General features: G+C 62.5%; 40 protein-coding genes and 1 tRNA gene (2 of these 41 cut by a window edge). 28 read left to right on the top strand and 13 right to left on the bottom strand.

Annotated features, from left to right (window positions below):
- Both LMG28727_RS15455 and LMG28727_RS15450 read left to right on the top strand, forming a co-directional pair.
- Positions 1-1,292: the 3' portion of an aminotransferase-like domain-containing protein gene (locus LMG28727_RS15455; protein ID WP_201643200.1), read on the top strand. 145 nt of this gene lie to the left of the window's left edge; the window shows 1,292 of its 1,437 coding nt (coding positions 146-1,437); its start codon lies beyond the left edge, outside the window; the stop codon is at positions 1,290-1,292.
- Between the two features lie 22 nt (positions 1,293-1,314).
- Positions 1,315-1,623: a helix-turn-helix domain-containing protein gene (locus LMG28727_RS15450; RefSeq protein ID WP_201643199.1), complete on the top strand. Its 309-nt coding sequence runs from the start codon at positions 1,315-1,317 to the stop codon at positions 1,621-1,623.
- Positions 1,624-1,714: 91 nt separating this feature from the next.
- Here LMG28727_RS15450 and LMG28727_RS15445 read toward each other — a convergent pair whose 3' ends face one another.
- Positions 1,715-2,464, bottom strand: a complete 750-nt coding sequence (locus LMG28727_RS15445) for an SDR family oxidoreductase (RefSeq protein WP_201643198.1) — start codon at positions 2,462-2,464, stop codon at positions 1,715-1,717.
- 289 nt (positions 2,465-2,753) lie between these two features.
- Between LMG28727_RS15445 and LMG28727_RS15440 the strand changes: the two genes are divergently transcribed.
- Positions 2,754-3,896, top strand: a complete 1,143-nt coding sequence (locus tag LMG28727_RS15440) for a BMP family ABC transporter substrate-binding protein (RefSeq protein WP_201643197.1) — start codon at positions 2,754-2,756, stop codon at positions 3,894-3,896.
- 32 nt (positions 3,897-3,928) lie between these two features.
- Positions 3,929-4,477: a nucleoside deaminase gene (locus tag LMG28727_RS15435; RefSeq protein WP_201643196.1), complete on the top strand. Its 549-nt coding sequence runs from the start codon at positions 3,929-3,931 to the stop codon at positions 4,475-4,477.
- Positions 4,478-4,726: 249 nt separating this feature from the next.
- Here the strand turns inward: LMG28727_RS15435 and LMG28727_RS15430 are convergent, their stop codons facing one another.
- Positions 4,727-5,323, bottom strand: coding sequence for a lysozyme inhibitor LprI family protein (locus LMG28727_RS15430; RefSeq protein ID WP_201643195.1), 597 nt, complete (start codon positions 5,321-5,323; stop codon positions 4,727-4,729).
- Positions 5,324-5,659: 336 nt separating this feature from the next.
- Between LMG28727_RS15430 and LMG28727_RS15425 the strand changes: the two genes are divergently transcribed.
- The 7 genes from LMG28727_RS15425 to LMG28727_RS15395 all read left to right on the top strand — a co-directional run bounded on the left by LMG28727_RS15425 (position 5,660) and on the right by LMG28727_RS15395 (position 12,897).
- On the top strand, positions 5,660-6,634 hold the full coding sequence (locus LMG28727_RS15425; protein ID WP_201643194.1) for an SH3 domain-containing protein: 975 nt from the start codon (positions 5,660-5,662) through the stop codon (positions 6,632-6,634).
- Between the two features lie 200 nt (positions 6,635-6,834).
- Positions 6,835-9,156: a putative bifunctional diguanylate cyclase/phosphodiesterase gene (locus LMG28727_RS15420; RefSeq protein ID WP_201643193.1), complete on the top strand. Its 2,322-nt coding sequence runs from the start codon at positions 6,835-6,837 to the stop codon at positions 9,154-9,156.
- Positions 9,157-9,348: 192 nt separating this feature from the next.
- The gene (locus LMG28727_RS15415) at positions 9,349-9,537 is read left to right on the top strand and encodes a hypothetical protein (protein ID WP_201643192.1); all 189 of its coding nucleotides are present in this window, start codon (positions 9,349-9,351) and stop codon (positions 9,535-9,537) included.
- Between the two features lie 135 nt (positions 9,538-9,672).
- Positions 9,673-11,073, top strand: coding sequence for an FAD-containing oxidoreductase (locus LMG28727_RS15410; protein WP_201643191.1), 1,401 nt, complete (start codon positions 9,673-9,675; stop codon positions 11,071-11,073).
- Positions 11,074-11,092: 19 nt separating this feature from the next.
- Positions 11,093-11,443, top strand: coding sequence for a cupin domain-containing protein (locus LMG28727_RS15405; protein ID WP_201643190.1), 351 nt, complete (start codon positions 11,093-11,095; stop codon positions 11,441-11,443).
- Between the two features lie 256 nt (positions 11,444-11,699).
- On the top strand, positions 11,700-12,275 hold the full coding sequence (locus LMG28727_RS15400; protein ID WP_201643189.1) for a TMEM175 family protein: 576 nt from the start codon (positions 11,700-11,702) through the stop codon (positions 12,273-12,275).
- A 133-nt stretch (positions 12,276-12,408) separates the two neighbouring features.
- Positions 12,409-12,897 (top strand): metallophosphoesterase family protein, encoded by a 489-nt coding sequence (locus LMG28727_RS15395; protein ID WP_201643188.1) that lies wholly within the window; start codon positions 12,409-12,411, stop codon positions 12,895-12,897.
- Between the two features lie 139 nt (positions 12,898-13,036).
- On the opposite strand, the gene proP is transcribed toward LMG28727_RS15395, so the two are convergent.
- Positions 13,037-14,539 (bottom strand): glycine betaine/L-proline transporter ProP, encoded by a 1,503-nt coding sequence (proP, locus tag LMG28727_RS15390; protein WP_236591950.1) that lies wholly within the window; start codon positions 14,537-14,539, stop codon positions 13,037-13,039.
- On the opposite strand from proP, the gene LMG28727_RS15385 reads away from it, so the two are divergent.
- Entirely contained in the window at positions 14,520-14,987 is a 468-nt protein-coding gene (locus LMG28727_RS15385) for a hypothetical protein (protein WP_201643186.1), read from the top strand. The two genes, proP and LMG28727_RS15385, sit on opposite strands and share 20 nt — an antisense overlap.
- Positions 14,988-15,422: 435 nt before the next feature.
- Here the strand turns inward: LMG28727_RS15385 and LMG28727_RS15380 are convergent, their stop codons facing one another.
- Both LMG28727_RS15380 and argA read right to left on the bottom strand, forming a co-directional pair.
- Positions 15,423-15,695, bottom strand: coding sequence for an oxidative damage protection protein (locus tag LMG28727_RS15380; protein ID WP_007181244.1), 273 nt, complete (start codon positions 15,693-15,695; stop codon positions 15,423-15,425).
- A 56-nt stretch (positions 15,696-15,751) separates the two neighbouring features.
- A complete protein-coding gene (gene argA / locus LMG28727_RS15375) occupies positions 15,752-17,140 on the bottom strand; it encodes an amino-acid N-acetyltransferase (protein WP_201643185.1) in 1,389 nt (462 codons plus the stop codon).
- A gap of 23 nt (positions 17,141-17,163) precedes the next feature.
- Here argA and hrpA point away from each other — a divergent pair, with 23 nt between their 5' ends.
- Positions 17,164-22,254, top strand: coding sequence for an ATP-dependent RNA helicase HrpA (hrpA, locus tag LMG28727_RS15370; protein WP_236591916.1), 5,091 nt, complete (start codon positions 17,164-17,166; stop codon positions 22,252-22,254).
- A gap of 322 nt (positions 22,255-22,576) precedes the next feature.
- Here the strand turns inward: hrpA and LMG28727_RS15365 are convergent, their stop codons facing one another.
- Positions 22,577-25,390, bottom strand: coding sequence for a YadA-like family protein (locus tag LMG28727_RS15365; RefSeq protein WP_201643184.1), 2,814 nt, complete (start codon positions 25,388-25,390; stop codon positions 22,577-22,579).
- Between the two features lie 656 nt (positions 25,391-26,046).
- Between LMG28727_RS15365 and LMG28727_RS15360 the strand changes: the two genes are divergently transcribed.
- The 5 genes from LMG28727_RS15360 to LMG28727_RS15340 all read left to right on the top strand — a co-directional run bounded on the left by LMG28727_RS15360 (position 26,047) and on the right by LMG28727_RS15340 (position 33,514).
- Entirely contained in the window at positions 26,047-27,063 is a 1,017-nt protein-coding gene (locus tag LMG28727_RS15360) for a YVTN family beta-propeller repeat protein (RefSeq protein ID WP_201643183.1), read from the top strand.
- A gap of 63 nt (positions 27,064-27,126) precedes the next feature.
- A complete protein-coding gene (locus LMG28727_RS15355; protein ID WP_201643182.1) occupies positions 27,127-28,137 on the top strand; it encodes a sterol desaturase family protein in 1,011 nt (336 codons plus the stop codon).
- 200 nt (positions 28,138-28,337) lie between these two features.
- Positions 28,338-29,171 carry an EI24 domain-containing protein gene (locus tag LMG28727_RS15350; protein ID WP_201643181.1) on the top strand — a complete coding sequence of 278 codons (834 nt, stop codon included), beginning with the start codon at positions 28,338-28,340 and terminating at the stop codon, positions 29,169-29,171.
- Between the two features lie 25 nt (positions 29,172-29,196).
- Complete coding sequence (locus tag LMG28727_RS15345; protein ID WP_201643180.1) at positions 29,197-30,048, top strand: competence/damage-inducible protein A; 852 nt, start codon at positions 29,197-29,199, stop codon at positions 30,046-30,048.
- 523 nt (positions 30,049-30,571) lie between these two features.
- Positions 30,572-33,514: a GH92 family glycosyl hydrolase gene (locus LMG28727_RS15340; RefSeq protein ID WP_201643179.1), complete on the top strand. Its 2,943-nt coding sequence runs from the start codon at positions 30,572-30,574 to the stop codon at positions 33,512-33,514.
- Between the two features lie 253 nt (positions 33,515-33,767).
- Here the strand turns inward: LMG28727_RS15340 and LMG28727_RS15335 are convergent, their stop codons facing one another.
- On the bottom strand, positions 33,768-34,232 hold the full coding sequence (locus LMG28727_RS15335) for a rhodanese-like domain-containing protein (RefSeq protein ID WP_201643178.1): 465 nt from the start codon (positions 34,230-34,232) through the stop codon (positions 33,768-33,770).
- A gap of 439 nt (positions 34,233-34,671) precedes the next feature.
- Between LMG28727_RS15335 and glnA the strand changes: the two genes are divergently transcribed.
- The 4 genes from glnA to LMG28727_RS15315 all read left to right on the top strand — a co-directional run bounded on the left by glnA (position 34,672) and on the right by LMG28727_RS15315 (position 41,338).
- On the top strand, positions 34,672-36,087 hold the full coding sequence (gene glnA / locus LMG28727_RS15330; protein WP_201643177.1) for a type I glutamate--ammonia ligase: 1,416 nt from the start codon (positions 34,672-34,674) through the stop codon (positions 36,085-36,087).
- A 192-nt stretch (positions 36,088-36,279) separates the two neighbouring features.
- Positions 36,280-37,422, top strand: a complete 1,143-nt coding sequence (glnL, locus tag LMG28727_RS15325) for a nitrogen regulation protein NR(II) (RefSeq protein ID WP_201643176.1) — start codon at positions 36,280-36,282, stop codon at positions 37,420-37,422.
- A gap of 127 nt (positions 37,423-37,549) precedes the next feature.
- Positions 37,550-39,067, top strand: coding sequence for a nitrogen regulation protein NR(I) (gene ntrC / locus LMG28727_RS15320; RefSeq protein WP_201643175.1), 1,518 nt, complete (start codon positions 37,550-37,552; stop codon positions 39,065-39,067).
- Between the two features lie 150 nt (positions 39,068-39,217).
- Positions 39,218-41,338: a prolyl oligopeptidase family serine peptidase gene (locus LMG28727_RS15315; protein ID WP_201643174.1), complete on the top strand. Its 2,121-nt coding sequence runs from the start codon at positions 39,218-39,220 to the stop codon at positions 41,336-41,338.
- Positions 41,339-41,393: 55 nt separating this feature from the next.
- Here the strand turns inward: LMG28727_RS15315 and xth are convergent, their stop codons facing one another.
- The gene (gene xth / locus LMG28727_RS15310) at positions 41,394-42,170 is read right to left on the bottom strand and encodes an exodeoxyribonuclease III (RefSeq protein ID WP_201643173.1); all 777 of its coding nucleotides are present in this window, start codon (positions 42,168-42,170) and stop codon (positions 41,394-41,396) included.
- Between the two features lie 400 nt (positions 42,171-42,570).
- Here xth and LMG28727_RS15305 point away from each other — a divergent pair, with 400 nt between their 5' ends.
- Together LMG28727_RS15305 and LMG28727_RS15300 are read left to right on the top strand one after the other, a co-directional pair.
- Entirely contained in the window at positions 42,571-42,858 is a 288-nt protein-coding gene (locus LMG28727_RS15305) for a hypothetical protein (protein ID WP_201643172.1), read from the top strand.
- Positions 42,859-42,951: 93 nt separating this feature from the next.
- A tRNA-Met gene (locus LMG28727_RS15300) sits at positions 42,952-43,028 on the top strand.
- Positions 43,029-43,237: 209 nt separating this feature from the next.
- On the opposite strand, the gene LMG28727_RS15295 is transcribed toward LMG28727_RS15300, so the two are convergent.
- On the bottom strand, positions 43,238-43,936 hold the full coding sequence (locus tag LMG28727_RS15295; RefSeq protein ID WP_201643171.1) for an aspartate/glutamate racemase family protein: 699 nt from the start codon (positions 43,934-43,936) through the stop codon (positions 43,238-43,240).
- Between the two features lie 241 nt (positions 43,937-44,177).
- On the opposite strand from LMG28727_RS15295, the gene LMG28727_RS15290 reads away from it, so the two are divergent.
- Positions 44,178-45,488 (top strand): amidohydrolase family protein, encoded by a 1,311-nt coding sequence (locus tag LMG28727_RS15290; protein ID WP_201643170.1) that lies wholly within the window; start codon positions 44,178-44,180, stop codon positions 45,486-45,488.
- A gap of 162 nt (positions 45,489-45,650) precedes the next feature.
- On the opposite strand, the gene LMG28727_RS15285 is transcribed toward LMG28727_RS15290, so the two are convergent.
- Complete coding sequence (locus LMG28727_RS15285; protein ID WP_201643169.1) at positions 45,651-47,759, bottom strand: M3 family metallopeptidase; 2,109 nt, start codon at positions 47,757-47,759, stop codon at positions 45,651-45,653.
- A gap of 305 nt (positions 47,760-48,064) precedes the next feature.
- Between LMG28727_RS15285 and LMG28727_RS15280 the strand changes: the two genes are divergently transcribed.
- Entirely contained in the window at positions 48,065-49,195 is a 1,131-nt protein-coding gene (locus tag LMG28727_RS15280) for an acyltransferase family protein (protein ID WP_201643168.1), read from the top strand.
- 246 nt (positions 49,196-49,441) lie between these two features.
- Here LMG28727_RS15280 and folD read toward each other — a convergent pair whose 3' ends face one another.
- The 3 genes from folD to fixL form a co-directional block, all read right to left on the bottom strand.
- Positions 49,442-50,302, bottom strand: a complete 861-nt coding sequence (folD, locus tag LMG28727_RS15275) for a bifunctional methylenetetrahydrofolate dehydrogenase/methenyltetrahydrofolate cyclohydrolase FolD (protein ID WP_201643167.1) — start codon at positions 50,300-50,302, stop codon at positions 49,442-49,444.
- Between the two features lie 357 nt (positions 50,303-50,659).
- On the bottom strand, positions 50,660-51,304 hold the full coding sequence (fixJ, locus tag LMG28727_RS15270) for an oxygen response regulator transcription factor FixJ (RefSeq protein WP_074764450.1): 645 nt from the start codon (positions 51,302-51,304) through the stop codon (positions 50,660-50,662).
- Positions 51,301-53,817 carry an oxygen sensor histidine kinase FixL gene (gene fixL, locus LMG28727_RS15265; protein ID WP_201643166.1) on the bottom strand — a complete coding sequence of 839 codons (2,517 nt, stop codon included), beginning with the start codon at positions 53,815-53,817 and terminating at the stop codon, positions 51,301-51,303. The genes fixJ and fixL overlap by 4 nt, the downstream gene beginning before the upstream one ends.
- Before the next feature lie 275 nt (positions 53,818-54,092).
- Here fixL and aceE point away from each other — a divergent pair, with 275 nt between their 5' ends.
- Entirely contained in the window at positions 54,093-56,789 is a 2,697-nt protein-coding gene (aceE, locus tag LMG28727_RS15260) for a pyruvate dehydrogenase (acetyl-transferring), homodimeric type (protein WP_201643165.1), read from the top strand.
- 84 nt (positions 56,790-56,873) lie between these two features.
- Positions 56,874-57,671, top strand: the start of a protein-coding gene (aceF, locus tag LMG28727_RS15255) for a dihydrolipoyllysine-residue acetyltransferase (RefSeq protein WP_201643164.1). The gene runs 855 nt beyond the window's last position; the window shows 798 of its 1,653 coding nt (coding positions 1-798); its start codon is at positions 56,874-56,876; the stop codon falls past the right edge of the window.

Here is a 57,671-nt window from a genome sequence, read left to right as displayed (position 1 = left end):
TGCTGGAAAGCCGGGGGATTGTCGAAAGCCGTCCGCAATCCGGCTATTTCGTGCGCGACGCGGCGGCGAAGGCGCTCGCGCCCGATGCCTCGCCGGCCGCTGGCGGTAAGCGGGCGCGCGAGGCGCCGCCAGTGGCGGCTACCGTGGACGTGAGCCGGCTGGTGCTGTCCACGCTGCGCAGCATTCGCGCGCACGACGCCGTGCCGTTCGGCTCGCCGTATCCCGATCCGTCGCTGTTCCCGTGGCGGCGCATCAACCAGTACGCGAATGCGATTGCGCGACGCCACGCAAGCTGGAACCTGATCGACGATTTGCCGCCGGGCAACCCGGAGTTGATCCGGCAGATTGCACGGCGCTATGCCGAGAACGGCGTGCCGGTCGATCCCGATGAAATCATCATCACGCTCGGCGCCACGGAGGCGATCAACCTCAGCCTGCAGGCGGTCGCCAAGCCTGGCGATACGGTGGCGGTCGAGTCGCCGACCTATTACGCGATGCTGCACGCGATCGAGCGCCTCGGCATGCGCGCGATCGAAGTGACGACGCATCCGGTCCACGGTATCGATATCGACGCGCTCGCCCAGGTAATCGCGAAGCAGAAGATCGCCGCCTGCATGGTGATGCCGAACTTCCAGAATCCGCTCGGTTTCCAGATGCCCGACGAGCGCAAGCGTCAACTGGTCGAACTGCTCGCGGCCCATGAGATTCCGGCGATTGAGAACGATGTGTATCAGGAGTTGTATTACGGCGAGACCCGGCCGTCGACGCTGAAGAACTTCGACACTCAGGGTCTGGTGCTGCACTGTGCGTCGTTTTCGAAAAGCCTGACCGCGTCGTACCGGATCGGCTGGGCGATGCCGGGACGCTACCGCGCGCAGGTCGAGAAGCTGAAGTTCCTGAATACGCTGACTACGCCTTCGGTGCCGCAGGTCGCGGTCGCTGATTATTTGCGGCAGGATGGTTACGATCGTCACTTGCGGCATGTGCGCAAGGTGTATCGGCAGCAGGCCAACATCATGATGGCGCTGGTGCAGCGGTTCTTTCCGGTCGGCACGCGGATGTCGGCCCCGCAGGGTGGTTATGTTTTATGGGTGGAGTTGCCGCGGCGCATCGATTCGATGCAGCTTTATCAGGCGGCGCTCGCGCGCAGCATCACGGTTGGGCCGGGGATGATGTTTTCGGCGCGAAACGATTACCGTCATTTTATTCGGCTTAACTACAGCTACCCGTGGACGGCGCAAAGCGAGGCGGCGCTGAAGACCCTGGGCGAGCTGGTCACGCAGATGGCGTGACGCAACACGAGGAGACGCACCTATGGAAGACGATGACATCGACCCGGTTCTGGTTGCCATCCTGGCGCAGCTCTGGCGTGCGCATCAGCAGACGCCGGGCGGCACGTGGTCGCTCGCGAAGCTGTCGAAGCAGGCAGGCGTGCCGATGAGCGGCCTGCGGCGGCAGTTGACGGCGCTGGTCGACAATGGCTTCGTGGAAACCTCGTTCAACGAGGAAGGCACCGGGTCCGCGCGCTTGAGCGAGATTGGCGAGGAACTGTGCGCGGAACTGTTCGGCAGCGATGAGGCCGAGGGCGGCGGCGAGACCCAGCCGCCGCCGAGTCTTCACTGACCCGCGGCGGCACGGCAAGGCCCCGTCGCCGTGCCGCATCCGCGGACTGCCAGGCGTTGCCGGCCTCAGGCTGGCGTCGCCCAAACCGGCGTCAAAGCTGGCTCATGCCGCCGTCCGCGATGATCTCCGTGCCGACGATAAACGCCGATTCCGGCGCCGACAGATGCAGCACGGTCGACGCAATTTCGTCCGGCGTGCCGAAGCGGCCGACCGGCACTTGCTGAAGAATCTGCGCAGCGGTGGCTTCGAGTTGCGCAGCGTCGAGCCCGAGCTTGCCATACAACGGCGTCTGAACCGGACCTGGGCTAACCACGTTGACCCGCACGCCTCGCGGCAGCAATTCCGCCGACAGCGTCTTCGCCAGCGAAATCACCGCGGCCTTGCTCGCCGCATACACCGACGACGACGGCATGCCGATATGCGCGTTGATCGAGCCATTGATCACGATCGACGCGCCCTTGTTCAGCAGCGGCAGCAGCGCCTGAATCTGGAAGTACGCGCCCTTGACGTTGGTGTTGAAGGTCGCGTCCCAGAAGGCTTCATCCACATCGGCGAACGCCGCGAATTTTGCGGTGCCTGCATTGACGAACACCGCGTCGAGGCGGATGCCGGCCGCGCCGATCGCCGCTGCCAGTTCGCGGGCCGCCGCGACCGAACCGGCGTCGTTGCGCACGGCGATCGCATCAGCGCCGAGTGCGGCCCGTGCGGTGTCGAGCGCATCCGCATCGCGTCCGGTGATGACGACGCGTGCACCTTCGCTGGCGAACGCTTTGGCTGCTGCAAAGCCGATACCGCTGCTGCCGCCGGTGACGAGAACCGATTTCCCTTGGAAGCGAGTCATTTTGTTTCTCCGAAAGAGTGTTGCGGGTTGGTGATTGCGATAGTGCGCTTCGCCGGCACGCTTGCCGTACCACTTTTCCGATGTACATGTTCGAAGTTATCGAACATGTTTGCTGGCCCTCCCGTAAGCCGTCTGCGACATACCAAAATACGCGATTCGTTATGGGTGGGATAACGAATAACATTTTTTCCGCTGAAATTGGTCTTCGAATATGGCCCCCATGCTGGAGGCTTGCTCCGGGTGTTCCGCGAACCCCGTGCAGGCTTCTTCAACCCACTTCGGAGAGTCCATGAAAACAAAGCTGGCGCGTGCATTGAATCGTTCATTGCGCATCAAAACCGTCCGTACCGTGCTCGCCGCTGCGCTTGGCGCAAGCGTTGGCGCGTCTCTCGCGTTCAGCGCCACGGCGGCAGCGGCGGCGACCACGCAGCCGGTCGGCATCGCCTTCGTGTACCTCGGCAATCCGGGCGACGCCGGTTGGACCTATGCGCACGAGCAGGGCGTCAAGGAAGTCGAGGCGAAGTTCGGCGACAGGATCAAGGTCACACGCGTCGAGAACGTGCCGGAATCGGCAGATTCGGAGCGCGTGTTCCGCGATCTGGCCGCCAAAGGCAACAAGATCGTGGTGGGATCGAGTTTCGGCTTCCAGGACTTCGAACTGAAGGTCGCGAAGGATTTCCCGGACACCGTGTTCGAACACGCCACCGGCTACAAGAAAGCGCCGAACTTCGCCACTTATGATGTGCGCACCTATCAAAGCGCCTATCTCGCCGGCCTGGTTGCCGGCTATACGACCAAATCGAACACGCTGGGCTTTGTCGGCTCCGTGCCGGTGCCGGAAGTGGTGCGCAACATCAACGCATTCACGATGGGCGCGCGCTCGGTCAATCCGAACGTGCACGTGAAGGTGGTGTGGATCAACAGCTGGTTCGATCCGGGCCGTGAAAAGCAGGCCGCTGAAACGCTGATTGGCCAGGGCGCGGACGTGCTGATCCAGAACACCGATTCGACCGCGACGATGCAGACCGCCGAGCAGAAGAAGGTGCACGCATTCGGCTGGGATTCCGACATGAAGAAGTTCGGCCCGAATGCGCAACTGGGTGCGTGCGTGAGTAACTGGGGGGTGTATTACACGCATCTGGTGCAGCAGGTTATGGCGAATTCGTGGAACAACACGCCGGTGTGGTGGGGGCTGAAGGAGAATGCAATCGATCTCGCCGACATCAACACGCAGGCGGTTTCGCCTGCGGCGCAGAAGGCGCTGAGCCAGAAGCGCGATGACATCATCGCCGGCAAGTTCGATCCGTTTGCCGGTCCGATCTCCGATCAGTCGGGCGCGGTGAAGGTTGCGGCCGGCAAGTCGTTGAGCGATGCTGACCTGTCGCGCCTGAACTGGTTTGTGCAAGGCGTGGATGGCTCGCTGCCGAAGTAAGCGCGTCACCGCGTCATTAAAGGAGATCGCCCGTGAGTCTGACCGTTTCGAACGACGCCGCCGACGCCAGCGCGGCGCCGGCCTACCCGCCGCAAGGATTGACGCCGACGCCCGCCCAGATCGTCCGGCATTTACGCCATTCGAGCCGGGTGGCCGAGCGGGCGACCTTGCTCGGTCATCATCCGTTTGGCGCGGTGCTGGTTGGGCCCGACCAGGAAACCGTGCTGATGGAGCAGGGTAACGTCGATACGGTCAATCACGCCGAATCGGTGCTGGCTCGCGTGGCGGCGCTGAACTTCACGCCGGAGTACTTGTGGAGTTGCACGCTGTACACGTCGGTCGAGCCTTGCTGCATGTGCGCCGGCACGATGTATTGGGCGAACATCGGGCGAGTCGTGTTCGGGATGACCGAGAAGCGTTTGCTGGAAGCCACCGGCGATCATTCGGAGAATCCGACGATGAGCGTGGATTGCCGGTACGTGTTCGATCATTGCCAGAAGACGGTCGAGGTGATCGGCCCGGTCGCGGAAGTGGAGTCCGAGGTCATGGAGGTTCAGCGGCGGTTCTGGACTAGCCGATAAAGTGGTTTTGTGCGGCCGCGCTTTGGAGACGCGGCCGCTCTCCTCCTGATGCTTCCACGCAATGCGACGGGTATGACGGCAGCGTCGGCGATCCAGACCGTAACGGCGTCTTGACGCAGACGCAGACGCAGACGCAGACGCACTCGCACTCGCACTCGCACTCGCACTCGCACCCATCGCGTGGCGAGACATGCGCGCCATGCGTTGCCGCGCCACCGTCATATCGACGTCGCGCGACCGCCTTTCACGTCACTGCGACGCTTCCACCTGAGCTTGCGTCGACGGCTGTCCCAACGTGGCGACACCGCAAAACCAGTCGCCATCACGCGGCTGATATTTCCATTGATTCCCACCCGCTCTGAGCACCGTAGAGCACTGATCATTGACGATCAATCCTGGGTTCGCAGCCGTGCATTGAAGCAGCGCTGTTTCAATCGGATGGGCTATTGCCAGTGACGGTTTGCGCTGAGTGGCCAACGCCACGGAAGCAGACGGCGTAACCGGCTGCGCCTCTGGCTCACCCGTCTGCATCGTTTCAATCAAGCGTTGCAATTCGTCGATTCGTGTCGCGTACCACGTCCCCAGGCACGCCGCATCGCGGCAGTTCTCCTCGCGCCACGCCCACTTGCTATCGCTATCGTTGAGAAAGGCACGACGGTTGATGACTCGGCGACGTGCTTTCCAGTAAAGTTGCCCCAATGTGTCGTCGAGTTTCGAGAGCGCGGGGTCGTTGCAGATCATTTTTTCGGTGAGCGAATGTCCTCGATTGCAATCGAAGCTGGTGGCATGGGCGGCCAGATGCGTAAGCATCAAACCGGCGATCAGGAGTGGACGAAAGACTTTCATGGCGGTCCCGGTAGTGCAAGGGTTTCAATGCCATGGATGATCGCCGTATTGGCGCCGCGCAGACGCCCGAAAAACACCTGACTTCGGGCAGGTTGTTACCAGATCTTGCCGCGCACGGGGGGCGGCGCAGCAGACCACGACACCAGGGGAAACATTGACCGACGCTTTCAGGCATGCAGCGTGCAACCGGAGCACGATGAAGTGTGTGCGTGGGCGGAAGCCCTGGATTCACCGGCGTGTGAATCGTCATCGACATACTCCGGACTTACTTCGAACTACTAGTCAGCATGCACGCAGGCCGTCAGATCGAATGCGGCCTTTGAAACGGGAGAAAGAATGCAACAACACCTGGTTCGATGTCTTTATGTGGCAGCCGGTTTGCTCGCGCTGCCCGCTGTCGCCAGCGCCCAGTCGCAGGCTTATACCAACAGCGTTGTCAATGTGCGGGCCGGTCCGGCTTCGGATTACCCGATCGTGCAGCAACTGCCGGCCGGCGTGCCGGTGTCGGTCATGGGCTGTCTCAACAACTATCAGTGGTGCGACGTCGCTGGCCCGAATCTGCGCGGCTGGGTTTATGCGGCGCGGCTCAGTTCTCCGTATCAAGGCAACAACGTCCCGTTGATGACCTATGGCGGCATGCTCGGACTGCCAATCCTCGCCTTTTCGATCAACGACTACTGGGGTAACTATTATCGCGGCCGGCCCTGGTATAACCAGCAGTCGCGCTGGTCGCACCATCCGCCGCCCCCGCCGCCGCGAGCTGGCGCGGGGCGGCCGCCGGGTGGCGGATACCCGGGTGGTCATCCGCCGCCGGGTGGGCATCCGGGGTATGGCGGTGGACATCCGCCGGGGAATGGCGGGGGGCGTCCGCCGGGTCCGCCACCGGGGAATGCAGGTGGCCGTCCGCCGGGTGGTCCGCCACCGGGGAACGCGGGGGGCCGTCCGCCGGGTGGTCAGCCGCCGGGGAATGCGGGGGGCCGTCCGCCGGGTGGTCAGCCGCCGGGGAATGCGGGGGGCCGTCCGCCGGGTGGTCAGCCGCCGGGGAACGCAGGTGGCCGTCCGCCGGGTGGTCAGCCGCCGGGGAACGCAGGTGGTCGCCCACCGGGTGGTCAGCCGCCGGGGAACGCAGGTGGTCGCCCACCGGGTGGTCAGCCGCCAGGGAATGCCGGCGGTGGTCGCCCACCGGGAGGCGAGGACCATGGCGGTGGTCGTCCGCCCGGAGGCGGAGACCATGGTGGCGGTCGTCCGCCCGGAGGTGGGGGGCAAGGCGGTGGCGGCAATCATCCTCAGGGAGGTCAAGGGGGAGGCTAACGCCCGCCCGTCGGGAAGTTGAATCCGTGAGCCCGGACGGCCGACAAGGCCGTCCGGAGCAAGTCCGACCCGCGCAAACGCTTGCCTATCACAAGCCACCAGTCGTCTGTCATGCATCTAGAATATTCTTCACCGGAATAGCGTAAACCCCGGTGTGCCACGTACACTAACTTGCCGATGTTGGGTTGGGGGGCGCACAAATGAATCGCGATGCGACATCAGATGGCACGATAGATGGCACGATGAAAGCGACGCCTGAGGGTATGCGCTACGGGCAGCATCTCGCCGAAGAGGTGCTGGCGTCGGAGCGCAGTGTGTTGCGGTTGATTACCCGCAACACGCCGTTGCCTGAGCTGCTCGACGAAGTCTGCCGGCGCGCGGAAGCGTTGCTGGGCGTTGGCGCATCCTGTTCGATCCTGCTGGTCGACGCCGACGGCATGCACGCCAAAGTCGGCGGCGCACCGTCGCTGCCGCCGCACTTCAGCGCCCGCGTCAACGGCCTCCTGATTGGTCCGCGATCGGGCTCCTGCGGCACCGCGATGTACGAGCGCCGTCTGGTCGTCGTCGACGATATCGAAACCGATCCATTGTGGGCCGATTACCGGGAACCGGCGCTGTCAGTCGGCTTGCGCGCGTGCTGGTCGGTGCCGTTCGAGAACGATGCCGGTGTGGTGCTCGGCGCATTCGCGGTCTACTACCGCACCACGCGCCGTCCCAGCCTCGAAGAAGAAGCGATGTTGCGCGACATCGGCAACAGCGTCGGTCTTGCGGTTCATCAGGACGCCATCGCGCAGCGTCTCGCACATAGCGAAGAGCATCACCGGCTGGTGGTCGATCATCTGCGCGAAGGCATCGTCGTGCAGTCGCGCAGCGGCTTGGTTCTGGCCTGCAATCCGAGCGCGCAACGCATGTTGCGGGCCACTCCACAGATCGTCGGCCGCAGTATCGACACGGTGATGACGCGCGTGTTTCAGGAAGACGGCACGCTGGTGAAGGAAAGCGATCGCCCGACCGCGCTGGTGCTGGCATCGGGCAAACCGATGCTCGGCGTCACCGTCGGGCTGGAGTTGATCGCCGGCGATATCGTGTGGATCACCGAGAATGTCGTGCCGATCATCCGGCCTGGCGACACCGAACCGGAATCCGTACTGATTTCGTTCTCCGATATCGGCCCGGTACGCGAAGCGCAACGGCAACTCAAATTTCTGGCTACGCGCGACTCGCTCACCGGCCTCTACAATCGCGCCTATCTGACGGAGCGCATGCGCGAGATGGTCGAGCCCGGCCGGCTGGACAATCTCGGCGATCTGGTCAGCGTCGCGGTGTTGTTCGTCGATCTCGACGGCTTCAAGAAGGTCAACGACACCGCCGGTCACGAGGCCGGCGACGCGTTGCTATGCCGGGTCGCGGACCGGCTCTCCGCGTGCATCGGTCGCGAAGACACGCTCGCGCGCGTGGGCGGCGACGAGTTCGTGATAGTCAACAGCAACTACGAAAACACCGGCCATCTGATCGGCCTCGCGCATCGCGTTCTGGACATGATTTCGGTGCCGTTCGCCGTGGCGGGCAACGAGTACTACCTCGGGGCGTCGATCGGCATCAGCCTGTTTCCCGACGACGGTCACGATGTCGCCACGCTGCTGCGCAATGCGGACGCGGCGATGTATCACGCGAAGCAGCGCGGCCGGAACAACTTCCAGTTCTTCACCGCCGAGCTGAACCAGCATCTGCAACGCCGCTTTAACATCGAGCAGTCGCTGCGCCGCGCGCTTGCCGCCAACGAGCTGAGCCTGGTCTACCAGCCGATCGTCGACAGTCAGGACGGCCGGACCATCGGCGCGGAAGCGCTGCTGCGCTGGTACAACAGCGAGCTGGGCAACGTGTCGCCGGCGGAGTTCATTCCGGTGGCCGAAGACGCCGGTCTGATCATCGAGATCGGCGACTGGGTGCTGGCGCGAGCCTGTCAGCAGGTCGCGCAATGGCGGCGCACGCTGGCGCCGCATCTGATCGTCGCCGTGAATCTGTCGCCACGGCAATTCAATGACGGGCTGCTCGCGCGGGTCGAACGTTGTCTCAAACAATCCGGGCTCGAACCGGTAGCGCTCGAACTGGAGATCACCGAACGCCTGCTGATGAGCGACAGCGAATCCGTGCTCCCCATGCTGGCCGCGCTGAGCGCGATGGGCGTGCGCATTTCCGTCGACGACTTCGGCACCGGCTATTCATCGCTGTCGTATCTGAAGCGCTTTCCGCTGCATAACCTGAAGATCGACCGTTCGTTTGTCGCAGGTTTGCCCGATCACCGGGATTCGATTGCGATTACGCAGGCGGTGGTCGCCATGGCGCACTCGCTGGGCATGAACGTCACGGCGGAAGGCGTCGAGACGGCCGAGCAGGCCGCCTTTCTAAGGTCGATTGCCTGCGACAAGCAACAAGGCTATCTGTACAGCCGCCCGGTTGGGGCGAGCGCCTATGCACGCAGTTTGTGCGATGCGCAGATGGGCATGGCCGACGCGGGCTAGCCCCGGCCATCTGCTGGCAAGCGTTGCGCAGCAGCGCTTCCGCGCAGATTGCGCGGTCTGATTGTTCAGTTTCCCAAACAAGTGCCTTCGCTTTCCCGGTATTTATCCGCACACGCGTTCTCCCTAAAATCCTTCCATCGACAATGTAAGTGGAGCGCACAGCCGTTGCGGCAGCGCGCGATGGGAGCAGTGATGTCTGAATTGATCAGGAATCAGCTATACCGGCCTTCGGTGGTCCTGCCGATGGTCGCGCTGATGCAGGTGATGGTGTCGCAGGACTTCAATCTCGGGCAGGTCGGCTGGGTGGTCGCCGCCCGTGGCGCGCAGGCCGCGCTGCAACGCTCGCGCGCGCTGATCTGCGCCGCGCATTGCCATGTATGACCTGAAATGACCTGAAACGGCAGGCGTCAGGCGGCTGCTGATATCGCAGCACGTCGGCATGGCAACAGGGTATGGCGGCGCGGAGCACTGAGGGTAAGATGCTACGACCTGCCCCCCAGCCCCGGGAGAATTGCCATGCCACAGCATTTCGACGCAGTTGTGATCGGTACCGGACAAGGCGGCTCGCCGCTCGCAGTCCGTCTCGGCGAAAGCGGCCGCAAAACCGCGGTGATCGAACGCGCGGCGTTTGGCGGCACGTGCGTGAACGTCGGCTGCACGCCGACCAAATCCTATGTGGCCAGTGCCCGCGCGGCGCACGTCGCCCGTCATGCGGCGGAACTCGGTGTGCAGGTAAGCGGCTCGGTCAGTGTCGACCTGGCTGCGGTCAAGGCGCGCAAGGATCGCATCATCGGGCAGTCGCGCGACGGCGTCGAAACATGGCTGCGCAGCGCGGCGAATGTCACCGTCTTCAATGGCCATGCGCGCTTTACCGGCGCGCATACGCTTGCCATCAGCGGGGCGGATGGCGCGGTGACCGACGAACTCAGCGCCGATGAAATCTTCATCAACACCGGTACGCGCGCGGTGGTGCCGCCGCTCGAAGGCATCGAGCGGATTCGTTATTACACCAACTCCAATCTGCTTGAACTGACGGAATTGCCGGAGCATCTGGTGATTGTCGGCGGCAGTTATATCGCGCTCGAATTCGCGCAGATCTTTCGGCGTTTCGGCAGCCGCGTGACCGTGCTCGTGCGCGGCGAACGTGTGCTCACTCGCGAGGACGCTGATTTCGCGGCGTCGGTGCAGAAGGTGCTGGCTCGGGAAGGGGTCGAGTTTCGCTTTGGCGTGCAGCCGTCGCGGGTCGAGCCGCATCCGCATCGCGAGAACGATGTGTGCATTGGCTTTGAGCAGAACATTCCGGCGATGGAAGCGTCGCACCTGCTGTTGGCCACGGGCCGCGAGCCGAACACGGACGACCTGGGCCTCGAAGCGGCCGGCATCACCGTGGACAAACACGGCACGATTCCGGTCGATGGCCAGTTGCGCACCAACGTGCCAGGCGTCTGGGCGATTGGCGACGTCAACGGACGCGGCGCGTTCACCCACACGTCGTATGACGATTTCCATATCGTCGCGGGCAATCTGCTGGATGGCGGCACGCGCAGCGTCGATACCCGGATCATGGCGTACGCGGTATTCGTCGATCCGCCGCTTGCGCGCGTCGGGCTCTCGGAGGCCGAGGTGCGCAACGCGGGCAAAGACGCGCTGATCGCCACCATGCCGATGTCGCGCGTGGGCCGTGCCAATGAACGCGGCGAGACCGATGGCTTCATGAAAGTCATGGTCGACGCGCACAGCAGGACAATTCTCGGCGCCGCGATTCACGGTATTGAAGGCGACGAAGCGATCCATACGTTCATCGACATCATGACTGCGGGCGCGCCGTATCCGACGCTGCAATACGCGATGCACATTCACCCGACCATCAGCGAACTGGTGCCGACTCTGCTCGACCGGCTACAGCCGATGAAATGAGCGGCGGGCAATCTCATCGATGACCCGACCTGCGCCTATCGGCGGCAACCTGTTTGACGCCTTCACGCCGAAGGCCCCGGACGAACAGATCGACGCGCTGGTCGAGCAGGACGGCGTGACGATCGAGCGCATCGTGTCGATGGGGCACGCGAGTCCGCCGGACTTCTGGTACGACAGTCCGCGTACCGAGTGGGTCGTGCTGCTGAGCGGCGCGGCGACGCTCGAATTCGAAGGCAATCCCGAACTGCATGCAATGAAGCCAGGCGATCACGTGCTGATCGACGCGCATTGCCGGCACCGGGTCGCGTCGACGAGCGATCACGAGCCGAGTGTGTGGATCGCGGTTTATTGCCCGCCCGGTGTCGGGTAGCTAGCCATTGAGGATGGCTGGTGCGCGGGGAGTGCGTCGGCGGTGGGGGATTGTTACGCGTGCAGGCAGCCGCGTCGATGCGTGAGTCGATGCATGAGTCGATGCATGAGTCGATGCATGCGTCGAGGCACGCGTCGGCGCACGCATCGACAAAGCCGCACGGCATCGCGGATAATCGGCAGCGCGCCTCGTCAACGAGGCGCCGGCGGGCGGTACTGTCAACCGCATTCATCATTCATCATCAGGAAACCCAACGATGGGCAAGGGACGTGTCGAAGCCTTCAGTGACGGCGTGATCGCCATCATCATCACGATCATGGTGCTCGAATTGAAAGTGCCCGAAGGCTTCGACCTCGCGGCGCTGCGTCCGGTGATCCCGGTGTTTTGCGCGTACGTGTTGAGCTTTATCTACGTCGGCATCTACTGGAACAATCACCATCACATGTTCCATGCGGTGCAGAAGGTCAACGGTTCGGTGTTGTGGGCGAATCTCCACCTGCTTTTCTGGCTCTCGCTGCTGCCTGCCGTCACACATTGGGTCGGCGAAAACCATATGGCCTCCTGGCCGACCGCGTTGTACGGCGTCGTGCTGTTCATGTCGGCGATCGCGTATTTCATTCTGACCCGCACGCTGATCGGCAATCACGACGAGAACTCCACGCTGGCCAAGGCGCTGGGCAGCGACTTCAAGGGCAAGGTGTCGGTGGTGGTCTATCTGGTGGGTGTCGGGCTCGCTTTCGTGGTGCCGTGGGCTTCGGCCGTCCTGTATACGCTCGTCGCCGCATGGTGGCTGGTGCCGGACCAGCGGATCGAGCATTTGATGAAGGAGTGACGCGCGCGCGTGGGCTGCGTGGCACGCTGGCCGATGTGCCGATGTGCCGATGTGCCGATGTGCCGATGTGCCGATGTGCCGACGTGTGTGGTGCCAGCCAACTTGATCGCGATGTTTCGCCGATACTGACAGCATGACTTCTCTCAAGCCGGCTTCTTCAATCACGCGCATCGGACTTATCTCCGATACGCACAACCTCGTGCGCCCCGAAGCGCTGGCGTATCTTGCCGGTTGCGACGCGATCATCCACGCGGGCGATATCTGCAACGAGGCAGTGCTCGATGCGCTGATGCAGATCGCGCCGGTCACCGCCGTGCGTGGCAATAACGACACCGGCGACTGGGCCACGTCGCTGCCGACGCACGCAACGCTGACCGTGCAGCAGGTGAAGATACGCATCGTTCACGATATCGCCGATCTGGGCGGCGATCTGCGAGGTGAGGGTATCGGCGTGGTGGTGAGCGGCCATTCGCGCAAGCCGTCTATCGTCGAGCGCGACGGCGTGCTGTTCATCAATCCAGGCAGCGCGGGCCCACGGCGGTTCAAGCTGCCGGTTTGCGCCGGAATGTTGATCGTTGAGGGTGCGCAGGTAAAGGCGAGCTTTGATTCGCTGTTGACGTGACTAGAAAGCAAAACGGGCCGGCAAAATAATTTGCCGGCCCGTTTTTTTGGGGTGCTGATTCAAGCCGGGCGCCGAAGCGCCGCAGCACATCCATTACAACGAGTCGCGGGGCTTTCCACCGCGCGACTCAACCGCGCCATTACGCACGCGCGGTAGCCGCGGCCGCATAACCCTCATCCATCTCCGCGGCTTCACGCTCGCCGCGCAGCACCGCATGCGCCTCGGCACGCGTGGCCACACACGGACCCGAGCCGAGCAGCGGCTTGCGGGCCGTTTCACGCAGCGCGAGCACCGACACGATGCCGATCAGCGATGCGCCCATCAGATAGTACGCGGGCATCATCAGATTGCCGGTGCTGTTGACCAGCCACGCGGTCACCAGCGGCGTCGTACCGCCGAACAGCGACACCGAAATATTGAAGCCGATAGCGAGCGCGCCATAACGGATCTTCGTCGGGAACAAGGCCGGCAGTGCCGACGGCATCACACCGGTAAAGCACGACAGCAGCATGCAGAGAATCATCAGGCCGCTGAACACCGGCAACACCGTGCCCATGCGGATCAGCAGCAGCGCGGGAATCGACAGCGCGAACAGACCCACGCAACCGAACAGCATCACCGGCTTGCGGCCGATCGTGTCCGACAGACGGCCGGCGGCGAGCGTCATCGGCATCATCAGCACCATCACGAGCAGCACGAGGAACAGACCGTGCGTTTCGTTGAAGTGCAGCGTGGCCGACAGATAGCTCGGCAGATACGACAGCGCCATGTAATCGGTCACGTTGAAGATCAGCACGAGGCCCACGCACAGCAGCAACGGCTTCCACTGTTGCATCAGCAACTCGCGGAACGACTGCTTCGGCACTGCCTTGTCTTCGGCTTCACGCTCTTCGGCCTGCTTCTTGAACGCGGGCGTTTCTTCGAGCTTCATCCGGATATACAGACCCACCAGACCCAGCGGACCCGCGATCAGGAACGGCACACGCCAGCCCCACGTGAGCAGCGCGTCGTGCGACAGCGTTGCGGTCAGCACCGCCACCGTGCCGGCACCGAGCACATAGCCAATCAGCGTGCCGAACTCGAGGAAGCTGCCCATGAAACCACGGCGCTTATCTGTCGAGAATTCGGCGATGAAGGTCGCGGCGCCGCCGTATTCACCACCGGTCGAGAAGCCTTGCACCAGACGCGCGACCAGCAGCAACACCGGAGCGAAAATGCCGATCGACCCGTAGCTCGGAATCAGGCCGATCGCGAACGTGCCGAGCGCCATCATGATCATGGTCATCGCCAGCACGCGCTGACGTCCGATTCGATCGCCCAGCGGCCCAAACACCATGCCGCCGACCGGGCGCACGAGGAACGCCGCGGCGAATGTGCCGAACGTGGCGATCAACTGCGCAGCCGGACTCGCCGACGGGAAGAACACTTTGCCAAGCGTGACAGCGATGTAGCTGTACACGCCGAAATCGAACCATTCCATTGCGTTGCCGAGCGCCATCGCGCCGACGGCTCGCTTGAGGAGGGATTTGTCGACCACGGTGATGTCGTCGAGGGAGAGGCGTTGTTCTTCTTTGTGGTGTCGCCAGAAGCCGTTGCTGGAAGCGGTCAAGGTGAAAACTCCAATGACTGCGACGAAACTCATGTTGCGCATGAACGTTCCGCCACGGGTGCTGGGGAAGTGCAATTTCGAGAGCAAGGCAATAGCAGCTGCATTGCCGGCTCCGGCAATGAAGTGGGGATGGACGCGCAAAGAGAAGCAGAACGCCCGTGCCTCGCGAGACATTTCGCGAAAAAACACTCGTCTAGATTGTGCTTGCTGTTGCACCTGCGTGGCCGTGGAAGGGGGGCAGATGCATGAGGACGCTGGGGTGGCTGGAAGCATGGCCCATGCGCCGCTGGAAGGCTTGAAACGAAAAAGGCCGGTTGCTTTATCCGCCGCTCATGCAGTGCCACGCAGTGACATGAAACGGAGAAACGACCGACGAGCCTTCTTGTATAAAAACTGTTCGATTCCGGCTCGCACACGTGTTGCGCGCCAAATTGAAAAGAACGTGAATGAAGGTGAATTGCTGTTGGAACGAGGCACATGATAGCACGATGACGGAGGATCGTGCAAACCCAAGGGCTGCGATGGGGCTGGGTGAGGGCGCTGAATCCCTTGCGGGGTGGGGGATTCCGGCGGATTGTGACAGTGTGCAAAGGGGGCTTAAAAACGGGCTTGGGATGGACTGTTTAGGTCATTTTCGGGCAAGCGTTTCGGCAACGGAGAGGGCGGAAAGCGTGGGATTGCGGCTAGGAATTTGCGGAACTGAGTTGAGCTGGTGGTTACCGACGCGAGGTGACGCGGGCGGGCACGAGGTGACGCGGGGACAAGGCGGCAGCGGCAAGCAGAGGCAGGCAAAGGCGAGCGGAAGCAAAAGAGGACACAAGCCGGCACAGGCAAAACCACGCGGCCAAAAAAAATCCGCGCTCAACGCGCGGATTTTTCTGCTTCCTACACCCTCGGACGCTGCTAGCGCGTTCGATCAGGCCGACGGCGGCACATACCCTTGCGCGGTATCCGCGCCTTCACCGAAGAAGAATTTTTCGGTCTGCTTCATCAGGTACTGACGCGCGCGCGGATCAGCCATGTTCAGGCGGTTTTCGTTGATCAGCATGGTCTGCTGCTTCAACCATGCCTGCCAGGCTTCCTTCGAAATGCTTTCGTAGATCCGCTTGCCGAGTTCGCCCGGCAGCGGCGGGAAATCGAGGCCTTCGGCTTCCTTGCCGAGCTTTGCGCATTGAACCATACGAGTCATGCTGTGCTTCTCCTTTAATCGGTATTGGGGCGGGCAGTCGCTTGATAGGGCGACGCTCAGAGCTGTTTCATCAGCACGAGCGACTTGCGCTGCCAGTTATAGAGTCGGCGGCGATCTTCAGGCAGGTCGTCGACCGTGACCTTGACGAAGCCGCGCTTGAGGAACCAGTGTTCGGTGCGCGTGGTGAGCACAAAAATGCGCGTCAGGCCGCGTGCCCGCGCGCGTTGCTCGATGCGCTTGAGCAGGCGTTCGCCGTCGCCGGTGCCTTGCGCTTCGGGCGCGACCGTCAGGCAGGCCATTTCGCCGATGCGCTCCTGCGTGTACGGATACAGCGCCGCGCAGCCAAACAGCACGCCATCGTGCTCGATCACCGAGAAATGGTCGATGTCGCGCTCGATCTGGTGACGCCCGCGCCGCACCAGCGTGCCGTCCGATTCGAGCGGTTCGATCAGCGAGAGAATGCCGCCGACGTCGTCCGGCGTCGCTTCGCGCAGACTTTCCAGGTTCTCGTACGAGATCATGGTGCCCACGCCATCGTGCAGGAATAGTTCGAGCAGCAGGCTGCCGTCGAGCGCATACGGAATGATGTGCGCCCGCGCGACACCGCCACGGCACGCGCGAATCGAATGCTTCAGGTAGAAGCCCGCGTCGCCGGTGACCTCGCCGCTTTCGTGCAGCTTGTACGCGTCGTCGAGCGAGAGTTCGCGGACCAGTTCAGGGCCTTCTTCGCCGACTTCCATCAGGCCCGGCGTTTCGGTCAGGAACACGATCTTGTCGGCACGCAGCGCGATGGCCGCAGCCGACGCTACGTCTTCCATCGCCAGATTGAATGCTTCGCCGGTAGGCGAGAAGCCGAGCGGCGACAACAGCACCAGCTTGCGGCTCGCGAGCGAATGGCGGATCGAATCCGCGTCGATCTTGCGAACCACGCCGGTGTGCGCGAAGTCGACGCCGTCCAGAATGCCGACCGGACGCGCTGTCACAAAATTGCCCGACACGACGCTGATATGCGCGTGCGCCATCGGCGTGTTCGGCAAGCCCTGGCTGATCGCCGCCTCGATATCCAGACGCACTTCGCCAGCCGCTTCTTTCGCGGATTCGAGCGCGCGTGCGTCGGTAATTCGCATGCCGTGCGAGAACTCGGACTCCACGCCGTGCAGGCTCATCTGCTCTTCGACCTGCGGTCGCGAGCCGTGTACCAGCACGATCTGGATGCCCATGGCCTGCAGCAGCGCGATATCGGACACGAGCGCATTCAGGAGCCCCTGATGCACCACTTCGCCGCCGAAACCGACCACGAAGGTCTTGTTGCGGAACGCATGGATGTAAGGGGCGACTGAGCGCATCCAGTCGACGAATTGCGCATGCTGGGCGAGATCTTCCGGTGTTCCGGCGGGGGCCGGAACGCTCGCGGGCGCGGGGACGAGGTCGGTTTGGGAATTCATGCCGGGGATTATAATGCGCACCCATGTCGAATGTACCCAAAAGTCCCGCTGCGGCGAACGAGAATCCGGCTTCGGCCGCCGATCCCAAGAACTCCGGCGACGCTCATCGCCGCCCTGCGCAGGACGCTCAAAGCAACCCGCCGGACCCGGCGCGCGACGCGCGCCGTGCGGTCGAGGGCGCGCGGGCGTCGGAGCAACCGGATAATCCGCGTCAGGCGCCGCATGATGCAGGTGCAGGTGCAGGTGCAGGTGCAGGTGCAGGTGCAAACGCTAGCGCTAGCGCTGGCGCGACCGCGAATCTGGGCGGCGGTGACTCGCGGTCGCCGTCTGCGCATAACGAGGGCGGCCGCCGTTCACGCGATGAGCGGGGCCACAAGCAGAATGCACAGCACGGCGAGCAGCGTCAGCGAGGCGGCGAGGCAGGCGGCCCGGCCGCGCATGTCAGTGGTCAGGGGCAGCAGCAACCGGCCGGTGGGCGACGCGCACAGGGCGGACAGGCACCAGGAGCGAACCCGCCGCAGCGAGATGGCGAGCGACGCAGGCAGTCCGCGCAGGGATCGGATTCGAATCAGCCGCAGCAAGGCGGCGAGGAAAACGTTCGCGCTGTACGGGGGGCAGCGCCCGACCGTCCATCACGCGACGGCGAGCGGCACGCGCAGTCCGCGCAGGGATCGGATTCGAATCAGTCGCAGCGAGGCGGTGCGGAAAACGTTCGCCCTGTACGGGCGTCAGTGCCGAACCGTCCATCACGCGACGGCGAGCGGCACGCGCAGTCCGCGCAGGGATCGGATTCGAATCAGCCGCAGCGAGGCGGTGCGGAAAACGTTCGCCCTGTACGGGCGTCAGTGCCGAACCGTCCATCACGCGACGGCGAGCGGCACGCGCAGTCCGCGCAAGGATCGGGTTCGAATCAGCCGTCACGTGACAACGCTCGTGCGAATCAACCAGCCCGTGCGTCAGCGGGCGACGCTGAGTCGCGTCGCGACACGCCGGGCGTGATGCCCGCGCCGCAGAAATCCGGCCGGGCGCCGCTTGAAGCGAGCGGCGCTGAGCGCAACGCCGGTCAGCGTGATTCGCGACCAGCGGGCGCACCGGATGGCTCGCGCGAGCCACGCCCGCCGCGCGACCAGCGGCCGCCGCGCGCGCAGCGCGTCGTCGAACCCAATCCGATTCCGCCAATCACCTTCCCCGAAGCGCTGCCGGTCTCCGGCCGTCGCGACGAGATCGCCAAAGCGATCGCCGAAAACCAGGTCGTGATCGTGTCGGGCGAAACCGGCTCCGGCAAGACCACCCAGTTGCCGAAAATCTGCCTTGCGCTCGGGCGTGGCCTCGGCGCCGGCGGCTCGGGTCTGATCGGCCACACCCAACCGCGCCGGATCGCTGCATCGGCGACCGGACGCCGTATCGCCGAAGAACTCGGCACGCCGTTCGGCGAAGTGGTCGGCTACAAGGTGCGTTTCACCGACAACCTGTCGCCGGGCGCATCGGTCAAGCTGATGACCGACGGTATCCTGCTTGCCGAAACGCAGACCGATCCGCTGCTGAAGGCCTACGACACGCTGATCATCGACGAGGCGCACGAGCGCAGCCTGAACATCGATTTTCTGCTTGGCTATCTGAAGGAAATTCTCGTCAAGCGCCCCGATCTGAAGCTGATCGTGACCTCGGCGACCATTGATGCCAACCGTTTCGCGCAGCATTTCGGCCGTGAAGACAAGCCCGCGCCGGTGATCGAAGTCAGTGGCCGTCTGTATCCGGTCGAGGTGCGCTACCGGCCGGTCGTCGAAGACAGTCCGGCGGTCAAGGCGGCGCAGGGCACGTCGAGCACGGCGTCGTCGCGTGAACGCCCGAAGAGTCAGCGCGAAACCGATCGCGATCTGATGGACGCAATCGTCGATGCGGTCGACGAACTCTGTCGCGAAGGCCCCGGCGACGTGCTGGTGTTCCTGCCCGGCGAGCGCGAGATTCGCGATGCCGCCGAGGCACTGCGCAAACACCATCCTCCGCACACGGAAATCCTGCCGCTGTTCGCGCGTTTATCCGCGGCCGAACAGGAGCGTGTGTTCCGCACGTCGAACGCACGCCGTATCGTGCTCGCGACCAACGTTGCCGAAACCTCGCTGACGGTGCCGGGGATTCGCTACGTGGTCGACACGGGCCTGGCGCGCGTGAAACGCTATTCGTACCGCAACAAGGTCGAGCAGCTGCAGGTCGAGTCGATCTCGCAGGCTGCCGCGAATCAGCGCGCGGGGCGTTGCGGCCGTGTCGCCGATGGCGTGTGTATTCGCCTGTACGAGGAAAGCGATTTCCAGGGACGCGTGCGCTTTACCGATCCGGAAATTCTGCGCTCGTCGCTCGCATCGGTGATTCTGCGGATGAAGTCGCTGCATCTGACGGCGATCGAAACTTTCCCGTTCATCGAGCCGCCGCCGGGCCGCGCCATCGCCGACGGTTATCAACTGCTCAACGAACTCGGCGCCGTCGACGACGACAACCAGCTCACGCCACTCGGCCGCGAACTCGCGCGCTTGCCGCTCGATCCGCGGGTCGGCCGGATGATTCTGGCCGCGCGCGATCAGCAGGCGCTGAAGGAAGTGCTGATCATCGCGAGCGCGTTGTCGGTGCAGGATCCACGCGACCGGCCGATCGAGGCGCAGGAGCAGGCGGACCAGGCGCATAAGCGGTTCGCCGACGAGCGCTCGGAATTCCTGCAGTGGCTGAAAATCTGGAACTGGTTCGAAGAAGCGATCGCGCACAAGAAGTCGAACAAGCAGTTGCATGAGGAATGTCGCAAGAACTTTCTGTCGCAATTGCGTTTGCGCGAATGGCGCGATGTGCACTCGCAGTTGCTGACGGTGGTGCGCGAGCACGGCTGGCGCGTGAACGAAGCGGAGGCCACCTTCGAGCAGATCCATCTGGCGCTGTTGACCGGCCTGCTCGGCAACATCGGCCTCAAAGCCGACGACGAGCCGTATTACCTCGGCGCACGCGGCATCAAGTTCTATTTGTGGCCGGGCTCGGCGCTGGTGAAAAAGGCGGGCAAGTGGGCGATGGCCGCCGAACTGGTCGAGACGAGCCGGCTGTACGCACGTTGCATCGCGAAGATCGAGCCGGAGTGGATCGAGAAGATCGGCGAGCATCTGCTGAAGAAGTCGCTGTCCGGGCCGCATTGGGAGAAGCGCGCGGCGCAGGTGTCCGCGTTCGAGCGCGCGATGCTGTACGGCCTGCCGATTTATCACCGTCGGCGCGTGAGCTTCGGCAAGCAGGACCCGGCGCGCGCGCGGGAGTTGTTCATTCGCGGCGCGCTGGTCGAAGGCGAGTTCGATACGAAGCTCGCGTTCTTCGCGCACAACCGCAAGCTGCTCGCCGATATCGAGCAACTGGAACACAAGTCGCGTCGCCAGGACGTGCTGGTCGACGACGAGCTGATCTTTGCGTTCTACGATCAGGCGCTGCCGGACGGCATCTACACCGGCGCGTCGTTCGAGCGCTGGTATCGCGACGAGGTGAAAAGGAGCGCTCAGCCCGAGGACAAGCTGCGCTTGCTGTACCTGTCGCGCGACGATCTGATGCGCCACGAAGCCGCTGGCGTGACGACGGATCTGTTCCCGAAACGGATGACGATGGCGGGCGTCGAGATGGCGCTCACGTATCACTTCGAGCCGGGTTCGCCGCGTGATGGCGTCACGCTCGCCGTGCCGCTGTATGCGCTGAATCAGGTCGACGCGCGCCGCTGCGAGTGGCTCGTGCCCGGCATGGTGAAGGAAAAGGCGCAACTGCTGATGAAGTCGTTGCCGCAAAAGTTGCGGCGCCATTGCGTGCCGCTGCCCGAATTCGCGGCGGGGTTTGCCGAGCGGCAGAGCGGTGCGCGTTTTGGCGCGGGCGGTTTGCTCGAGTCGTTGATCGCGGATATTCGCGAACAGACCCAGATCGCGATGAAGCAGTCGGACTTCAAGCTCGAAACATTGCCGGCTCATCTGTTCATGAATTTCAAGGTCATCGACGAGCACGGACGACAGCTCGCGATGGGCCGCAATATGTCGCAACTGCGCGCCGAACTGGGCGGCCAGGCGCAGCAGCATTTTCAGAAGATTGCGGCGGGTGCGGCGGGTGCGGCATTGGCGGATGCGGGCGGTGGCGGAGGTGTTGCGACGCCTGCACAGACGGGCGGTGCGGCAAGCGCCGGTGCTGCACAGCGTGGCAAAGGCGCGGCTGTGTCCGGTCCGCAAACCACGTCGGCAGAGGGCGCGGCGGGCACGGCGCTGTACGAAAAACTGACGACATGGAATTTCGGCAAGCTCCCCGAGTTGCTGGAAATTCGCCGTGGCGGCCAGACCTTGTTCGGCTATCCGGCACTGGTGGATCGCGGCACGCATTGCGATGTCGAAGTGTTCGATTCGCCCGATGAAGCCGCGCGGATTCATCGCGCGGGATTGCGTCGGCTGTTCGCGCTGCAGTTGAAGGAACCGATCAAGTATCCGGAAAAGAATCTGCCAGGTCTGCGCGAAATGGCGATGCAGTTCATGCCGCGCGGTACCCAGGAGGAGTTGCGCGATCAGTTGATCGACACCGCGCTCGATCGTGCCTGTCTCCAGGATCCACTGCCTGCCGATGACGTCGGCTTCCACACGAGACGGGACGAAGGGCGCAGCCGTTTGACGTTGCTGGCGCAGGAAATTGCTCGTCTGGTGGGGCAGATACTCACTGAATACGCGAGCGTGACGAAAAAGCTGGTGCAGGCGAAGTCGTTCACGGCGGCCCATGCCGACATGCAGAGTCAGCTTGACGGCTTGATCGGCAAGCGTTTTGTCGTCGATACGCCATACGCTCAGTTGGCGCATTTTCCGCGTTACCTGAAGGGGATTGCGTTGCGGGTCGACAAACTGAAGGCTGACTCCGCACGCGATGCCCGACAGTTCGCCGAGTTTCATCCGTTGCTGCAAAACTATCAGCGAGCGGTCGCGCAACGCGGAGGGGTGCTGGATCCGCGTTTGTCGGAGTTTCGCTGGCTGCTGGAGGAGTTGCGGGTGTCACTGTTTGCTCAGGAGTTGCGAACGCCGATGCCGGTTTCGGTGAAGCGTTTGTATAAGGTTTGGGAGTCGATGCAGCGGTGAGCGAGGGGTGGCTTTGGTTTCGGCTTCTTCGGCTTTGGCTTCTTTGGCTTCGGCCGTTCAAGCTTCGGTCACTGTTTTAGCCACCGCTTCAATTGCCGCTTCAATCACTGCATCAGCCTCTGCTTCAATCTCTGTTTCAGTCGTGCGGATCGTGTATTAGCGCGTTCGCGTGAACGAGCGCAGCGCGTGACGTCATACGTTGTCAGAATGACGTCACGCTCAAACTAGCCGAGGCCTTGTCGGCCCCGACTGTCTCCTTCACGATGATGTTCGAGCCATCGAGGTCGCAATGCCCAAGATGGATTGGCTCGACGAACGCTGCTTACCAGTGCATGCCAGCGCCAATCGATGCGCCGAACTGACCGCGCGAGTCGGTCGTGCCTTGCATCTTGTAGACCCACTTGCCGGTATCCGACAGCTGTGACACGCCGATCGCCAAAGCCGATTGGCCGGCGTACGTGCCACCTGCCATCGACACCATTCCGCGACCTGGCAGCACCGCTTGCGGCAAGCCCGCCATCGCCAACGCGGATGCCGTACCGCCGTTTGCATCCCGGCGAGCCGACCGGACCTGATCGTCGGTATAGTGGTTTGCCTGGCTGATTGCGCCGCCGACGCTCTGCTGCAACTGATTGACGTTGACCGCGTCGGTGCCTTGCACGCCCGCTGCGACGTGAGTGATCTGGCGTTCCTGTCCGGTCGCGCCGACCGATACCGTGCTCTCCCTGTCTGCCACCGAGCCTTGACCCAGCGCGACCGAATTGTCTGCACTAGCGTTTGCTGCTGCGCCGAGCGCGGTGGTGTTGTTGCCGCTTGCAACCGAGTTCGCGCCAATGGCCACAGCGTCGGCGCCGGTGGCTTGCGCGTTCGCGCCTGTCGCGACCGAGTACGCCCCAGATGCCACTGCACTTTCGGTATTAGGGTCGCCTTGCACGCTATTTAACCGGTAAGCCGAATTGGTCATCACGTTATTGACCACACCGTTGACGGCCGCGTTGAGCTGACCGAGATTGACTGCGTCGTACTCGTCCATGCCGTCCGCAACGTTGTGAATGACCGTGCCTCCATTCGCTGTATCGCCGGCTAGCGTGACGCTGTTCCTGTTGACGCTGCCATCGGCGTTCTGGTCGTACATCACCGCAGCGTCGAGTTTCGCGGCCGTAGCGGCGCCCTGGTCGCTCAATGCCTTTAACTGCGCAACGTTGACGGCGTCGGTGTCGGCGGTGCCTGCCGCGACGTTCGTGATCTGACGTTCGTTTCCAGCGGACCCGACTGAAACGGTTCCCGCGCGGTTAGCAATCGAACCTTGACCGAGCGCAACGGAGTTGACGGCAGAGGCGCTCGCGTTGGAACCGAATGCAGAGGAATTCCCGGCGACAGCGCTCGCATTAAAACCAAGCGCGGCCGAGTTGGCGGCAGTGGCACTCGCGTTAGAGCCGAACGCCGACGAATTGACGGCCGCGGCGTTTGAGTTAGCGCCAAGCGCAACGGAGTTATCGGCAACCGCCCCGGCGGAAGAGCCGATGGCAACCGCGCTGGCAGCGACGGCGCTGGCGTTGTAGCCAACGGCCGTGGCCCCGTCACCTTGCGCGGACGCCTGTGCACCGACTGCGGTGCTGAATTCTCCTTGAGCTTGCGCCCTCGTGCCCGCAGCAAAACTTGCGTCGCCCGATGCCAGCGCAGCGTTGCCGATGGCGACGGCATTCACCCCATCAGCCGTAGCGTGGTCGCTCTCGTCGTTCAGACCGTTCCCGTTCGCCTTGAAGTAACGCGACGCGCTCTCACTGACGGCCTGCAATTGGCTCAGATTGACGGCGTCGGTGGGTGCGGTGCCGGGTGCCACGTTGACGATCTGGCGTTGCTGGCTCGCCGAGCCGACCGAGATCGTGTTCGCACGATCCGCCACCGAATTCTGGCCGAGTGCGACCGCGTTGGCGGCATTGGCCGATGCCATATGGCCCAGCGCAACACTGCCGTCGCCAGCCACTGCAGAGTACGCGCCGAGGGCCGTTGAATTCAGTCCGCTGGCCCTGGCAGATACGCCCATTGCCGTCGCCTGGTTCGCGATGGCGGATGCGCCTGCCCCAAGCGCCGTCGAGCCCGTTCCGTTCGCGCTTGCATCTGAACCGAGCGCCACTGCGCTGTCAGCGGCGGCGATCGCGCGGGCGCCTGCCGCGAGCGAATACGCACCGCTTGCGGCCGCGTCGTCGGAACCGTTGCCGGTGGCCTTGAAGTAATGCTGGGTGCTGCTGTCGGCGATCGCGGTGACCTTGTCGTCCACTGCGCGTAACTGGCTGACATTGACGGCGTCGGTTGGCGCGGCGCCTGCCGCGAGATGGGTCAAGCGCCGCTCGTTGTCCGATGAACCGAGCGAGACTTCGCCTTTCGCGTCTGGAGCGGCGATCAGCGTGGGTGCCACATTGGCGGGGACGAAGCTGGGCAGCGCCAGATCCGCCGTCGTGGTGGAATACGCGCCCAATGCGACGCTGTTGTCGGAACTCGCCAGCGCGTAACTACCGAGCGCAAGCGAATCAGAGGCTGTCGCCGTTGCTTCGAAGCCGAACGCGCCAGAATGGGTGCCTTTGGCAGCCGTGAACGAGCCGAGTGCTATCCCGCCCGCTGCTTCGCCATTTGCATACGCGCCGATCGCGATACTGTCGTCTGAAACCGCGGTGGCCCACGCTCCCGCAGCCAGAGATCGGCTTCCTCCCGCGACCGACGCGTAACCGAGCGAGGTGGACACAAAGCCCGCGGCATTCGCGAGCGACCCGAATGCCGACGCAGCGGTATTCGTTGCGGCCGCTCCAGCACCGGTCGCGACGGCGTCCGGACCTGACGCCAGCGCATTCAGGCCAAGTGCTACCGCGCCCTCTGCGTTTGCGTTGGCTTGCGGGCCGAGCGCCACTGAGCTTTCCCTCGTTGCGGTGGCCAACTGGCCTATCGCAATCGAATGTTGGCCCGACGCACTGGCTGCCGGCCCTGCCTGAATTGCGCCGGTGGCGGGATCGACCGTGCCGGGGAGATCGTCGGCGGCGTGGGACGTTGGCGCCGCTCCCGCCAGCGTCACAGCAGCCAGCACGGCGCGGGCAAGTGCCTTTTGGCGCGCTCCGAAGGGATTCTCCTTAAGAGCGGCCATTTGCTGTGCGGCTAGCCATCTCCGGGGCGTTGCATATCGAACCATTGGGGTATTTCTTTTCATTGTGTCAGAGTCTCCGCGGTACTTTTGCGGACAGCGCGTAACGGCAGGGAATCGCAAAGACGTCATCGCCCTTATGAAACGCACGAAATAAAGGGCAAATGGACCGCGGTGTCACGCGCAGGTGCTTTTGTTATCAGGTACGTGCGAAACGCCCGCGTTACGCTCTTAAGTCCGCCGAATAACTGTCTGGGCGATGAGCCAAAGGATTGTCTGGCGGGGGCTGGCGGCGATGTATCAGCAAAATCCGAAATAAAGATAATGTGAAAAATCGCTCTGAATTTATGTTTTATGAATTTGAATCGGATTAATTTTTGCCGTTGATACTCTGGTTTTTTCTTATGAAAACAATTCAAGTTTTAGAGCATTGAGATCGGTGAACGCGAAGTCATAAGACGAAACTCCGCCCGCGTTTGAAGCCGCATTTTTTCCGTGCGCTGAAAACCTTTTGCTATACACGGGCGCGTCGGCGCGCTGGGGGAAGATTGTTGTAAATCAACGCGCTCGTCATTTACTGTGCATCACAGGCCGCTTGGGACAACCGTTGGCACCGTCAATCGTTCTACAATGACAGTTGTTCTCCGAAGTGAGTTTTCATGCGCAAATTTCTTCTTCCCGGCTTGACTGCCACGTTCGCCGCGGGCGCAGCACTGGTCGCCGCCGCAGGCTTTTTTTCTCCGGCGGCTCACGCCAATAACGTGATCGTGCTCAATTCCGGCGAAGCCACGTTGAGTCTGATCGACGAGACCAGCCGCCAGGTCGTCGGCACGGTGCCAACGGGTAAAGAACCGCATCACCTGATGGCCACGCCGGACAATTCGTCGTTGATCGTCGCGAATTCGGTGTCGAACAACCTGATGTTTGTCGATCCGAAAACGGGGCAGGTACAGCGCTGGGTCGAGAATATCGAAGACCCATACCAGATCGGTTTCTCGCCGGACCGCAAGTGGCTCGTCACCACGGGGCTGCGTCTTGACCGCCTCGATATCTACCATTACGACAACAAGAATCAGATGACGCTGGCGTCGCGTCTGCCGCTCGCGGTCATGCCGAGCCACATGGCGTTCACGAGCGACAGCAAGACGGTGTTTGTCACGCTGCAGGTGTCGGGCGAACTCGCCGCAATCGATCTGGCCACGCAAACCGTGAAGTGGAAGATGAAGGTCGGCAAGGTGCCGGCCGGCCTGTGGATGACGCCGGGCGAAAAATACCTGCTGGTCGGCATGACCGGCGCGGATTACGTCGCGGTGGTCGACTGGCGCAACCAGAAGGTCGTCAAGACCATCCAGACGGGGAAGGGCGCGCATAACTTCCGTTCGCTGGACGACGGCAGGCACGTCGCGGTGTCGAACCGCGTAGCGAGCACGATCAGCATCATCGACGAAGAGACGTTGACGAACGTCGGCGACATCACCGGTCTGATGCCGGGGCCCGACGATATGGAACTTTCTGCAGACAAACGCTATCTGTGGGTTACGTTCCGCTTCGCGAAGCACATCGGCATCATCGATCTGAATACGCGTAAGCTGATCCAGACGATTGCCGTCGGCCGTTCGCCACACGGTATTTATTTCTTCAATCGCGCGCCGGTTACGGCGCCGAATGGAGCCTGAGTGCCGTAGCGATACGGCAACGCGGCAAGCCATGACGAACGAGGTCACCAGGTCAGCTCCACCATGTTCCATCTGATTTTTTCTTCGCTCGACAGCTTCGTTTCAGCCGTTCAAACGTTGCTGTACGTCAACGTGGTGCAGCCGCTGCTGTTCCGCTTCGACCTCATGGGCTATGACGAAGACACGTACGACGCGCTGTACTGGGTGATCGTGGGCGTGCTCGAGGTGCTGGCCATGTACGCGGTGCTGCGCCCGCTCGAAGCGCTGCGTCCGGTGGAGCGGTGGAGCAACCGCAAGGCGGTGCGCATCGACGTGCTGTACACGTGGATCGCCAAGCTGGGCATCCTCAACCTGTTCTTCTTCTTCGCGCTGCAGCCGTTTTTCGACAGCGTGCAGGGCTGGTTGCGCATGCATAACATCGCGAATATCGAATTCGACAATCTGTGGCCCGGCGTTACTACGCAGCCCATGGTCACCTTCGTGATGTATCTGCTGGTGCTCGATTTCGCCGGTTACTGGTATCACCGCTGGGAACACCGGATCGGCGTGTGGTGGGAATTGCATGCGGTGCATCACAGCCAGCAGCAGATGTCGCTCTGGTCCGACGACCGCAATCATCTGCTCGACGATCTGCTGCAGGCGTCGTTCTTCGCGGTGATCGCGCTGGTGATCGGCGTACCGCCGTCGCAATTCGTCGTGCTCGTGGCGATCACCAACCTCGCGCAGAGCGTGCAGCACGCGAACATCCGCTTGTACTTCGGCTGGCTTGGCGAGCGCTTGCTGGTCAGTCCGACTTTCCATCGTCGTCATCATGCAATCGGTTATGGCCATGGAGGGCTGAAGTACGGCTGCAACTTCGGCGTGCTGTTCCCGTGGTGGGACATGCTGTTCCGCAGCGTGTCGTGGAGCCGCGAGATGGAGCCGACCGGCATCGCCGATCAACTGGACGGCCGCCGCTATGGCGACGGATTCTGGGCGCAACACTGGCTCGCGTTCGTGCGCATCGCGAAACGTCTGACGTCGAAGAGCCGGACTGCCCCGGGCGAACGCAGCAACGACACGGCCGCCGTTTGAGTTGCCTGCCTGACCTGCCTGTTTGACCTGTCTGTTTGACCTGCCTGTTCGACGCTCCCGATTTCCCCTGCCACCGGTTTCCCCCGCGGCGCGTGCCGTGGTTTATCCTGTGCACGTCTGTTCGCGCGGTCCCGGCTGGCCAGCCGGTGCGGCGCGCGTTTCCTTTTATTCCATCGTTCCGTTCAGGGGCACCCGCTCGCATGAATGATCTTTTGCGCTCGTTCGGACGCGCGCTCGCCAGCGCGCTGCACCCGCGCATGCTCTGGCTAACCTTCAAGCCGTTTCTCGCGGCGACGATCGGCTGGGGCGTGCTTCTCTGGTTTTCCTGGCAGACGCTGATCGGTGCGACTCGCGGGTGGCTCGACAACTGGTCGTTGACGATCACGCTTTACCATCTGTTCGACTGGCTAGGCTTTTCGACGCTGCACGCGGTCATGGCGCCGTTCTTCGTGATTGCGATAGCGATTCCGCTAATCGTCGTCACGGTGCTGCTGCTGATCGCCACGCTGTCGATGCCGGCAGTGATCCGTTTCCTGTCTGCGCGCCAGTTTCCCAGCCTCGAAATGCGTCGCGGCGGAACGTGGTACGGTAGCCTCGGTCAGGCTTTGTGGACGACGCTGGTGTGTCTGGTGCTGCTGATCGTGACGTTGCCGCTGTGGCTGGTGCCGCCGTTTTTTGCGCTGATTCCGCCGCTGCTGTGGGGCTGGCTGACCTATCGCGTGATGACGTACGACGCGCTCGCGCTGCATGCATCGGCGGACGAGCGCCGCGCGCTGGTGAAGCGCTTCCGGCTGCCGTTGCTGCTGATCGGCATTGCGAGTGGCCTGCTGGGTTCGCTGCCCACGCTGATCTGGGCGTCGTCGGTCTGGCTGATCGTACTGTTCCCGGTCATCACTGCGGTGACGATCTGGATCTATGCGTTCATCCTCGTGTTTTCGGCGTTGTGGTTCGGCTACTACTGTTTGCGCGCGCTGCAGCGCATGCGCGCGGAAGAGCACGGCGGCGTGCGTCAGACGGCGCCGGTTCCTTATTGATATTGATTGAGCGAAAGAGGCGACAATGGCATTTGGCGTCATCATCATCGGCGATGAAATCCTGTCGGGCAGGCGTGTCGACAAGCATCTGCCGAAAGTTATCGAGTTGCTGGGCGCGCGCGGGCTGTCGCTCGACTGGGCGGAGTACATCGGCGACGATCCGCAGCGGATCACGGCCACGCTGCGGCGCACGTTCGCTACCGGCGACATCGTGTTTTCCACCGGCGGCATCGGTGCCACGCCGGACGATCACACCCGGCAATGCGCGGCGGCCGCGCTAGGCGTGCCGCTCGAACTGCATCCGGAAGCCGCGAAGCTGATTCAGGAGCGCATTCGCGACATGTATCCGGCGAACGCGGCGGCGCCGCTCGATCTTGAGTCGCCCGAAAACCGGCATCGGCTGAATATGGGCACATATGCGCAGGGTGCGTCGATCATTCCCAACGGCTACAACAAGATTCCTGGCTTCTCGATCCGCGAGCACCATTTCGTGCCGGGTTTTCCGGTCATGGCGTGGCCGATGATCGAGTGGGTGCTGGATACGCATTACGCGCATCTGCATCATGCAATGCCGCATGCGGAAAAATCATTGCTTGTGTTCGAGCTGCCGGAGTCACGCATCACGCCGTTGATGGAAAAAATCGAGCACGATTTTCCGGGCGTGCGGGTGTTCAGCCTGCCGAGCGTCGGCGATGCGGAACGCGGTGGCGTGTATGCGCGCCATCACATCGATCTCGGCGTGAAGGGTGAACCGGAAGCCGTGGCGGCGGCATTCGTCAAGTTGCGCGAAGGCGTGCATCTGCTGGGCGGCGATATCGTCGAACCGGAAGCGGCGGCCGCTGCCGCAGCCGCAGCCGCGGGCAAACCGCGCAGCTAGGCGGACGCGCCGGCGCTGGCGCTAAGCCGGTGGCCGCCGTGTTGAGCAAACCCTGAGGCAGGCGTACAGGTCCACGGACGGAACCGGTACGCCGCTTCACCCGCATCATCCTGCGTGGCCGCTGCGACGGCGGCTCGCGTCATTCGATCTCCTCGTCGTCGCCGGCAAACCCCAGCCAGTTCCCGACTGCGCCGCGCTAATTGCCGCTGCGTCAGGCGAGCATTCCTGATCCATAATTTCGCACTTTCGCGTAATTGAGGTATTCACATAGTTTTTGCGAAATTGATAAATAAATTCGTACCGCATAAGCGAAGTACTTCAGGTAATACGGTGTGGCCGGCATATCTAATTATTGAAAGATTTGACAGAATTTTAGCTTGTTTAGTAAATTAAAATAAACATAAATCGTAAATGGATAATCGATTGACGTAATTCAAAAGCGTCGTATAGCATGGCTTTCAGTCATTGACCCCAATTGGAAAATCCATAATTGGGATGACTAAAAAACACTCAGGAGACAGCCATGCCAGATTTACGCCGTCTTTCGGTCGCGTTGATTTTCATTGGCGCTTTGACCGGTTGTGGAGGAGATAGCCCCGGCAGTCAGGCCGGCGCTGCCGCGGTGGCGAACCAGCTTCAGGGAACCGGTCAGGGGGGCACAGGCGCAGGCTCCAGCCAGGCGCGCGCGAGCGCAACGGACAACGACCAGCAAAATCCCGGCTCCAGTCATGCCGCGATGCGTTTGACCCAATACGTCAATCCGTTAATCGGCACCTTGGCCAGCAACTCTCCGAACCCGGTGCCCGCAGGGCAGGCCGGCAGCGTGGTGCCCGCCGCGGGCCTGCCAAACGGCATGGTGCAATGGGCGCCTGACACGAACACCACGCCGGCTCCGTCCACCAGCGCGGAACCCGGCTCACCGGCCGGTTATTACTACGACATCAACTCGATCCAGAGTTTCAGCCTCACGCATATGAGCGGCGCGGGTTGTTCCGGCAATGACGGCGAATTCCCTGTGATGCCGACGCTGGACGCCACCAAGCCGCTCGCGCAGACCTTTAGCCATGCGAACGAGAAATCGGTGGCGGGCGCCTATTCCGTCCTGCTCGACAACCAGATCAAGGTCGAGTTGACCGCGACGCTGCGCACGGGCTTCGGCCGTTTCACGTATCCGGATCAGCAAGGGGCTGCGCTCGTGCTCGATACGACCTACACGAATACTGAAACGGGCGTAACGGGCTCAGTCCAGCAGGTCGACTCGAAAACCATCTCCGGCACTACCACTGGCGGACATTTCTGCGGGAATTCCACCAATGTCCCGGTGTATTTCTATGCGCAATTCAGTCAGCCATTCGCGGCGACTTCGTCCTTTACCAATGGCCGTGCGATTATGAATTTCGGTAAAGGTAGCACGGTGCTGATGAAGATCGGTATTTCGTACGTCAGTGTCGCCAATGCGAAAAATAATCTGGAAAAAGAAAATCCGTTGTGGGATTTCAATGGTGTAAAGGCGGTGGCCGATGCGATATGGAATCAGCGTCTTAATACCATCCAGGTGACCAGCCAGGACAGCACCGCGCTGACCAAGTTCTATACGGCCTTCTACCATGCGTCATGGGCGCCGAGCGTCTTCAGCGACGTCAACGGCCAATACGTCGGCTTCGACCAGACGGTCCACAAGGTCAGCGCGGGTCATGCGGCGCAGTACACGAGCTTTTCAGGCTGGGATATCTACCGTTCGCTGATTCCGCTCAAGGCCACGCTGTTTCCGCAGGAAACCAGCGACATGGCGCAGTCGCTCGTCAACGACGCGGATCAGTGCGGCGCGATTCCGCATTGGGTCAACGACAACGTCGAAGACGGCGTGATGCCGGGCGACGCCGGCTCGCTGATTCTCGCGGGTGCGTACGGATTTGGCGCGCGGGAGTTCGATACCCGAAGCGCGTTGAACCATATGATCAAGATGGCCAATATTCCGGGCACCGCGTGCAATGGCGTCACGACGAACGGCGGCCGCGCCAGTTATCTGCAGACCGGCTATATCACGAGCGGCGAGTGGGGGCAGGCCTCGTCCACGCTGGAGTACGCCAGCAGCGATTTCGCCATTTCGCAGTTTGCCGGTGAATTGGGCAACACGACATTCCAGAAAATGATGCGCAGCCGCTCGGCCTACTGGCAGAACGTGCTCAACACATCGTTGACGCCGCCGCTGAACGCCGGGCGCAACCCGGACGGCAGCTGGATTCCGGAGACCCCGGGCAGCACCGACAACTATGTGGAAGGCAACGCCGAGCAGTACACGTGGATGGTGCCGTTCAACCCGGCCGGGCTGTTCGCGCAACTCGGTGGCAACACGGCCGTGGTGTCGCGGCTGAACACGTTCTTCACGGTGCTGAACGCCGGGATGAGCCTGCCTAATTTCTATATGGGCAACGAGCCGACTTTCGAGGTGCCCTGGTTGTACAACTGGGCGGGTTCGCCGTCGGGTACGCAGAACATCGTCCAGCAGATCATGGCCAGCGCCTTCAGCACCGACGCGAACGGCTTGCCGGGCAATGACGACCTCGGCGCCGTGTCTGGATGGTATGTGTGGAGCGCACTTGGTCTCTATCCGGAGATTCCAGGCGTGGGCGGCTTTGCGATTGGCAGCCCGCAGTTCTCGTCGATTACCGTTCATCTGGGCAATGGCAAGACGCTGCGCATCAACGCCCCGGGTGCGCCGACCGCGAATTATGTGCAGAGCCTGACTGTCAACGGCAGAGCTCATAACAGTTCGTGGCTCGACGTCGACGCGCTGGCCAACGGCGCGACGCTGAACTTCGCAATGGGCGCGTCGCCATCGCAGTGGGGAACCGATGCGGCCGACGTGCCGCCGTCGTATGGCGTGCCGGTGGCGCGTAACGTCGCGGATGCATTCAACAACCATGGCGTCAGCGCGGACGGCAGCACCAATACCGACGGTCAGGGGGCGGACTTCGACGGCTCGCTGTACAGCTACTCGTCGCAGGCATTGGCGAGCGCTGGCGCCGCGCCAGGCAAACCGTTCGTGTTCGACGGCGCGAGCTTCATGCTGTCGGGCGGCCCGCTCGATAACGCCGTGGCGGTAGGACAGACCATCGCGATGCCGGCCGGGACGAGAGGCTCCTCGCTGGTCCTGCTGGGTTCGGCCAATAACGGCCCGGGTTCGGGGGCGGCGCTCGTGACGTACGCCGACGGCACGACCACGCCTTTCACGCTCGCGTTCGACGACTGGACGCTCAATGGCGGCAGCGCAGCACCGCTGAACCCGATCGCGTTGACCACGACGTACCGCAATGGTGGCGACGGCACCAATAACGCCGTCAAAACCTATCTGTTTGCGCAGACCGTGCCGCTGACACCCGGCAAGCTCGTGGCGAGCGTCACGTTGCCCAGGCAGGTTAGCGCGGGCAAGTTGCATGTGTTCGGGATTGCCGCCGCACGGTGAACGCAGGGGGCGTCGTCGCGGCGCCCAATGATCGACGCGGTCTGCGCCTGCCACCACGGCGGGCGCAGACCGCGACATCGCAGTGTCACACCCCGCGCCGACGATGCAGTCAATGGGTCGTCGGCGCGTTCTATTTCAGGCAGCGAACGCGAGCCTTACTATCGCGCCTTGCGCAGGCGGAGCGCCGTACTTCCGCGGTTTTCCTGAGCTGCGTGAAAACGCAGGGAGGAGAGGAGGAGGGCTCGTCGCGGCTTCACGCGCCGAGCCACGGCAGGCCGCGAAAACACCATCCCGAGATCGTCTTCCTATGTCCCTGGCCGTCCTTGTCGCCCTCGAAGCCTTCGAGCAGGTCATACGCCTTCGTAAAGCCGGCCTGACTGGCGGCGATCGCGGCGAGCTTCGAACGCGCGGCGCTACGGCACAGGAACAGCACCGGCGTATCGGCCGACGCCAGCTGGCCCAACTGCGTGAGGAATTCCTGATTCGGCACCGCGCCCGGATAGCGGGTCCATTCCACGTGCGCGTACTGACCGTCGCCGATGACCGGCCGGCCGACCCAGTCGAGTTCAGCGCGGGTGCGCACGTCGACCAGACGGGTGCGCGGGTCGAGCTGCAGCAGCTCGAACGCCTCGGCAGGCGACAGCGCGCCGGCATATGGCAACTGGTTTTCGGTGCGGCGATTTTCCGCAAGGGCGTACAACTGTTCGAGCGTGCTCATGAGTGCCTGTCTCCTTCGGATCAAATGGCCATTCTAGCGCGGCGTGCGCGGCGCTCGCCCGCCCGACCGGAGCCGCGGCGCGTGCCCGTAGCCACGCCGCATACGCTTCATTATGGTGCGTATTCAGAGGAATGCACCAAAATGGAGATGTCCAATGAGCCACAGCAGACTGATGCACGAAAATGGTGCTTGAGATGGCGTCGGGAATTCGTGGCCACATGTCGTTCGGTGCGCAAATTCCCCGCAAGCGCGCGTGCAGTATAGGATTGCGCCGGGTTGGCGCATATATGGCACAGTTACTGCTTTATTGGTGCCGATCGATTTGTCCTGACAAGAATTTCTGTCTCACCCCAACGATTCAGGGGTGGACGCGCCGGGACGGGTCAGCTAGATTGGGCGGCGGCTGAATCCGCCGAATTCGTTAATCAGGAGATAGGTTATGAGTAAATCCGTGGCCGACGTCATTCAACTCGTCAAAGACGAAGACGTCAAGTTTGTCGACTTCCGTTTCACCGACACGCGCGGTAAAGAGCAACACGTTTCGGTGCCGGTGTCGGCATTCGATGAAGACAAGTTCGAAAGCGGCCATGCGTTTGACGGTTCGTCGATTGCCGGCTGGAAGGGCATCGAAGCATCGGACATGTTGCTGATTCCGGACGCGAACACGGCCTTCATCGACCCGTTCTACGAAGAATCGACCCTCGTGCTGACCTGCGACGTCGTCGAACCGGCAGACGGCAAGGGCTATGAGCGCGACCCGCGCTCGCTGGCCAAGCGCGCTGAAGCGTACCTGAAGAGCACGGGCCTGGGCGACACCGCCTTCTTCGGTCCGGAACCCGAATTCTTCATTTTCGACTCGGTCCAGTGGAACACGGATCAGTCGGGCTGCTTCATCAAGATCGGTTCGGAAGAAGCACCGTGGTCGTCGTCGAAGGAATTCGAAGGCGGCAACACCGGCCACCGTCCGGGCACCAAGGGCGGCTACTTCCCGGTCGCTCCGGTCGACACGTTCCAGGACATCCGTTCGGAAATGTGCCTGTTGCTCGAACAGATCGGCATCCCGGTCGAAGTGCACCACCACGAAGTCGCTGGTCAAGGCCAGAACGAAATCGGCACGAAGTTCTCGACGCTGGTTCAGCGCGCCGACTGGCTGCAGCAAATGAAGTACATCATCCACAACGTCGCGCACACGTACGGCAAGACGGCAACGTTCATGCCGAAGCCGGTGGTCGGCGATAACGGTTCGGGCATGCACGTTCACCAGTCGATCTGGAAAGACGGCCAGAACCTGTTCGCAGGCAATGGTTACGCAGGTCTGTCGGAATTCGCGCTGTTCTACATCGGCGGCATCATCAAGCATGCTCGCGCGCTGAACGCGATCACGAACCCGGGTACGAACTCGTACAAGCGTCTCGTGCCGCACTTCGAAGCACCGGTCAAGCTGGCTTACTCGGCACGCAACCGTTCTGCATCGATCCGTATTCCGCACGTGTCGAACCCGAAGGGCCGTCGTATCGAAACGCGTTTCCCGGATCCGCTGGCGAATCCGTACCTGTGCTTCTCCGCGCTGATGATGGCGGGTCTGGACGGCGTGCAGAACAAGATTCACCCGGGCGAAGCTGCCGACAAGAACCTGTACGACCTGCCGCCGGAAGAGGATGCAAAGATCCCGACCGTGTGTGCTGGCCTCGATCAGGCGCTGGACGCACTCGACGGGGACCGCGAGTTCCTGACGCGCGGTGGCGTGTTCACGGATTCGATGCTCGACGCGTACATCTCACTGAAGACGGACGAGCTGCAACGCTATCGTCAGTCGGTGCACCCGATCGAATTCGAAATGTACTACTCGCTGTAAGCGGCAATGGTGCTTCGCCCTTCACACGGCGAAGCACTCTGCCCGACGCTCGCGATCGGTCACGAAGGGACGGCGGCGCCGTCCCTTTTTTGTTGGACCGGGCGGAACGTTTGCTATGTCTGCGATTGCGATGTGACGGCAGAGAGCAACACCCCCTGATTTATCACCATCTCCTATCGGCCAGACTGCAAGATGGTTCTTAAGAATCTGATCAAGGCAAGGAAAGGGCACGAGCAGTCACTGTCGGACGATGCGCAGCTCGTCAGTTCCGGTTTGCTGCCGGGTTTCGAGACGCTGCCCACCGTCGTGCTGGTGCTCGACAAACGCACGCTGCGCGTCGCGTTCGCGAATCCTTCAGCGGAGTCGATGCTGGAGATGTCGCGGCGCCAACTGACGCAGATGGCGTGGCCCGACATTTTCTCGAATGCGGACGAACTGGTCGCGACCATTACCGCGATCGCCGCACACCGTTTTCACGCGACGCATCTGGACGCCATACTCGAACGTCCAGGCCACGAGCCGCTGCATGTGCACGCGATCGTCGGCTTTCTGGAAAGCGCGCAAGACTATGTGCTGCTCGAACTGTTCGAGAACGAGCGGCATCTGCGCACCGACCGCGAGGAGCGCATCAACGACCTCACGGCGGTCAACAAGCAACTGATCCGCAATCTCGCGCATGAGATCAAGAATCCGCTCGGCGGCATTCGCGGCGCGGCGCAACTGCTGGAGTTCGAACTCGGCGAGCGTCAGCGTGACGAATTGCGTGAGTACACGCAGGTCATCATCAAGGAATCGGACCGGCTGCAAACGCTGGTCGACCGGTTGCTTGAGCCGCATCGTCATCCGCATATCGTCGGCGACGTGAACATTCACGAAGTATGCGAGCGCGTGCGCCAGGTGATTCTCGCGGAGTTTCCGCGCGGTCTCACGATCGAACGCGACTACGACGTGAGCGTGCCCGATTTGCGCGGCGACAAGGAACAGTTGATTCAGGCGCTGTTGAACATCGTGCGCAATGCCGCCGAGGCGTTGCGCGAACGTATCTCGCAAGGCGACGCGCGCATCGAATTGCGCACGCGCATTGCACGCAAGATCACCGTGTCGAAACGCTTATGTAAGCTGGCACTGGACTTGCATATCACGGACAACGGCCCAGGCATTCCCGAGGAAATCCGTGACCGCATTTTCTATCCGCTCGTGTCGGGGCGCGAGGATGGTAGTGGTCTCGGACTGACGCTCGCGCAGACTTTCGTGCAGCAGCACGATGGTCTGATCGAAGTGGATAGCCGGCCGGGTCACACCGAGTTTCAGATTTTGCTGCCGCTCGACTGCTAACACCACACGTCTCGTGAGAAAACGCCGGGCCTTCCCAACGGGCCGTCCCGGATTTCTCACTCCCCCTCGGGGGGCCTGGCGCGAAGCGACAGGCTTGGGGCGCTCTTGAGACTTCTGACCGACCTATATGAAGCCGATCTGGATAGTAGACGACGACCAATCGATTCGCTGGGTGCTCGAAAAAGCGCTCGCACGCGAGAACTTCGCGACCCGCAGCTTCGCGAACGTGCGCGAGGCATCGGCCGCGCTCGACCACGATAGCCCGCAGGTGCTGGTGTCCGATATCAGGATGCCGGGCGGCTCCGGGCTCGAATTGCTGCAGACCGTGCGCGACAAGGTGCCGGGCTTGCCCGTCATCATCATGACCGCGTTCTCGGATCTGGATAGCGCGGTCGCCGCATTCCAGGGCGGCGCGTTCGAGTACCTCGCCAAGCCGTTCGACGTCGACAAGGCGGTGGAGCTGATCCGCCGCGCGGTGGACGAAAGCATGCGCGGCGAGCAGACATGGGACGACCGCGTCACCGAAGCCCCCGAGATGCTCGGCCAGGCGCCGGCGATGCAGGACATGTTTCGCGCGATCGGCCGTCTGTCGCATTCGGCGGCGACCGTGCTCATTACCGGCGAATCAGGCACCGGGAAGGAACTGGTTGCGCGTGCGTTGCACCGACATAGCCCACGCGCGAACGGTCCTTTCATCGCGCTGAACACGGCGGCGATTCCGAAGGATCTGCTGGAATCGGAATTGTTCGGCCACGAGCGCGGCGCGTTCACCGGCGCGCAGGCAATGCGTCAGGGGCGCTTCGAGCAGGCCGAGAACGGCACGCTGTTTCTCGACGAAATCGGCGATATGCCGTTCGATTTGCAGACGCGTCTGTTGCGGGTGCTGTCGGACGGGCAGTTCTATCGCGTCGGCGGTCACAACCCGTTGCGCGCCAATGTGCGCGTGATTGCAGCGACGCACCAGAATCTCGAATCGCGCGTGCGTCAGGGCCTGTTCCGTGAGGACTTGTATCACCGCCTCAATGTGATCCGTTTGCGCCTGCCGGCTTTGCGTGAACGCAGCGAAGATATTCCGCTGCTCACGCGGCACTTTCTGCAGAAGAGTGCGCGCGATCTGGGTGTCGAACCGAAGCGGGTGTCCGAAGAGGCGCTCGCGCATCTCGCGTCGCTGCCGTTTCCGGGCAACGTGCGTCAACTGGAGAATCTCGCCAACTGGCTCACGGTGATGGCGCCTGCGCAGACCATCGAGATCAAGGACTTGCCGCCTGATCTTGGCCCCGCGCAGGCGGGTGTCAGCGAACTGGGCGCGGTGGGCGGCGGGGTGGCCGGCACAGGTGAGGGTGGCCTGGCAGGCGCTGCACCGATCAACGGGGCGAGCGCGGCGGCGCTGCCTGCGGGTTCGCCCGGCATGCCGGTGGCGACGCCCGTCAGCGCGTGGGAAGGCGGGTTGCGCACCGAAGTCGCGCGGATGCTGCGCGAAAACGCCGCCGACGTGATGGACGAACTCGCACGCCGTTTCGAAGCGGCGGTGATTCGCGAGGCGCTCGACTTCACGCGTGGACGCAAGGTCGAAGCGGCCGAGCGTCTTGGCATTGGTCGCAATACGATTACGCGCAAGATTCAGGAGCTCAATCTCGAGCCCTGATTGGCGCGGTGTCGTGCTGTGGTGTGAAGGCGGACCGGCAAGGCGCGCAAGCGTCGCCGGTCCGTTTTCTATTGGGCGGTATTTGAACGTCTGACGGACCTGATCGCGCCACAAGGCATAATCAACGCTGTTTTCATTCGACAGCCGACGATGCCCGCTTCTCCTGCTCCTTTCTCCTGGCCGCTTTCCCCCGATCCTTTCCTGTCGCTCGAAGCGCTCGACGCCCCCACTGCGCTCGCGTGGGTCGAGCAGCAGAACGCCCGAACCCGCGCTGCGTGGTGCAGCGGTCCGGCATTCGAATCGCTCAGGCAGCGTCTCGCAGATGCCTATCTGCCGCGCGAACGTCCGGTGATTCCAGACCGCTGGAAGGATTGGGCGTATGACCTGTGGCAGGACGAGCGTAATCCCAAAGGCATCTGGCGCCGCACGACCTGGGCGGCGTGGCGCAGCGGCGCGCCGGTCTGGCAGACCCTGCTCGACTTCGATGCATTGGGCGCCGCCGAAGGCACGCCGTGGGTGTGCGTCGAACTGGACATTCTTTACCCGGACGGCGATCGCGCGCTGATCACGATGTCGCCGGGCGGCTCGGACGCGCTAGTCGTGCGCGAGTTCGACATCGACGCGCAGCGCTTCGTCGACGATGGCTTTGTGATTGCGAAGGCCGGTAAGCACACGGCATCGTGGATCGACCGGGACACGCTTTATATCGGCTGGGACCATGGCCGCAAGACGCTGACGCGCTCCGGCTATCCGCGTGAGGTGCGGCGCTGGACGCGCGGCAGTGCGTTGGCCGATGCGCCGGTGGTGTTCAAAGGCGCGTTCGGCGATATCGGTGTGGAGGCGCATTACGATCCGCTCGAACGGCGGCATACGGTGATCAGCAGCATCGACTTTTTCGATTCGCATACCTACTACCTCGATACCGCCGCGGGTGCGCCCGACGCGTGGCGTCAGTACGATGTGCCCGCGCATGTCGCAGTCGGCGGCTGGCACGGATGGCTGCTGCTCGAGCCGCGCCTCGATTGGGAGCATGAGGGGGCGTGTTATCCGGGCGGCTCGTTGCTGGCGATTCGCGAAGACGCATTTTTGCGCGGCGAGCGCGATGTCGTGCCGCTGTTCACGCCGACTTCGCAGACCTCGGCCTGCGAGTGGACGCATACGCGCAATCAGCTGATCGTGTCGTATCTGGAGGACGTGCAGAACCGGACCGTGCTGTGGGTGTCGTCGCAGGATGCGGAGCAGCAGTGGCATTGGCAGCAGCGCGTGTTTCCTTCGCGCGACGATACGCAGGCCGATGTGTCGCCGATCGAATCGACGTTGAACGACGAGGTGTTCGTCGATACCGACGACTATCTGCAACCGCCCGCGTACTGGCTGACCGATCTCGCCCGCGACGACCTCGGCGAGTGGGAATTGCTCGACCGTTGGCCGACCCAGTTCGACGCGGCGCGCTTTGTTGTGACGCATGGGCAGGCGGTGTCGGCTGATGGCACGCGGGTGCCTTATGCGGTGATTGGTCCGCGTGCCACGCCGGCGTCGAACGAAGCGCCGCGCCCCTGTCTGCTAAGCGGCTACGGCGGCTTCGCGATCCCCTTGCTGCCGAGTTATCTGACGGGGCAGGGTATCGGCTGGCTGGAGCGTGGCGGCGTCTACGTCGTCGCGCATATTCGCGGCGGCGGCGAGTTCGGCACGCGTTGGCACACGGCGGCGCAAGGCGAACATCGCCAGCGTGCTTTCGACGATTTCATCGCGGTCGCCGAAGCGCTGATCGGCACCGGTGTGACGAGCGCCGCGCAACTCGGCATTCAGGGCGGCAGCAATGGCGGCCTGCTGGTTGCGGCGTGCATGGTGCAGCGTCCCGAGTTGTTCGGCGCGGTGGTCTGCGAAGTGCCGTTGCTCGACATGAGCCGCTACCATCTGCTGCACGCGGGCGCGTCGTGGATCGACGAATACGGCGACCCCGATGAACCCGACGACGCACGTGTGCTCGCCGCTTACTCGCCGTATCACCGGGTCGCGGCGGACGTGGTCTATCCACCTGTGCTGTTCACGACCTCGACCGCCGACGACCGCGTGCATCCCGGTCACGCGCGCAAGATGGCCGCCCGCATGCAGGCATTGAATGCCGATAGGGCGGACAGCGTGTGGTATCGGGAGAATACGGAAGGCGGGCATGGCGGCTCCGATGAACTGGAGCAGGCCGAGCACGATGCGATGGTGTTCGGGTTTCTGTGGAGCGTGTTGAACGGCTCCGGTTCCTCTGCCGCATAGCGGACGCGTGGCGCGACGCATTTGACTCCATGCGTCGCGCCATTGCGTTGAACGATCAGCCGAGTTGCGCAACCACCGGCGCATGATCCGAAGGCTGCTCCCACTTGCGCGGCACCCTGTCGATGTCGCACGACGAACACACATCGGCCAGCGCCTTCGACAGCAGAATATGGTCGATGCGCAAACCCGCATTGCGGCGGAATGCCATCATCCGGTAATCCCACCACGAGTAGAGTTTTTCAGCCTGTTCGAACTGACGGAATGCGTCGAGCAGACCGAGTCCGATCAAGCGCACGAATGCCGCACGTTCTTCCGGCGACACCAGATTCTGACCTTCCCACGCTTTCGGATCATGCACGTCGCGATCGTCCGGCGCGATGTTGTAGTCGCCGAGCAGCGCGAGCTTCGGATGCTGCGCCATTTCGCTCGCGATCCAGTCATGCAGCGCGTCGAGCCAGCGCAACTTGTACGCGAACTTCTCGGTGCCGGGCGCCTGGCCGTTCGGGAAGTACGCGGAGATGATGCGTACGCCTTCCACCGTCAGCGCGATCACACGCTGCTGCGGATCTTCAAAGCCTGGAATGTTGCGCACCACGCTGCTTTCGTCGACGTTCAGACCGTCGCGTACCACGATCCCCACACCGTTATAGGTCTTTTGACCTGCGAACCAGCTCCGGTAGCCTTTCTCTTCGAGCTCGGCGCGCGGGAATTTATCGTCGGTCAGCTTCAGTTCCTGCAGACACAACACATCGGTGCCGCTCGTGCCGAGCCATTCGATGACGTGTTGCTGACGGACCTTCAGGGAGTTGACGTTCCAGGTGGCGATTTTCATGACATTCTCACATTCTTGCGGGGCAAGGTTTTGCAGGGCCTCGATCGTGGCCCCGTTGATTTTGCCCGATCGTCGCGGCATGCCGACCACGTTCTCACGGCAGCGATCAGACAGGGTTGCGTGATGACTATATGGCAACCACGCGGCAACCACGCGGCAACCACGCGGCAACCACGCGGCAATCACGCGGCAATCACGCGGCCATGACGCGGACGATCGGTGGCCTGTCGCACAGCATATTTTGCGTGCGATTCCAGATGTCCCGCATCTTATCGCGCGACAGTGCGACCGTGAAAATTGCTGCCATCGCGAACCGGAAAATAAAAGCGCGGCCGCATCAAGTGGCAGCGTATAGTGAGACCACATAGTCACTCGCGCTCTCGCGAGTTGGAGAGTCATCATGGCCGAACTTTACCCCGCCCTCTATAAGGACTTCGAAGTGCACCCGCTGGTTTTCTCGCGTGCATTCGACAAATTCGACGGGCATAAGCGTCATGCCGAGGGTTACGACGTGGCGGTGCGTGTATGTCGGCCTGGTGCGATCAGCGGCTCGAAAGCAAGCCGCGTGTTTCGCCTCGTCTTGCCGGCCACGATCTCCGACTTTGGTGTCGCTAAACGTAGCGCGAGCCAGTACGGTGCGGACATCATCGACGGTAAGGTGGAAGGCGCGACGGTGCAGGATCTATGACGCGAATTCGCGCACATGTCCCGCACATTCGAGAAATAATTCGCGCAAGTGTTTGACCTTTTGATGACATCCAGATATACTCTTTTTCTCTGACGCGGGGTGGAGCAGTCTGGCAGCTCGTCGGGCTCATAACCCGAAGGTCGTAGGTTCAAATCCTACCCCCGCAACCAAGGTTTGTTGAAAGCCCGCATAGCGAAAGTTATGCGGGCTTTTTGACTTTTAGCGCCGGTTACGCGCGGTCTGTGTCGATGCAGATGCGCGGCAATGCGGTAGGTGTTTGGTGAACGTCACTACGGTCACGGCGGCGTGGACTTCATCGCGTACGTTATGTGCACCAGGCAGCACACGCAGCGCGGAAGAATAACCCCACGCACCCGCTTTACTCCGAATCAATCGCCCATGCTACTGCCGCTTGCGCATGCAATGCGGTCGTGTCGAACACCGGCAACACTGAATCCTCCTGTGCAATCAGCAACGTGATTTCCGTGCAACCGAGAATCACCGCTTGCGCACCACGCGCGGCTAGCGATTCGATCACACGCTGATACACCGCACGCGAAGCATCGATCACATTGCCGTGACACAGTTCGTCGTAAATGATGCGGTGCACGTCCGCGCGTTCGGCTTCATCGGGAATCACCGTTTCCAGCCCATAGCGTTCGCGCAAACGCCCTGTGTAAAAGGCCTGCTCCATCGTATAGCGCGTGCCAAGCAGACCAACCCGTTCGATACCCGCAGCGCGCAACGCTGTACCTGTTGGATCGGCGATATGCAGGAACGGTACGCCGATGGCCCGTTCGATCGATTCATACACGCGATGCATCGTGTTGGTCGCGAGCATCACCAGATCCGCCCCGCCGCGTTCGAGTTGACGCGCAGCGTCGGCCATTTGCTGGCCAAGCGCGTTCCAGTCGCCGGCGCGCTGATTGGCCTCGACCTGCGCGAAGTCGACCGTGAGCATCAGACTGCGCGCGTTATGGTGGCCGCCTAGGCGCGCCTTCGCATGACGGTTGAGCAGCCTGTAGTACTCGGTGGACGACTCCCAACTCATTCCACCTATCACGCCTATCGTCTTCATATCGCGACTCCCTATGCCAATGACCGCCGAACGTCGAGTATAGGCGTGCCGCACCACGCGCATCCGGTACGGCTTGCATGCGGTGCGCCGATACGGTACGTCGATAAAACGCGGCCACTTACTTTCTGGCGTCGATAGAATCGTAACCAGCCGTGAGCGAGTCGGAAGCGAAGGAAGCGAGTAGGAAACGAATAGGAAACGAATAGGAAGAGGCTCATAGGCGATCAACAGGGAGCGACACATGGATCTGATCATCCGCCGCGCAGTGCTGCCGCCGGGCGCTGCATCGCAGCAGACACCGCCCACGCAAGCTGGGCAGCAAGTCGATATCGGCATCGACGCGGGCCGCATCGTCGCCGTCGAGCCGAATCTGGCCGCGACAGCGCGTGAAGAAATCGACGCCGCAGGCTCGCTCGTGACGCCGCCGTTCGTCGATCCGCATTTCCACATGGACGCTACGCTGTCGTACGGTTTGCCGCGCGTGAACGCATCGGGCACGCTGCTCGAAGGCATCGCGCTATGGGGCGAACTGAAGCCGGATCTGACCCAGGAGGCGTTGATCGAGCGTGCGTTGCAGTATTGCGATTGGGCAGTCGCGCGTGGCTTGCTGGCGATTCGCAGTCACGTCGACGTGTGCGATCCGCGGCTGCTTGCGGTCGAGGCGCTGGTCGAAGTGAAGCGCCGCGTCGCGCCGTATCTCGATCTGCAACTAGTGGCCTTTCCCCAAGACGGCGTGTTGCGCAGTGCGGGCGCTTTCGAGAACCTCAAGCGGGCAATCGGCATGGGGGTCGATGTGGTGGGCGGCATTCCGCACTTCGAGCGCACCATGGCTGATGGCGCACTGTCCGTGCGCATGCTGTGCGAGTACGCGGCGGAGCAGGGCTTGCGTGTCGACATGCATTGCGATGAATCGGACGATCCGATGTCGCGTCACATCGAAACGCTCGCGGCGGAAACGCATCGGCTGGGTTTGCAGGGGCGTGTGACCGGTTCGCACCTGACCTCGATGCATTCGATGGACAACTACTACGTCAGCAAGCTATTGCCGCTGATGCGCGAGGCGGGCGTGTCGGCGATTGCGAATCCGCTGATCAACATCACGTTGCAGGGCCGCAGCGATACCTATCCGAAACGGCGCGGCATGACCCGCGTGCCGGAGATGATGGCCGCCGGCATCAACGTCGCGTTCGGCCACGATTGCGTGATGGACCCGTGGTACAGCCTCGGCTCGGGCGACATGCTCGAAGTCGCGCACATGGGCTTGCACGTCGCGCAAATGACGGGCGTCGACGCCATGCATGCGTGTTTCGATGCGGTGACAGTGAATGCCGCGCGCATTCTCGGGCTCGAAGGCTATGGGATCGGGCCGGGCTGTGCGGCCAATCTCGTGCTGCTCGATGCACGCGATCCGGTCGAGGCGATCCGTTTGCGCGCCGCGCGCCTCGCCGTGGTGAGCCGTGGAAAAGTGGTGAGCCGTGCACCGGCTGCGCGAGCGGCTTTAGCGCTGGAAGGGCGGCCTGAGCAGGTGGATTTCAAACTGCATCGCGGGTAGATAAAACAGCGTCGGCGAGTTGTAGTGCCACACGTTGCGCAAAAAAAGCCGACGCCTGCGTGATGCATGCCGTCGGCTTTTCATTGAAGGCGCGAGACGCTCGACGCGTCAATCACGCGTCAATCACGCGTCAATCAACGCGCCGATCAATCCTTCAACCGTTCAATGCGCCGCACCCGGCGTCATGCCGTTGTGCCGCAGCAGAGCATCGATATTCGGCTCGCGGCCACGGAACGCCTTGAACGATTCCATCGCCGGACGGCTGCCGCCCACCTCCAGAATCTCCTTGCGATAACGCATGCCGGTCGCCTGATCGAGCACGCTGCCGCTCGCGCTCTGCGCGGCTTCTTCGAACGCCGCGTAGGCGTCGGCCGACAGCACCTCAGCCCACTTGTAGCTGTAGTAACCCGCCGCATAACCACCCGCGAAAATATGGCTGAACGTATTCGGCCAACGCGAGAACGGAGCCTGCGGCACGACGTGGAAGCGCTCGTTGATCTCGCTCGCGAGTTCCGTGGCGCTCTTCGTGCCGCTGGCGTCGAAGCCGGTATGCAATTGCATGTCGAACATCGAGAACACGATCTGGCGCAGCGTGCCCAAGCCGCTCTGGAAATTCTTCGCGGCCAGCATCTTGTCGAACAGATCGCGCGGCAACGGCTTCGCGGTTTCGACGTGTGAGGTCATGTCGGAGAGCACGTCCCACTCCCAGCAGAAGTTCTCCATGAACTGCGACGGCAGCTCGACCGCATCCCACTCGACACCGTTGATGCCCGACACGCCGAGTTCATCGACGCGCGTAAGCATGTGATGCAGCCCGTGGCCGAACTCATGGAACAGCGTGATGACTTCGTCGTGCGTGAAACACGCGGGCTTACCGCCGACCGGCGCCGAGAAGTTGCAGGTCAGATACGCGACCGGCGTTTGCACGCTGCCGTGCGTGTGCTTGTGACGGCCGCGCGCGTCGTCCATCCATGCGCCGCCGCGTTTGCCTTCGCGTGCATACAGGTCGAGATAGAACTGCGCGACGAGGCCGCCGTCCTGATTTTCGACACGGAAGAAACGTACATCCGGATGCCACACCGCTGCGTCGTCACGACGGATACGCACGCCGAACAGCGTTTCGGTCACCTTGAAAAGACCCTTGAACACGGCGTCTTCAGGGAAATACTGTTTGACCTCGTTCTCGGAAAACGAATAGCGCTTCTGACGCAGACGTTCAGCGGCGAACGTGGTGTCCCATGGTTGCAGGTCGGTCATGCCGAGTTCGTTCGCGGCAAATTCGCGTAGCTCTTTCCAGTCCTGTTCCGCGTGCGGACGTGCGCGGGTGGCGAGGTCTTCAAGGAACGCCATGACCTGGGCCGGCGACTCCGCCATTTTTGGCGCGAGCGACACTTCGGCGAAGTTGTTGAAGCCGAGCATATGCGCTTCTTCAGCGCGCAATTTCAACTGGTCGGCGAGTACCGACGTGTTGTCCCATTCGGGCTTGCCGTTGCCGTATTGCGCGCCGAGCTCGGACGCACGCGTCACGTACGCGCGATACATCGCTTCGCGCATCTGACGATTTTCCGAGTACTGCATCACCGGGAAATACGACGGGAAGTGCAGCGTGAATTTGTAGCCGGTCTTGCCTTCGCGTTCAGCCGCTTCTTTCGCGGCTTCGATCGCGTCTTCGGGCAGGCCGACGAGTTGGGCTTCGCTGCCCGCTTCGACGATGTACGCGTACGCGTTGGTTGCATCGAGCACGTGATCCGAAAACGCTTTCGACAGCGCGGCCTGCTGTTCCTGCAATTCGGCGAAACGCGGCTTCTGGTCTTCCGGCAACTCCGCGCCGGACAGGCGGAAGTCGCGCAGCGCATTGCCGAGGATTTTTTTGCGCTCGCCGGTCAGCGACGCGAAATCACTGCTCGCGTTAAGCGCCTTGTACTTTTCGTACAGCGCGAGATTTTGTCCGACGCTCGACCAGAATTCGGTAACGCGCGGCAGGTTTTCGCCGTATACGGCGCGCAGTTCCGGCGTATCCGCCACCGCATTCAGATGGCCGACCACGCTCCAGGCGCGCGACAGCGGTTCGGTGGCGCGCTCGACCGGCTCGACCACGTCGGCCCATGACGCGGGAGTGACCGGCAGCGCAGCGCGCTCGACAGCAGCGGCTGCGTCGGCGAGCAGGACATCGAGAGCGGGGGTGACGTGTTCGGGGCGGATTTCGCCAAAGCGCGGCAGATCGGAGAAATCGAGGAGCGGATTGTCGTGAGTCGAGGGGGTAGTGGACATAAGGCTTCCTGTCTGACGCGGGTGAACGGGTAATCGGTGGATCGGCGGATGCGCGGCGTGACGCGCAGTCGCGCGCTGTGAGTCCCGATACGACCATTATTGGGGCGGGGAGCGCCAATTCCAATCTGTTGGGAGACAAATTATCAGATGTCGCGCAGCCGCGGGCGGTTTGGCAAGCGGACGCGTTCGAGGTCAGGCCGCCGAGCCGCTGCGTGTTTGTGCGAAACCGAACGGTGCAGATTGCTGCTATGCCGCAATCTGACAGCGTCGCTGTCGGTCGGTAGCGCATTCTGTCAGAGGTGTCGATGAACCCGCTTTCGCAAGCTTTATCGCGTAAGAGCAACAACTTCGACCTCGTGCGGCTGCTGGCCGCCGTGGCGGTCGTGATTGGCCACTCGTATGCAGTACAGACGCCTTCCGCCGCCGACTGGGTTCACAACGCGCTCGGCTTCGACAGTTTCGGCGCGCTAGGCGTCTACGCGTTTTTTCTGCTGAGCGGCATCCTTGTGACTGGCAGCTTCGACCGGCAACGCTCGGCGCCGCGTTTCGCCGCGCTGCGCATCGCGCGCGTGTGGCCGGCAGTGGCGGTCGCTTCGCTGGCGGCGGTGTTCGTCGTCGGCCCGCTTTTTACGACGTTACCGCTGCGCGAATATTTTGCCTCCGGCATCACGTGGACCAATCTCGACAACTTCTCGACCATCGTGGTGACGCCCAACTCGGGCTGGGCATTGCCAGGCGTTTTCGAGCACAACCGGGTTCCGGTCGATATCGCCGCGCCGCTGTGGACGCTGCCGCTGCAGCTGCGCTGCTATCTCGTCGTGCTGGTGACCGGCATGCTGGGGCTGCTGTCGAGCGCGCGCAGCACGGCGTTGGCCGCGATGCTGGGGTGTGGGGTGTTTCTTCTGGGCCTGCATCTGCCGCAATTGCAGTTCGGGATGCGCGATTTCGGCGCCTCGGCCGGCGGCCTCATGGGGGCCTATTCGTTCTGGCCGGAACCGTTCTTCATGCTGGGGGTGCTGCTGTATGGCTGGCGCGAGCGAATCGATATCAACGGTTTGACAGCACTCGCGTTCGCGATGGTCTTTCTGGTGTTTCGCGATACGGCAGGCGGTCAGCCGCTGTTCTACCTGATCTTCATTTACGGCGTGTTGTGGGTCGGGACCACGCCGCTATTGCGGCGCTTCGTGCCGCGTCACGATTACTCGTATGGGATTTATCTGTACGGATTCATGGTGCAGCAATGCATCGCCAGTGTCGCGCCGCAGTTGGGACGTGTGATGTCGTTGCTGGTTGCTGCGCCGTTGATTCTGCTGTGCGCGGCGTTGTCGTGGCACTTTGTCGAACGGCCTGTGCTGATGTGGTGCCGCGGGCGTCTCGCGCCAAGGAGCGTGCATCGTGCAACGGGCGTGGCGACGGGCGACCGCATGGTGCGATGAGGGCCACACGTACACACGAGGGGAGGGGCTCTGGCGCACGTTTCGTGATGACGCATGGCGTGGTCTCACCTCGCACGGTCGATGTCCTGGTTGGACCTCACCCGAGACCAGGCTTTCAGAAATTGAAAAAGCCGGCGAATGTCATTCGCCGGCTTTTTTTCCGGTACGCGACTGTCGAGGGACAAGCGGCAGGGAGTGACTATCTAATCGCTAACCTCAGCCCCTGCCGCCAAACCGTGTCAGGTTTTACGCCTTTGAGTCCGCTTCCCGTTCAGCCGCCTCGATCGTATTGACCAGCAGCATCGTAATCGTCATCGGGCCCACGCCGCCCGGCACCGGTGTGATAAAGCCGGCCACTTCCTTGACGCCGGCGAAATCGACATCGCCGCACAGCTTGCCGGCGTCATCACGATTCATGCCGACGTCGATCACCGCCGCGCCCGGTTTCACCATGTCGGCGGTCAGGATGTTGCGCAGACCGGTAGCGGCGACTACCACGTCGGCGTTGCGCGTATGGGCAGCCAGATCGCGCGTCTTGCTGTGGCAGATCGTGACGGTCGCACCGGCTTCGAGCAACAGCAGCGCCATTGGCTTGCCGACGATGTTCGAGCGGCCGATCACCACCGCGTTCGCGCCTTGCAGCGGAATGTCGTAAGCGGCGAGCATTTTCATCACGCCGTACGGCGTGCACGGACGGAATAGCGGCTGACCGGTCATCAGCGCGCCGGCATTGGCGACGTGAAAGCCGTCGACGTCCTTTTCCGGCGCGATCGCCTCGATCACCTTGTGGCTGTCGATATGCTTGGGCAGCGGCAATTGCACCAGGATGCCGTGGATCTGCGGATCGTGGTTCAGCTCGTCGATACGCGCGAGCAGATCGGCTTCCGGCAGGTCGGACGGATAGCGGTCGAACGACGACCCGAGGCCGTTGTCATGACAGGCCTTGATCTTGTTGCGCACATACACTTCGCTGGCCGGATTGTCACCGACCAGCACCACGGCGAGGCCCGGCTGATGGCCGCGAGCGGTCAGGGCGGCGGCGCGCGTCGCAACGTCGGCGCGCAAAGTCTTGGAGAGGGCGAGGCCGTCGATCAGTTTGGCAGTCATGGTCGGTCGAGATAGGCAGTTTGGAAACCGGGGCAGCTGTGGGCGTTGGGGCACGCCATCGCGCGACGGCGCTTTTCAGCGGGAACAGGTCGGCACATGAAAAGCGCGCGGTGCCGATCTGATGCAGGCACCGTTGTAAAGAGCGCCATTATACCGGCACGGACGCGCTAATCCGCGTTGCTCGATCAGCTCGGCAGGACGATGAGACTCGTTCATTGCCGCTGTGAAGGGAAAGCAGGAAAGAGGGCGGTGCAACGGGGGAGGCGGATACATCACGCAGACAGGCCGGACTTTTTCATCAGTCCGGCCGTTGCAGTTCAAAGACTTTCTAGTGGGGAACGCCTGCCGCTTCAGTTTTTATTGCGCGGCTTGCGGCTTGTTCGACAGCGCCAGACGCAACAGGTCGGCGACCGTGTTCACGTTCAGCTTTTCCATGATGTTCGCGCGATGCGCTTCGACCGTCTTGATGCTGATGCCGAGGTCGTCGGCGATCTGCTTGTTCAGGCGCCCGGCGATGATGCGCTCCAGCACCTGGTGCTCACGTGCGGTCAGCTTGCCCAGACGTTCGGCGGCGGCACGTTGCTGCTGCACGCTGCTGCTTTCGTTGCGCGCCTTGTCGAGCATGCGCTCGACCAGCCTGCGCAACTCGGCTTCGTCGAATGGCTTTTCGATGAAGTCCATCGCGCCTTTTTTCATCGTCGACACGGCCATCGGCACGTCGCCGTGACCTGTCACGAAGATGATCGGCAACAAGGTGTTGTCGGCGATCAGGCGTTCCTGCAACTCGAGTCCGCTCATGCCGGACATCCGCACATCAAGGATCAGGCAGGCGATCTGGCCTGGATGCTGGTGCGGCTGCCATGCGTCGATGAACTGCTCAGCGCTGGAGAAGCATTGCACGCGATAGCCGTTTGCCTCCAGCAGCCAGCGCAGCGAATCGCGCACGGCCTCGTCGTCGTCGACGACAAAGACAGTTTCCTGTGTGGTGACTGGGGTGTTCATAGCTCTCCCGTAACGGTTTGTGGTGTCGGCGCCTCTGACCCGCCGTTGCTCGGGCCGTCAGGCTCTCCAATAGGCAGACTGCAATGGAACGTGGCGCCTGTGATGTGGCCGTCAGACTCGACGTTGTTCACCACCCACAGACGGCCGCGGTGCGATTCGATAATCGAACGGCAAATGTTCAGCCCCATGCCCATACCATCGGACTTGGTGCTGTAAAACGGTTCGAACAGCCGCTCGGCGGTTGCTTCGTCGACGCCCGGCCCCTGGTCGACGACGCTGATGCAGACAAAGCCGCTCTCCAGACGTACGACCACGCGGATCACCGGATCGACCGCATTCGGTCGGGCTTCGGCCATCGCTTCGGCGCCGTTCTTCAGCAGGTTGACCAGCACCTGCTCGATCAGCACCGGGTCGACGTAGATCACCGGCAGACGCGAGCGCAGATCGGTGACGATGCGAATGCGCCGCTTGCGCGCTTCCAGCTCGGCCAGACCCACGGCGTCGGCGACGATATCGGCGACGCGCGTGGCCTGGCGCTTCGGCTCGCTGCGCTTCACGAACTCGCGAATGCGCTTGATGATCATGCCGGCGCGCACGGCCTGCTGGGCGGTTTTTTCCAGCACCGGAAGCAGATTGTCAGGCGTCGTCCGACCGGATTTAACCAGTGCTACCGTTCCAGAGCAATAGTTATTGATCGCGGCGAGGGGTTGATTGAGCTCGTGCGCGAGCGACGAAGCCATTTCGCCCATCGTCATCAGACGGCTGGTGAACTGCAGCTTCTCGTCCTGCTGACGCGACAGTTCCTGCGCCTGCTTGCGGGTGGTGATGTCGGTCGCGATCTGCATTTGCGCGAGGTGGCCGTCCACCCACTGAATGTACTGGCGGCGCACTTCGAACCATTTCTGAATGCTTTGCACGTAGATTTCCTGCGCGTCCGCGGTGCTTTCGGTCAACGCGGCAGCGGGGAGGCCAGCGTAGGCGTCCACCATATCGATCGAATCGGACGACGCCTGTGCGCTATCGAACCCGCCGCCCGCCAATTCCAGATGACCGTCGGGGCGAATCCCGAACAGGTGGCGGTAGTAGCGGTTGGCGAACAGCAGTTCGGCTTCGTCGGCGGCTAGCACGGACACGGCGGCGTCGAGGCTTTCGAGCACGGTCGTGAAGCGCTCATGCGCGGCCGCGAGTTCTTCGCGCGCACGCTTGGGCTCGGTGATGTCGGTCATCGACGACATCCAGCCGGTCTGACGGCCCGAACTGTCGATCAGCGGCGACACATAGAGGCGTGCGTGAAACGTGGAGCCGTCCTTGCGACGCACCCGCAATTCGAAGCCGGACGACGGCGCCTTGCCGCGCAACGTCATGTCGAGCTGACGCTGCATCTCGGGATACGAGTCTTTCGGCCAGTACGCGAACGGCGCGTTCTTGCCGACCAGATCGCTCTCGTCCCAGCCGGTCATGCGGCAAAACGCAGGATTGACGTGAGTGATGCGGCCGTGCATGTCGAGCACGCGCATCCCGATCAGCACCGAGTTTTCCATCGCGCGCCGGAAGAACGCTTCGGCGTACAGCGCCTGTTGCGCTTCGAAGCGTTGCCGCGTGTGTTTCCACAAACTCCACAGGCTCCACAGCACGAAGCACGACAACCCGGCCACCAGCCAGACCAGCGTGTTGTTCGTGAAGTTGGTCATCTGCGGATATGCGTACACGCGCACCGAGATGCCCTGGCCCGGCGGATCGAGCGGCAGGTCGTAGAACATGTCGCGCGGCAGGCGCGGGCGGGTCGACGTGGTGGTCAACTCGCGGTTGTTCACGTCGATGATCGAAATCTTGTATTTCGCGGACAACTCCGGCGGGATGTCGCGCTTCAGGATCCCTTCCACGGAGAACACCGCGGCGATCGAACCCAGGAAATCGCGGTCGCGGAACACCGGCGTCTGCAACGTGATATAGCCGTTGCCGACATCGTCATAAATGAGCGGCGAATAGACCTGGCGGCGCGTGGTGCGCGCCTCGTTGAACGCGGCTTTGACGGCTTCGTCCATCTGCGCGTCGTTCGGCCGGGCGAGGCGCTGCCCGAACACTGGCAACGCGGTATTGGGCCAGCGCGGCTGCTGCGCGCTGGTGTACCAGTTCATATAGAGGATCTCGGGATGCCCCTGCATGATGTCCGTGGTGGACGTCTGGAATGAATTCGGATCGGCATGGCCGGCAGCCAGATCGCGGGCGAGCGCCTGGATCTGTTCCTGCGCGCCGGTCATGGACAGGCGTATCTGTTGCTGCGCCCATGCGACGTTACGGTAGAGCGTGTCTTCCTGCTGCTGCTGTTCGCGCCGGTTCAGGCTCCACAGAATCAGACTCATGACGACCAGGAAAACCAGGATCGACAGGAGTGGCGTCAGCAAATAGGAATTCGACCACCATGGTCCATGGTGCCAGCGGGAGGGCGGCGTCGAATCCGCCGGCGAACCGGCGGTGCGCGCCGAGCGAGCGAAAAGCCGTTCGGTCAACATGCGTGGCATTGTAGCGCAGCGCGTCCCTGACAAATGACGCAAAAAAGCACGGAAAGTCACGTTATTCGGCGCAAACTAGCCGACGTATCCGTCGATCGGCAGTCAAATCAGGTTGCGCCGCAACAATTTTTCGCATTGTGAGAATCGATCTCGTAATTCGAAAATTTTGTTGCGCGGACGTCGGGACCCCTTTTACAATCGGCCGAAGCTGCCGCGGCCGTGCTTCGTCCGCGTCGTCTGTTCAAAGAGCGTTCCTCTATATCCAGGAGACGAGCATGTCCGCTGTACCCGACGAAGTCATGAAATATGTCGCCGCTGAAAAAGATGACGACCCCCAGGAAACCGGCGAATGGCTGGAAGCACTGGATGGCGTGATTTCTGCTGTGGGCCCCGACCGCGCCCACTACCTGATCGAAAAACAGATCGAGTTCGCACGTGTTCACGGCGAACATCTGCCGTTCTCGGCAAACACTCCGTACATCAATACGATTCCGGTCGCGCGTCAGGCAAAAATTCCTGGCGACCAGGACCTCGAACACCGGATCCGTTCGTATACGCGCTGGAACGCGATTGCCATGGTGCTGCGCGCCGGCAAGGACACCAACGTCGGTGGCCACATCGCGTCGTTCGCTTCGGCGGCCACGCTGTATGACGTCGGCTACAACCACTTCTGGCACGCACCGTCCGCAGAACACGGCGGCGATCTCATCTTCGTGCAGGGCCACTCGTCGCCGGGCGTCTACTCGCGCGCGTTCCTGCTCGGCCGTCTGACCGAAAACCAGCTCGACAACTTCCGCCAGGAAGTGGGCGGCGAGGGCATCTCGTCGTATCCGCACCCATGGCTGATGCCGGACTTCTGGCAGTTCCCGACCGTGTCGATGGGCCTCGGCCCGATCATGGCGATCTACCAGGCCCGCTTCATGAAGTACATGCAGGCGCGCGGTATCACCAAGACCGAAGGCCGTAAGGTCTGGGCCTTCCTCGGCGACGGCGAAACGGATGAACCGGAATCGCTCGGCGCGATCGGCATGGCCGGCCGCGAACGTCTCGACAACCTGGTGTTCGTGATCAACTGCAACCTGCAGCGCCTCGATGGCCCGGTGCGCGGTAACGGCAAGATCATCCAGGAACTCGAAAGCGAATTCCGCGGTGCTGGCTGGAACGTCATCAAGGTGATCTGGGGCAGCCGCTGGGATGCGCTGTTCCAACGCGACAAGTCGGGCGCGCTGATGCGCCGGATGATGGAAGTCGTCGACGGCGAATACCAGACGTACAAGTCGGAGTCGGGCGCCTTCGTGCGTGAACACTTCTTCAATACGCCGGAACTGAAGGCGCTGGTCGCCGAATGGTCCGACGACGACATCTGGAATCTGAATCGCGGCGGTCACGATCCGCACAAGATTTACGCAGCGTTCCAGGAAGCGTCGAATTCGCAGGGCCAGCCGACCGTCATTCTCGCGAAGACGATCAAGGGCTACGGCATGGGCGAAGCGGGTCAGGCGATGAACATCACCCACCAGCAGAAGAAGCTTCACGTCGATCAGCTGAAGAAATTCCGCGACCAGTTCCGTCTGCCGATCTCCGACGAAGATATCGTCGACGTGCCGTACCTGAAGTTCGAAGAAGGTTCGAAGGAACTCGAGTACATGCGTGCTCGCCGTCAGGACCTCGGCGGTTATCTGCCGGCGCGTCGCCAGAAGGCCGACTCGCTGCCGGTGCCGGAACTGTCGGTGTTCGAGCCGCTGCTGAAGGGTACTGGCGAAGGCCGCGAGATCTCCACGACGATGGCGTTCGTGCGGATCCTGAACATCCTGCTGAAGGACAAGGCACTCGGCAAGCGCATCGTGCCGATCGTGCCGGACGAGTCGCGTACCTTCGGTATGGAAGGCCTGTTCCGTCAGATCGGTATCTGGAATCAGGACGGCCAGAAGTACGTGCCGGAAGATTCCGACCAGCTGATGTTCTACCGTGAATCGGAAAGCGGTCAGATCCTGCAGGAAGGCATCAACGAAGCCGGCGGTATGGCTGACTGGATCGCCGCCGCGACGTCGTACTCGACGCACGGCGAGACGATGATCCCGTTCTACATCTTCTACTCGATGTTCGGCTTCCAGCGCATCGGCGACCTGTGCTGGGCCGCGGGCGACATGCGTTCGCGCGGCTTCCTGCTGGGCGGCACCGCTGGCCGCACGACGCTGAACGGCGAAGGCCTGCAACACGAAGACGGCCACTCGCTGCTGTGGGCGGCTTCGGTGCCGAACTGCATCAGCTACGACCCGACCTTCGGTTACGAACTCGCGGTGATCATGCAGGACGGTCTGCGTCGCATGGTGGCCGATCAGGAAGACGTGTATTACTACATCACGGTGATGAACGAAAACTACGAGCACCCGGCGATTCCGCAGGGCGATGCTGTAGCGGCCGACATCATCAAGGGCATGTACGCATTCCGCAAAGCCGAGGCCGACAAGAAGGCACCGCGCGTTCAGTTGCTGGGCGCGGGCACGATCTTCAACGAAGTGATCGCCGCCGCCGACCTGCTGAAGAACGACTGGGGCGTCGCTGCCGACCTGTGGAGCGTGCCGAGCTTCACCGAACTGGCTCGCGAAGGCCACGAAGTGCAGCGTTGGAACCTGCTGCACCCGACCGAAGAGAAGAAGCTCTCGCACGTCGAGAAGCTGCTGAAGGACGCACCGGGTCCGGTCATCGCATCGACCGACTACGTGCGCGCGCTGACCGAGCAGATCCGCGCGTTCGTGCCGCAGAAGTTCGTCGTGCTGGGCACGGACGGCTATGGCCGTTCGGACACGCGTGAAAAGCTGCGCCACTTCTTCGAAGTCGACCGCTACTGGGTCACGGTTGCCGCGTTGAATGCACTGGCAGATGAAGGCACGATCGAACGCAAGGTCGTCGCCGAGGCGCTCAAGAAGTACAACCTTGATCCCGCCAAACCCAACCCGATGACCGTCTAAGGCATCATTCCCCGTGTGCCACGGCGTGCGCGCCTGCCCTTGTCCGAAGGGCAGGCCGCGTGCGCGGCCCAGGAGACACTAACAATGAGTCAAGCGATCGAAGTCAAGGTGCCGGACATCGGCGATTACAAGGATATTCCTGTGATCGAGGTGCTGGTCAAGGCGGGTGACACCGTCGAGAAAGAGCAATCGCTCGTCACGCTGGAATCCGACAAGGCGACGATGGATGTGCCGAGTTCGGCAGCCGGCGTCGTCAAGGAAGTGAAGGTCAAGGTTGGCGACAACGTGTCGGAAGGCGTGTTGATCGTCGTGCTGGAAGCAGCTGAAGGCGGTGCTGCTGCGCCGGCTCCTGCTGCGGCGCCTGCTCCCGCTCCCGCTGCTGCACCGGCTCCGGCCGCGACACCCGCAGCGAGCGGTGGTGGTCTGCAGGAAGTCAAAGTGCCGGATATCGGCGACTACAAAGATATCCCCGTCATCGAAATCTCGGTGAAGGTCGGCGATCGCGTCGAGAAAGAGCAGTCGCTGGTGACGCTCGAATCCGACAAGGCGACCATGGATGTGCCGAGCTCGGCCGCTGGCGTCGTCAAGGAAGTCAAGGTCAAGGTGGGCGATACCGTGTCGGAAGGCTCGGTGATCGTGGTGATCGAAGCTGAGGGTGGCGCTGCTGCGCCGGCTGCGGCTCCTGCTCCCGCTGCTGCAAAGCCGGCTGCTGAAAAGCCGTCGGACGCACCGGCCACGCCGTCGCCCGCTCCGGCACAGCCGTCCGCACTTGCGCAGGCTCCGTCGATTCCGGCTGGTGAAGGTGGCGCGCGTCACGCAAGCCACGCATCGCCGTCCGTGCGCAAGTTCGCGCGCGAACTCGGTGTCGACGTCACGCAGGTG

It is taken from the genome of Paraburkholderia metrosideri, assembly GCF_904848625.1.
GTDB classification, from domain to species: Bacteria; Pseudomonadota; Gammaproteobacteria; order Burkholderiales; family Burkholderiaceae; genus Paraburkholderia; species Paraburkholderia metrosideri.
The sequence above is the reverse complement of the archived record's forward strand: the minus strand, read 5'-3'. Positions and strand labels throughout refer to the sequence as shown.

Bases quoted from the DNA above. Each gene is read 5' to 3' on its own strand.
- fixL (WP_201643166.1), bottom strand. From the start codon at position 53,817: ATGTTGACCGAACGGCTTTTCGCTCGCTCGGCGCGCACCGCCGGTTCG.
- fixJ (WP_074764450.1), bottom strand. From the start codon at position 51,304: ATGAACACCCCAGTCACCACACAGGAAACTGTCTTTGTCGTCGACGAC.
- proP (WP_236591950.1), bottom strand. From the start codon at position 14,539: ATGAGTTTCGTCGCAGTCATTGGAGTTTTCACCTTGACCGCTTCCAGC.
- LMG28727_RS15420 (WP_201643193.1), top strand. From the start codon at position 6,835: ATGAATCGCGATGCGACATCAGATGGCACGATAGATGGCACGATGAAA.
- LMG28727_RS15340 (WP_201643179.1), top strand. From the start codon at position 30,572: ATGCCAGATTTACGCCGTCTTTCGGTCGCGTTGATTTTCATTGGCGCT.
- LMG28727_RS15415 (WP_201643192.1), top strand. From the start codon at position 9,349: ATGTCTGAATTGATCAGGAATCAGCTATACCGGCCTTCGGTGGTCCTG.
- LMG28727_RS15345 (WP_201643180.1), top strand. From the start codon at position 29,197: ATGGCATTTGGCGTCATCATCATCGGCGATGAAATCCTGTCGGGCAGG.
- LMG28727_RS15355 (WP_201643182.1), top strand. From the start codon at position 27,127: ATGTTCCATCTGATTTTTTCTTCGCTCGACAGCTTCGTTTCAGCCGTT.
- LMG28727_RS15430 (WP_201643195.1), bottom strand. From the start codon at position 5,323: ATGAAAGTCTTTCGTCCACTCCTGATCGCCGGTTTGATGCTTACGCAT.
- LMG28727_RS15285 (WP_201643169.1), bottom strand. From the start codon at position 47,759: ATGTCCACTACCCCCTCGACTCACGACAATCCGCTCCTCGATTTCTCC.
- ntrC (WP_201643175.1), top strand. From the start codon at position 37,550: ATGAAGCCGATCTGGATAGTAGACGACGACCAATCGATTCGCTGGGTG.
- LMG28727_RS15445 (WP_201643198.1), bottom strand. From the start codon at position 2,464: ATGACTCGCTTCCAAGGGAAATCGGTTCTCGTCACCGGCGGCAGCAGC.
- LMG28727_RS15290 (WP_201643170.1), top strand. From the start codon at position 44,178: ATGGATCTGATCATCCGCCGCGCAGTGCTGCCGCCGGGCGCTGCATCG.
- LMG28727_RS15365 (WP_201643184.1), bottom strand. From the start codon at position 25,390: ATGGCCGCTCTTAAGGAGAATCCCTTCGGAGCGCGCCAAAAGGCACTT.
- LMG28727_RS15380 (WP_007181244.1), bottom strand. From the start codon at position 15,695: ATGACTCGTATGGTTCAATGCGCAAAGCTCGGCAAGGAAGCCGAAGGC.
- LMG28727_RS15280 (WP_201643168.1), top strand. From the start codon at position 48,065: ATGAACCCGCTTTCGCAAGCTTTATCGCGTAAGAGCAACAACTTCGAC.
- LMG28727_RS15425 (WP_201643194.1), top strand. From the start codon at position 5,660: ATGCAACAACACCTGGTTCGATGTCTTTATGTGGCAGCCGGTTTGCTC.
- LMG28727_RS15400 (WP_201643189.1), top strand. From the start codon at position 11,700: ATGGGCAAGGGACGTGTCGAAGCCTTCAGTGACGGCGTGATCGCCATC.
- LMG28727_RS15315 (WP_201643174.1), top strand. From the start codon at position 39,218: ATGCCCGCTTCTCCTGCTCCTTTCTCCTGGCCGCTTTCCCCCGATCCT.
- folD (WP_201643167.1), bottom strand. From the start codon at position 50,302: ATGACTGCCAAACTGATCGACGGCCTCGCCCTCTCCAAGACTTTGCGC.
- xth (WP_201643173.1), bottom strand. From the start codon at position 42,170: ATGAAAATCGCCACCTGGAACGTCAACTCCCTGAAGGTCCGTCAGCAA.
- LMG28727_RS15350 (WP_201643181.1), top strand. From the start codon at position 28,338: ATGAATGATCTTTTGCGCTCGTTCGGACGCGCGCTCGCCAGCGCGCTG.
- LMG28727_RS15305 (WP_201643172.1), top strand. From the start codon at position 42,571: ATGGCCGAACTTTACCCCGCCCTCTATAAGGACTTCGAAGTGCACCCG.
- LMG28727_RS15295 (WP_201643171.1), bottom strand. From the start codon at position 43,936: ATGAAGACGATAGGCGTGATAGGTGGAATGAGTTGGGAGTCGTCCACC.
- glnA (WP_201643177.1), top strand. From the start codon at position 34,672: ATGAGTAAATCCGTGGCCGACGTCATTCAACTCGTCAAAGACGAAGAC.
- LMG28727_RS15410 (WP_201643191.1), top strand. From the start codon at position 9,673: ATGCCACAGCATTTCGACGCAGTTGTGATCGGTACCGGACAAGGCGGC.
- argA (WP_201643185.1), bottom strand. From the start codon at position 17,140: ATGAATTCCCAAACCGACCTCGTCCCCGCGCCCGCGAGCGTTCCGGCC.
- glnL (WP_201643176.1), top strand. From the start codon at position 36,280: ATGGTTCTTAAGAATCTGATCAAGGCAAGGAAAGGGCACGAGCAGTCA.
- LMG28727_RS15440 (WP_201643197.1), top strand. From the start codon at position 2,754: ATGAAAACAAAGCTGGCGCGTGCATTGAATCGTTCATTGCGCATCAAA.
- aceE (WP_201643165.1), top strand. From the start codon at position 54,093: ATGTCCGCTGTACCCGACGAAGTCATGAAATATGTCGCCGCTGAAAAA.
- LMG28727_RS15405 (WP_201643190.1), top strand. From the start codon at position 11,093: ATGACCCGACCTGCGCCTATCGGCGGCAACCTGTTTGACGCCTTCACG.
- LMG28727_RS15385 (WP_201643186.1), top strand. From the start codon at position 14,520: ATGACTGCGACGAAACTCATGTTGCGCATGAACGTTCCGCCACGGGTG.
- LMG28727_RS15450 (WP_201643199.1), top strand. From the start codon at position 1,315: ATGGAAGACGATGACATCGACCCGGTTCTGGTTGCCATCCTGGCGCAG.
- LMG28727_RS15395 (WP_201643188.1), top strand. From the start codon at position 12,409: ATGACTTCTCTCAAGCCGGCTTCTTCAATCACGCGCATCGGACTTATC.
- hrpA (WP_236591916.1), top strand. From the start codon at position 17,164: ATGTCGAATGTACCCAAAAGTCCCGCTGCGGCGAACGAGAATCCGGCT.
- LMG28727_RS15335 (WP_201643178.1), bottom strand. From the start codon at position 34,232: ATGAGCACGCTCGAACAGTTGTACGCCCTTGCGGAAAATCGCCGCACC.
- LMG28727_RS15360 (WP_201643183.1), top strand. From the start codon at position 26,047: ATGCGCAAATTTCTTCTTCCCGGCTTGACTGCCACGTTCGCCGCGGGC.